53 protein-coding genes (1 of these 53 cut by a window edge) are annotated in these 55,444 nt (G+C 69.0%); 36 read left to right on the top strand and 17 right to left on the bottom strand.

Annotation, left to right across the window (positions count from 1 at the left end):
• Positions 1-1,807, bottom strand: partial view of an EAL domain-containing protein gene (locus tag ASG63_RS11235; RefSeq protein ID WP_056216060.1) — the 5' portion only. It extends 1,082 nt beyond the left edge of the window; 1,807 of the gene's 2,889 nt are visible here — the first part of the coding sequence; its start codon is at positions 1,805-1,807; its stop codon lies beyond the left edge, outside the window.
• Positions 1,808-2,020: 213 nt separating this feature from the next.
• On the opposite strand from ASG63_RS11235, the gene ASG63_RS11230 reads away from it, so the two are divergent.
• Positions 2,021-2,368 (top strand): cupredoxin domain-containing protein, encoded by a 348-nt coding sequence (locus tag ASG63_RS11230; protein WP_082487528.1) that lies wholly within the window; start codon positions 2,021-2,023, stop codon positions 2,366-2,368.
• A 102-nt stretch (positions 2,369-2,470) separates the two neighbouring features.
• Here the strand turns inward: ASG63_RS11230 and ASG63_RS11225 are convergent, their stop codons facing one another.
• Entirely contained in the window at positions 2,471-3,472 is a 1,002-nt protein-coding gene (locus ASG63_RS11225; protein WP_056216056.1) for a hypothetical protein, read from the bottom strand.
• A gap of 330 nt (positions 3,473-3,802) precedes the next feature.
• On the opposite strand from ASG63_RS11225, the gene ASG63_RS25945 reads away from it, so the two are divergent.
• Entirely contained in the window at positions 3,803-3,964 is a 162-nt protein-coding gene (locus tag ASG63_RS25945) for a hypothetical protein (RefSeq protein WP_200927249.1), read from the top strand.
• A gap of 36 nt (positions 3,965-4,000) precedes the next feature.
• Here ASG63_RS25945 and ASG63_RS11220 read toward each other — a convergent pair whose 3' ends face one another.
• Positions 4,001-5,092 carry a cytochrome-c peroxidase gene (locus ASG63_RS11220; protein ID WP_056216053.1) on the bottom strand — a complete coding sequence of 364 codons (1,092 nt, stop codon included), beginning with the start codon at positions 5,090-5,092 and terminating at the stop codon, positions 4,001-4,003.
• A 197-nt stretch (positions 5,093-5,289) separates the two neighbouring features.
• Here ASG63_RS11220 and ASG63_RS11215 point away from each other — a divergent pair, with 197 nt between their 5' ends.
• Entirely contained in the window at positions 5,290-6,330 is a 1,041-nt protein-coding gene (locus tag ASG63_RS11215) for a glutamine synthetase beta-grasp domain-containing protein (RefSeq protein WP_056216051.1), read from the top strand.
• Positions 6,331-6,456: 126 nt separating this feature from the next.
• On the opposite strand, the gene ASG63_RS11210 is transcribed toward ASG63_RS11215, so the two are convergent.
• The gene (locus tag ASG63_RS11210) at positions 6,457-7,398 is read right to left on the bottom strand and encodes a glutaminase (RefSeq protein WP_200927248.1); all 942 of its coding nucleotides are present in this window, start codon (positions 7,396-7,398) and stop codon (positions 6,457-6,459) included.
• Positions 7,399-7,766: 368 nt separating this feature from the next.
• On the opposite strand from ASG63_RS11210, the gene ASG63_RS11205 reads away from it, so the two are divergent.
• Positions 7,767-8,114, top strand: coding sequence for a NepR family anti-sigma factor (locus ASG63_RS11205; protein ID WP_056216049.1), 348 nt, complete (start codon positions 7,767-7,769; stop codon positions 8,112-8,114).
• A complete protein-coding gene (locus tag ASG63_RS11200; protein WP_056216046.1) occupies positions 8,114-8,698 on the top strand; it encodes a sigma-70 family RNA polymerase sigma factor in 585 nt (194 codons plus the stop codon). The genes ASG63_RS11205 and ASG63_RS11200 overlap by 1 nt, the downstream gene beginning before the upstream one ends.
• A gap of 60 nt (positions 8,699-8,758) precedes the next feature.
• Here the strand turns inward: ASG63_RS11200 and ASG63_RS11195 are convergent, their stop codons facing one another.
• On the bottom strand, positions 8,759-9,025 hold the full coding sequence (locus tag ASG63_RS11195) for a hypothetical protein (protein WP_056216044.1): 267 nt from the start codon (positions 9,023-9,025) through the stop codon (positions 8,759-8,761).
• A gap of 401 nt (positions 9,026-9,426) precedes the next feature.
• Between ASG63_RS11195 and ASG63_RS26945 the strand changes: the two genes are divergently transcribed.
• Positions 9,427-9,885, top strand: a complete 459-nt coding sequence (locus ASG63_RS26945) for a YciE/YciF ferroxidase family protein (RefSeq protein WP_443189788.1) — start codon at positions 9,427-9,429, stop codon at positions 9,883-9,885.
• 207 nt (positions 9,886-10,092) lie between these two features.
• On the top strand, positions 10,093-12,237 hold the full coding sequence (locus ASG63_RS11185) for a helicase-related protein (RefSeq protein WP_056216040.1): 2,145 nt from the start codon (positions 10,093-10,095) through the stop codon (positions 12,235-12,237).
• A gap of 94 nt (positions 12,238-12,331) precedes the next feature.
• Here the strand turns inward: ASG63_RS11185 and ASG63_RS11180 are convergent, their stop codons facing one another.
• Positions 12,332-12,697: an SWIB/MDM2 domain-containing protein gene (locus ASG63_RS11180; protein WP_055947098.1), complete on the bottom strand. Its 366-nt coding sequence runs from the start codon at positions 12,695-12,697 to the stop codon at positions 12,332-12,334.
• 595 nt (positions 12,698-13,292) lie between these two features.
• Here ASG63_RS11180 and ASG63_RS26810 point away from each other — a divergent pair.
• The 3 genes from ASG63_RS26810 to ASG63_RS11170 all read left to right on the top strand — a co-directional run bounded on the left by ASG63_RS26810 (position 13,293) and on the right by ASG63_RS11170 (position 14,523).
• Positions 13,293-13,418: a hypothetical protein gene (locus ASG63_RS26810; RefSeq protein WP_274534730.1), complete on the top strand. Its 126-nt coding sequence runs from the start codon at positions 13,293-13,295 to the stop codon at positions 13,416-13,418.
• A gap of 71 nt (positions 13,419-13,489) precedes the next feature.
• On the top strand, positions 13,490-13,993 hold the full coding sequence (locus ASG63_RS11175; protein ID WP_056216037.1) for a DUF2721 domain-containing protein: 504 nt from the start codon (positions 13,490-13,492) through the stop codon (positions 13,991-13,993).
• 92 nt (positions 13,994-14,085) lie between these two features.
• The gene (locus ASG63_RS11170; RefSeq protein WP_056216034.1) at positions 14,086-14,523 is read left to right on the top strand and encodes a PRC-barrel domain-containing protein; all 438 of its coding nucleotides are present in this window, start codon (positions 14,086-14,088) and stop codon (positions 14,521-14,523) included.
• Between the two features lie 33 nt (positions 14,524-14,556).
• Here ASG63_RS11170 and ASG63_RS11165 read toward each other — a convergent pair whose 3' ends face one another.
• On the bottom strand, positions 14,557-15,216 hold the full coding sequence (locus ASG63_RS11165) for a response regulator (protein WP_082487530.1): 660 nt from the start codon (positions 15,214-15,216) through the stop codon (positions 14,557-14,559).
• Between the two features lie 143 nt (positions 15,217-15,359).
• On the opposite strand from ASG63_RS11165, the gene ASG63_RS11160 reads away from it, so the two are divergent.
• The 6 genes from ASG63_RS11160 (at position 15,360) to ASG63_RS11135 (ending at position 23,150) form a co-directional block, all read left to right on the top strand.
• Positions 15,360-16,547: an FIST N-terminal domain-containing protein gene (locus tag ASG63_RS11160; protein WP_056216030.1), complete on the top strand. Its 1,188-nt coding sequence runs from the start codon at positions 15,360-15,362 to the stop codon at positions 16,545-16,547.
• Positions 16,544-17,899, top strand: a complete 1,356-nt coding sequence (locus ASG63_RS11155; protein WP_056216028.1) for an ATP-binding response regulator — start codon at positions 16,544-16,546, stop codon at positions 17,897-17,899. The genes ASG63_RS11160 and ASG63_RS11155 overlap by 4 nt, the downstream gene beginning before the upstream one ends.
• Positions 17,900-18,222: 323 nt before the next feature.
• Positions 18,223-20,196, top strand: coding sequence for an acyl CoA:acetate/3-ketoacid CoA transferase (locus ASG63_RS11150; protein ID WP_056216025.1), 1,974 nt, complete (start codon positions 18,223-18,225; stop codon positions 20,194-20,196).
• Between the two features lie 55 nt (positions 20,197-20,251).
• Positions 20,252-21,202, top strand: a complete 951-nt coding sequence (locus tag ASG63_RS11145) for a LysR family transcriptional regulator (RefSeq protein ID WP_082559261.1) — start codon at positions 20,252-20,254, stop codon at positions 21,200-21,202.
• A 191-nt stretch (positions 21,203-21,393) separates the two neighbouring features.
• The gene (locus ASG63_RS11140) at positions 21,394-22,149 is read left to right on the top strand and encodes a glucose 1-dehydrogenase (protein WP_056216023.1); all 756 of its coding nucleotides are present in this window, start codon (positions 21,394-21,396) and stop codon (positions 22,147-22,149) included.
• Between the two features lie 80 nt (positions 22,150-22,229).
• Entirely contained in the window at positions 22,230-23,150 is a 921-nt protein-coding gene (locus ASG63_RS11135; protein WP_056216020.1) for a bestrophin family protein, read from the top strand.
• Between the two features lie 121 nt (positions 23,151-23,271).
• Here ASG63_RS11135 and ASG63_RS11130 read toward each other — a convergent pair whose 3' ends face one another.
• Entirely contained in the window at positions 23,272-24,153 is an 882-nt protein-coding gene (locus ASG63_RS11130) for an AraC family transcriptional regulator (RefSeq protein ID WP_056216075.1), read from the bottom strand.
• A 187-nt stretch (positions 24,154-24,340) separates the two neighbouring features.
• Entirely contained in the window at positions 24,341-25,453 is a 1,113-nt protein-coding gene (locus tag ASG63_RS11125; protein ID WP_056216018.1) for an asparaginase, read from the bottom strand.
• 253 nt (positions 25,454-25,706) lie between these two features.
• On the opposite strand from ASG63_RS11125, the gene ASG63_RS11120 reads away from it, so the two are divergent.
• From ASG63_RS11120 to ASG63_RS11110, 3 genes are all read left to right on the top strand, one after another.
• On the top strand, positions 25,707-26,639 hold the full coding sequence (locus tag ASG63_RS11120) for a LysR family transcriptional regulator (RefSeq protein WP_056216016.1): 933 nt from the start codon (positions 25,707-25,709) through the stop codon (positions 26,637-26,639).
• Positions 26,640-26,829: 190 nt separating this feature from the next.
• Positions 26,830-27,129: a hypothetical protein gene (locus tag ASG63_RS11115; protein ID WP_056216013.1), complete on the top strand. Its 300-nt coding sequence runs from the start codon at positions 26,830-26,832 to the stop codon at positions 27,127-27,129.
• A 477-nt stretch (positions 27,130-27,606) separates the two neighbouring features.
• Positions 27,607-29,685, top strand: a complete 2,079-nt coding sequence (locus tag ASG63_RS11110; protein ID WP_200927247.1) for a TonB-dependent siderophore receptor — start codon at positions 27,607-27,609, stop codon at positions 29,683-29,685.
• A gap of 43 nt (positions 29,686-29,728) precedes the next feature.
• Here ASG63_RS11110 and panB read toward each other — a convergent pair whose 3' ends face one another.
• From panB to ASG63_RS11090, 4 genes are all read right to left on the bottom strand, one after another.
• Positions 29,729-30,553, bottom strand: a complete 825-nt coding sequence (gene panB, locus ASG63_RS11105) for a 3-methyl-2-oxobutanoate hydroxymethyltransferase (protein WP_056216009.1) — start codon at positions 30,551-30,553, stop codon at positions 29,729-29,731.
• A 522-nt stretch (positions 30,554-31,075) separates the two neighbouring features.
• The gene (locus ASG63_RS11100; RefSeq protein WP_056216072.1) at positions 31,076-31,663 is read right to left on the bottom strand and encodes a rhodanese-like domain-containing protein; all 588 of its coding nucleotides are present in this window, start codon (positions 31,661-31,663) and stop codon (positions 31,076-31,078) included.
• Between the two features lie 16 nt (positions 31,664-31,679).
• Positions 31,680-32,537 (bottom strand): quinoprotein dehydrogenase-associated SoxYZ-like carrier, encoded by an 858-nt coding sequence (locus ASG63_RS11095; protein ID WP_056216007.1) that lies wholly within the window; start codon positions 32,535-32,537, stop codon positions 31,680-31,682.
• A 138-nt stretch (positions 32,538-32,675) separates the two neighbouring features.
• Complete coding sequence (locus tag ASG63_RS11090; RefSeq protein WP_056216005.1) at positions 32,676-33,629, bottom strand: quinoprotein relay system zinc metallohydrolase 2; 954 nt, start codon at positions 33,627-33,629, stop codon at positions 32,676-32,678.
• A gap of 153 nt (positions 33,630-33,782) precedes the next feature.
• On the opposite strand from ASG63_RS11090, the gene ASG63_RS11085 reads away from it, so the two are divergent.
• The gene (locus tag ASG63_RS11085) at positions 33,783-34,385 is read left to right on the top strand and encodes a TetR/AcrR family transcriptional regulator (RefSeq protein ID WP_056216003.1); all 603 of its coding nucleotides are present in this window, start codon (positions 33,783-33,785) and stop codon (positions 34,383-34,385) included.
• A 53-nt stretch (positions 34,386-34,438) separates the two neighbouring features.
• Positions 34,439-35,425: a CobW family GTP-binding protein gene (locus ASG63_RS11080; protein ID WP_056216000.1), complete on the top strand. Its 987-nt coding sequence runs from the start codon at positions 34,439-34,441 to the stop codon at positions 35,423-35,425.
• A 39-nt stretch (positions 35,426-35,464) separates the two neighbouring features.
• Here ASG63_RS11080 and ASG63_RS11075 read toward each other — a convergent pair whose 3' ends face one another.
• Positions 35,465-37,156, bottom strand: coding sequence for a methyl-accepting chemotaxis protein (locus tag ASG63_RS11075; protein WP_056215999.1), 1,692 nt, complete (start codon positions 37,154-37,156; stop codon positions 35,465-35,467).
• Positions 37,157-37,683: 527 nt separating this feature from the next.
• Here ASG63_RS11075 and ASG63_RS11070 point away from each other — a divergent pair.
• The 3 genes from ASG63_RS11070 (at position 37,684) to murC (ending at position 41,444) form a co-directional block, all read left to right on the top strand.
• Positions 37,684-38,850 (top strand): FtsW/RodA/SpoVE family cell cycle protein, encoded by a 1,167-nt coding sequence (locus ASG63_RS11070; RefSeq protein ID WP_056215997.1) that lies wholly within the window; start codon positions 37,684-37,686, stop codon positions 38,848-38,850.
• Positions 38,847-39,956, top strand: a complete 1,110-nt coding sequence (murG, locus tag ASG63_RS11065) for an undecaprenyldiphospho-muramoylpentapeptide beta-N-acetylglucosaminyltransferase (RefSeq protein ID WP_056215995.1) — start codon at positions 38,847-38,849, stop codon at positions 39,954-39,956. The genes ASG63_RS11070 and murG overlap by 4 nt, the downstream gene beginning before the upstream one ends.
• Before the next feature lie 72 nt (positions 39,957-40,028).
• Entirely contained in the window at positions 40,029-41,444 is a 1,416-nt protein-coding gene (murC, locus tag ASG63_RS11060) for a UDP-N-acetylmuramate--L-alanine ligase (protein WP_056215994.1), read from the top strand.
• Here murC and ASG63_RS11055 read toward each other — a convergent pair.
• Positions 41,396-41,839, bottom strand: coding sequence for a helix-turn-helix domain-containing protein (locus tag ASG63_RS11055; protein ID WP_244479873.1), 444 nt, complete (start codon positions 41,837-41,839; stop codon positions 41,396-41,398). The two genes, murC and ASG63_RS11055, sit on opposite strands and share 49 nt — an antisense overlap.
• Before the next feature lie 325 nt (positions 41,840-42,164).
• Between ASG63_RS11055 and murB the strand changes: the two genes are divergently transcribed.
• From murB to ASG63_RS10995, 11 genes are all read left to right on the top strand, one after another.
• On the top strand, positions 42,165-43,097 hold the full coding sequence (murB, locus tag ASG63_RS11045) for a UDP-N-acetylmuramate dehydrogenase (protein ID WP_056215990.1): 933 nt from the start codon (positions 42,165-42,167) through the stop codon (positions 43,095-43,097).
• 37 nt (positions 43,098-43,134) lie between these two features.
• Positions 43,135-43,368, top strand: a complete 234-nt coding sequence (locus ASG63_RS11040) for an AbrB/MazE/SpoVT family DNA-binding domain-containing protein (protein WP_056215989.1) — start codon at positions 43,135-43,137, stop codon at positions 43,366-43,368.
• Between the two features lie 37 nt (positions 43,369-43,405).
• Positions 43,406-43,729, top strand: a complete 324-nt coding sequence (locus ASG63_RS11035) for a type II toxin-antitoxin system PemK/MazF family toxin (protein ID WP_244479540.1) — start codon at positions 43,406-43,408, stop codon at positions 43,727-43,729.
• A 38-nt stretch (positions 43,730-43,767) separates the two neighbouring features.
• Positions 43,768-44,691 (top strand): D-alanine--D-alanine ligase, encoded by a 924-nt coding sequence (locus ASG63_RS11030; RefSeq protein WP_056215985.1) that lies wholly within the window; start codon positions 43,768-43,770, stop codon positions 44,689-44,691.
• Positions 44,658-45,644, top strand: a complete 987-nt coding sequence (locus tag ASG63_RS11025; RefSeq protein WP_056215983.1) for a cell division protein FtsQ/DivIB — start codon at positions 44,658-44,660, stop codon at positions 45,642-45,644. The genes ASG63_RS11030 and ASG63_RS11025 overlap by 34 nt, the downstream gene beginning before the upstream one ends.
• A 66-nt stretch (positions 45,645-45,710) precedes the next feature.
• The gene (ftsA, locus tag ASG63_RS11020) at positions 45,711-47,033 is read left to right on the top strand and encodes a cell division protein FtsA (protein WP_056215981.1); all 1,323 of its coding nucleotides are present in this window, start codon (positions 45,711-45,713) and stop codon (positions 47,031-47,033) included.
• Between the two features lie 123 nt (positions 47,034-47,156).
• On the top strand, positions 47,157-48,953 hold the full coding sequence (ftsZ, locus tag ASG63_RS11015; protein ID WP_056215978.1) for a cell division protein FtsZ: 1,797 nt from the start codon (positions 47,157-47,159) through the stop codon (positions 48,951-48,953).
• Positions 48,954-49,282: 329 nt separating this feature from the next.
• Positions 49,283-50,230, top strand: coding sequence for a UDP-3-O-acyl-N-acetylglucosamine deacetylase (lpxC, locus tag ASG63_RS11010; protein ID WP_056215976.1), 948 nt, complete (start codon positions 49,283-49,285; stop codon positions 50,228-50,230).
• Positions 50,231-50,451: 221 nt separating this feature from the next.
• Positions 50,452-51,330 carry an outer membrane protein assembly factor BamD gene (locus ASG63_RS11005; RefSeq protein WP_056215974.1) on the top strand — a complete coding sequence of 293 codons (879 nt, stop codon included), beginning with the start codon at positions 50,452-50,454 and terminating at the stop codon, positions 51,328-51,330.
• A gap of 142 nt (positions 51,331-51,472) precedes the next feature.
• Positions 51,473-53,146 carry a DNA repair protein RecN gene (recN, locus tag ASG63_RS11000; RefSeq protein WP_056215972.1) on the top strand — a complete coding sequence of 558 codons (1,674 nt, stop codon included), beginning with the start codon at positions 51,473-51,475 and terminating at the stop codon, positions 53,144-53,146.
• A 114-nt stretch (positions 53,147-53,260) separates the two neighbouring features.
• Positions 53,261-53,470 carry a hypothetical protein gene (locus ASG63_RS10995; protein WP_156389702.1) on the top strand — a complete coding sequence of 70 codons (210 nt, stop codon included), beginning with the start codon at positions 53,261-53,263 and terminating at the stop codon, positions 53,468-53,470.
• 7 nt (positions 53,471-53,477) lie between these two features.
• Here ASG63_RS10995 and ASG63_RS10990 read toward each other — a convergent pair whose 3' ends face one another.
• Both ASG63_RS10990 and ASG63_RS10985 read right to left on the bottom strand, forming a co-directional pair.
• Positions 53,478-53,717: a hypothetical protein gene (locus ASG63_RS10990; protein WP_056215967.1), complete on the bottom strand. Its 240-nt coding sequence runs from the start codon at positions 53,715-53,717 to the stop codon at positions 53,478-53,480.
• 92 nt (positions 53,718-53,809) lie between these two features.
• Positions 53,810-54,331: a GcrA family cell cycle regulator gene (locus ASG63_RS10985; RefSeq protein ID WP_056215965.1), complete on the bottom strand. Its 522-nt coding sequence runs from the start codon at positions 54,329-54,331 to the stop codon at positions 53,810-53,812.
• 311 nt (positions 54,332-54,642) lie between these two features.
• Here ASG63_RS10985 and gph point away from each other — a divergent pair, with 311 nt between their 5' ends.
• Positions 54,643-55,323: a phosphoglycolate phosphatase gene (gph, locus tag ASG63_RS10980; protein ID WP_056215962.1), complete on the top strand. Its 681-nt coding sequence runs from the start codon at positions 54,643-54,645 to the stop codon at positions 55,321-55,323.
• Positions 55,324-55,444: the final 121 nt, after the last annotated feature.

The following is a 55,444-nucleotide window of genomic DNA, read 5'->3' as shown; positions in this document are numbered from 1 at the left end:
TGTCGACCTCGCGCACGCAGGCACGCAGGCGGTCGGCGACCGCCCGCAGCAAGGCATCGCCCACGGGGTGGCCAAGCGTGTCGTTGACTTCCTTGAAGCGGTCGAGGTCGAGGCAGAGCACCGCGAACGGGCTGCCGCGTCCGAGGTGGGCGACCGCTTCCTCGATCCGCTCGCCGAACATCGCCCGGTTCGGCAGGCCCGTGAGCACGTCGTGCCGGGCCATGAAGGCGATGCGCGCATCCGCTTCGCGGCGCTCGGTGACGTCCTCGTAGGTCGCCACGAGGCCGCCCCCGCGCACCGCCTTGTGCGAGACCGCGACCACGCGCCCGTCGCCGAGGTGGAGGAAGTCGGAATCGACTGCGCCGCCGCTGGCGGTCTCGGCCTGGGCCAGGGCGAAGGCATCGGGCTCGGGCTGCGGGTAGTCCCCGCGCGCGGCGCTGAGCCCCGCGACGTCGCGATAGGGCAGACCGAGGGGAAGCTGCCCGGGCTCGAGGCTGAAGATCTCGCAGTAGCGCCGGTTCACGACGGTGAGGCGGCCGTCGGCGTCGAAGAGGCAGAGGCCCTGGGACATGTTGTCGAGGGCGGTGTCGAGGCGCAGGTTGGTGGCCTGGAGGATGGCTTCCTGCTCCTTCAGGAGCGTGATGTCGCTGCAGACCGCGATGAAGCCGCCCGTGCGCGTGGCGCTCCGGCTGATCCGAAGCCAACGGCCATCGCCGAGGCGCAGCTCGCTGCGCTCGTCGGTCGTGGCAAGGAGCGCCTGGGCGAGGCTGCCCGGACCGGCTTCACCCGCCGCGAGCGCGGCGATCGTGCGGCCCGCGGGCCGGGTCCCGGCGGCGAAGCCGAGGTAGTCCTCCGCCTGGCTGTTGGTGAGGCTGATCCGCCCGGCCTCGTCGACGACCACGATCCCCTCCCGGGAGGTCTCCAGGGCATCGGCGAGGCGGTCCTCGGCGGAAATCCGCTGTGCGACCTCCTTCTCCATCGCACGGCGGATGTTGTCGCGCATGGTGCCCATGGCCGACAGAAGCGTGCCGACCTCATCGGCCCCTCCGGCCGGCATCGTGCCGCTGAGGTCGCCGCCCGCGATGCGGGTGGCGACCTGCGAAGCATCGGCGAGCGGCCCCATGATGCGGCGCGCCAGGCAGAAGGCGACGGTCCCGGAAAGCAGCACGGCGATCAGGGTGCCCAGGAGGTTGAGCCGGGTCTCACGGGCCACGATGGCGCGGGCCTGCTGCCGATAGATGAAGCCGTCGCCGGCCGTATAGTTGATGAACAGGTCGAAGTTTTCCTCCGCCACCGCCGCGTGGCGGTCGAGCTCCGCATAGGCAGCCTCGCTCCGGCCGAAATCGGTGATCCTGGCGCGGGCCTCCGTCCACGCGGACACCGCGCGCTCGGCCGCCTGCGCCGCGCGGGTCGCACGCTCGGATTGGGCGCGCTCCACGGCGATCTCGAGGTCCTCGGCGAGGAGGCGCTGCAGGCTGGCGAAGCGCTCGTCGAGGCGGGTGCGGGCCGCCGGATCGGTGACCATCCAGCGCCGGGCCTCGGCCGTGCGCATCCCGGCGAAGTCGGTGGCGGCGGCCCGGGCATAATTGATGGACATCAGAGACCGGTCGAAGGTCTGGCTGACCAGTTCGTCGGCGCGGCGGATGCTCGACGCCGCCGACAACCCGAGCGCCCCCGTGATGGCGCTCATCACGAGGAACGCGATCACGATCCGTCCCCGGATCGTGCCGAGCATCGCGGCGACGGCCTCCGCGAGCCGCCGGCCGGGACGCGCCCGCGATGTCATCGGGTCTGCGGGCGATGTCATCCAGCCTTGTCCCGTCCCATCATCGCAGCAGGATGACCGAAAGACGTTAAGGCGATCTTGAGATCGGGCCGGCAGTTTATCCCCTTAACCGGACTTTCACTCAGGCGTTTTATGGTTGTGGAGGTCGAAAGGCTCTTGAGCATCGAGACTGCTCGTCGTGGTTCGGTCGCGGCTCGTTTCGATCCTGATCGTCGTTGAACGAACGGAAAACCGATGCGGCCCTCGACAATTGCTTGCCTGGCCTTCGGGCTTCTTGGTGCGATGAGTGGCGGGCTTGCCTGGGCCACCGTCGGTGCGCCCAGCCTGCACGTGTCCCAGAAGGGGCGCGCCTTTCAACCCAATGCCCTTACGGTTCCACGCGGTGCCAACGTGGAGATCGTCAACGACGACGGCGACCTGCTTCACCACGTCTACATCGATGCGCCGGACTTCACGTTCGATTCGGGAGACCTGAGGCCCGGGAGCCGGACCCAGGTCGTCTTCAACGTGGCTGGGACCTTCGCCGTCCTGTGCGGGATCCATCCGAAGATGAAGTTGACCGTACGGGTCGACGGCCGCTGACATCCGGGGCGATCGACCGTCTCCGAATCGAGCGCCGCCGGGGCTCCCGCCGGAGCCGCCCGCGGCGCTTCCCGTCGCGCCCGCACGGCGCGCGAGCGACCCTCAGAGCAGGGTCGACCCCTGCAGCACGGCGTGGGCGCCGTAGTAGAGGCCGAGAAAGGCCGTCAGCGCCGCCCCATAGCCCACGGGCGTGAGGGCAAGGTTACGCAGGCGATAGGGCGATGCGGCGTTGTCGGCCGCGAGGGCCACCATCGCGACGATGATCGGCGCGTGGCCGATGGCGTCGACCTTGCCGAACTCGAAGATCGCCGAGATGAAGGTGGCGGCCAGCAGGATCGCGGCGACCCGGCGGACCAGCGGGGTGCAGACCAGCGCGAAGGCCAGGGCGAATTCCACCGCGCCGGCTGCCTTCATGAAGTATTCGCCCGTGAACCCGAGCGTCATCGCCGGATGCTCGATGAAGAGCGGGAACGACCATTGCGGATAGGCCCACTTCTCGACGGAGGCCCACATCAGGGTGATGGCGGCGGTGTAGCGCACGATGTCGAGGGGACGGAGGCCGCCGGGTAGGGAGCGGCCGAGGCCGGTCAGCGCGCAGTAAGCGGCGACTCCGAGGAAGATCGGGTAGTCCGCGAGGTGGAAGGCGCCGTACTGGACCAGGGCGGTCGTGAACAGGACCACGATGCCGAGGGCCGAGAACGGCATGGTCCGCCGCCACAGGAAGCCGGCCGCGATGGCGAGCTGGAACCACGGGAGCGCGCTGCTGGTCGTCTTCAGCTCGGGCGTCAGAATGACGCCGCCGAGGGTCCAGAGCGCGACGAAGAAGCCGCCCAGAACCGCACGGAACAGGAGCTCGGTGTTCTCGCGTGCCCAGGCCGTGGTCCGGTCGAGGGATCGCGTGAGTGCTGCCCCCAGCACCGTACCTTCGAGAAGACCGCCCACCATCAGGGCGAGCACGGAGAGGCCGACCAGCTTCTCGAAGTCCGAGCACAGGACCTCGCCGAGGTCACGAGGCGACCCGACCAGGTCGTAGGCGCAGAACCATTTCACGTGTGCCATCGCGGCGTCGGAGCCTGCGACCGTGAGGACAGCCGCCATCATCATGACTGCGGTGCGCGGCAGCCAACGTCTTCCGGGGTACATGGAGGGAAGCCCTATTCACGACACCGGCGCGGGGGCCTGCCGGCGCGATGAAAACTACGCGCCTTCGCCGGTTTGCGGAAGGAACTTGTTAATAGACCTTTCTAAATGGTTAACCTGTTGCTTGCCGGCATCGGCCGTGATCCGCGTCCGACCGGTCGGATGCATGGGGATCCCGTAACGCTTCGATGACGATGCTGTCGGAAAGCCTGCACCCGGACATGGTCCGCTAACCCTCGCGGGGCTACGCCGGGGATCGCCCGCCTCGACCCGAAGAGCCACCCGAAGAGCCCGATGATCGCGACCTTGAGCCTGTCGAGCCTGATGGTGGGGACCGGCCTGTCCTACGCGGCGACGCGCGCGCCGAGCCGGGCCGACGCTCTCGAACGCTGGTCCGGGCGCCTCCTCCTCGGCGGGCTCGGCCTCCTCGGGGCCGCTCTCCCGCTCTTCCGCTGACGCGACCCGACAGCGTCCCTGACGAAGGGCGATCCCTCAGTTGAGGCGGGGCGGGACCGGGAGGCTGGCCGTGCCGTCGGCGCTCAGGGTCTTCAGGAACGCGATCAGGTCGCGCTTCTCGGCGTCGGTCAGCCCCAGCGCCTTGATCGCGGGCGATCGGCTGGGCCGGTCGATCCCGCCGCGATCGTAGAGATCGATGACGTCGCGCAGGGAGGCCAGCGAACCGTCGTGCATGTAGGGGCCGCGCTCGGTGACGTCGCGCAAGGTGGGGGTCTTGAACGCGTAGCGGAGCTGAACCGAATCCGGAAAGAACGCTGCCCGTCCCACATCCGCCTCGGCGCCGACGCCGATGTCGTGGAAGGATCCGTCCGTGAAGGTCCAGCCCGAATGGCAGCCGGCGCATTGCGCCTTGCCGTTGAAGAGCGCGAACCCGGCCTTCGCACTCGGGCCGATGGCGCGGGCGTCGCCCGCGACCCAGCGATCGAACGGCGCCTCGCCGGAGACGATGGAGCGCTGGAAGGTCGCCAGCGCCAGCTCGACGGTCCGCCGACTGATCGCCTCAGGCGATCCGCCGGCTGCGGCGCGTTCGGGGAACGCCGCCGCGAAGGCGCGGACGTAGCCGGGATCGGCTCTCAGCCGTGCGAGCAAGGTCGCCTCGGGCAGGTTCATCGCGCTGGCGCTGGTGATCGGCGTGAAGGCAACGTTCTCGAGGTCGCGGAATTTGCCGTCCCAACCGAGGATCGGGATCTGGGCCACGTCGAGCAGGGTCGGCGTGCGCACTTTCATTGCCGCGCCGGTCTCGCCGATGCCGCGCGGGCGGCCGTCGCTCCACGATTGAGTCGGGACGTGGCAGCTGGCGCAGCTCATGGTGCGCTCGCCCGACAGGAGCGTATCGAAGAACAGGCGCTGGCCGAGTGCGGCCTTGGCCGGGCTGTAGGGATTGTCGGCCGGGTAGACCGCCTCGTCGACGCGCCGATAAGCCTCGCGCAGCGCCGACAGCTCGGCCTGCGTCGTGCTGACATTCGCTTGTTCCGGCTCGCCGGCACCCGAGGTGCGTAATCCGAGGCCCGATGCCGCGAAGGCAATCAGGGCAACGCCGGCAAGCGCGGCGCTTACCCGTCTGCGCATCGCGATCTCCTGATCCTCTCAGCGCTAGTCCGGATCCGTTAACGAAGTCTCACGCGAAGCCTCTCCCGCCCAAATGCCGCAGCACCGAACCGGTGCCGGTTGGCGCGAACGTTGCTTAGGCCGCCTCAGTCAGCAATGGCTGCGAATCCCGTCAGGTGTCCTGGGATGTCGCATCGCTTCAGGACGAGAGGCTCGGAATGACGAAATACAAACTCGAGTATATATGGCTCGACGGCTACACTCCGGTGCCGAACCTTCGCGGTAAGACCCAGATCAAGGAATTCGACGCGTTCCCGACCCTTGAGCAGCTTCCGCTCTGGGGCTTCGACGGCAGCTCGACGATGCAGGCCGAAGGCGGCAGCTCCGATTGCATGTTGAAGCCCGTGCGCCACTTCCCGGATTCCACGCGCAAGAACGGCGTACTGGTGATGTGCGAAGTCATGATGCCGGATGGCGTCACCCCGCACGCCTCCAACAAGCGCGCCACCATCCTCGACGACGACGGCGCCTGGTTCGGCTTCGAGCAGGAGTACTTCTTCTACAAGGATGGCCGTCCGCTCGGCTTCCCTGCCTCCGGCTATCCGGCTCCGCAGGGGCCGTATTACTGCGGCGTCGGCTACAAGGAAGTCGGAAGCATCGCCCGCAAGATCGTCGAGCAGCACCTGGATCTCTGCCTCGATGCCGGCATCAACCACGAGGGCATCAACGCCGAGGTGGCCAAGGGCCAGTGGGAGTTCCAGATCTTCGGCAAGGGCTCCAAGAAGGCCGCCGACGAGATGTGGGTCGCCCGCTACCTGCTGCAGCGTCTGTGCGAGACCTACGAGATCGACGTCGAGTACCATTGCAAGCCGCTCGGCGCGACGGACTGGAACGGCTCGGGCATGCACGCCAACTTCTCGACCGAGCACATGCGCACGGTGGGCGGCAAGGCGTATTTCGAAGCCCTGATGGCGGCCTTCAAGGAGAACCTCGACGACCACATCGCCGTCTACGGCCCCGACAACCACATGCGCCTGACGGGCAAGCACGAGACGGCGGCGATCGACCAGTTCAGCTACGGCGTCGCCGACCGGGGCGCCTCGATCCGCGTGCCGCACAGCTTCGTGAACAACGAATACAAGGGCTACCTCGAAGATCGCCGTCCCAACAGCCAGGGGGACCCCTACCAGATCGCCTCGCAGATCCTGAAGACGATCTCCTCGGTTCCGACCGCGACGAGTCAGCAGGCGGCTGCCTAGGTTTTAGGCGTCAATTCGTCAATTTTGCTTCGAACCTAGGCAGGGTCCGCCGCGTTCTGCGCGGCGGGCCCTTCTTTTTGCCTGTTCGGACGGCAAGTCGGTCGGAGCGAGCCGGTCCTCCAGCCTTCAAGCGCCGAAGATCGACCAGCCCAGCCGCCGGGTGAGCATCTCCAGGGCGATCCGTCCGAGATGGGAATTGCCGGAGGCGTCGAGGCCGGGCGACCAGACGGCGATCGAGGCCTTGCCCGGCGCGATCGCCAGGATGCCGCCGCCGACGCCGCTCTTCCCCGGAAGACCCACCCGATAGGCGAACTCCCCCGAGCCGTCGTAATGTCCGCAGGTGAGCATCACCGCGTTGATGCGCCGTGCCCGCTCGGGCGACACCACGGACAACCCCGTCAGGGGGTTGCGCCCCGAATGGGCGAGGAAGCGGCCCGCCTGGGCGAGCTGCCGGCAGGACATGCTGAGGGCGCAGTGGTGGAAGTAGACGCCGAGGGTGAAGTCGACCGGATTGTCGAGCACCCCGAAGGACTTCATGTAGTGGGCAAGCGCCATGTTGCGGAAGCCCGTCCGCAGCTCGGAGGCGGCCACCGCCTCGTCGATGGCGATGCTGGAATCCTGCGCCAGGAACTGCATGAAACGCAGGATCTCGCCGATGGCCTCACGGGGCTGGTGGCCGGACAGGATCAGGTCCGTGACCGCGATCGCCCCGGCATTGATGAACGGATTGCGCGGGATGCCGCGCTCGCGCTCCAGCTGGACGATGGAGTTGAAGGGACTGCCCGAGGGTTCCCGCCCGACGCGGCGCCAGAGCCGGTCGCCGGCCATGCCGAGGGCGAGGGTCAGGGTGAAGACCTTGGAGATGCTCTGGATCGAGAAGGGTTCGTCGCTGTCGCCGCCGGCCGCGATCCGTCCCTCGGCATCGATCACCACGAGACCGAAGGCCTTGGCATCGACACCCGCCAGTTCGGGGATGTAGGTCGCCACCTCGCCCCGGTCCGGCCGCTCCCGCATCTCGTCGGCGATCTCGCGAACGACACGGTCGAGGTCGGGCACGTCGAGGCTCATGGGCGATTCCGGGGGAGGGCTGGAACGAGGGTTCGGCGACGGGCGCAAACCCCGGGCCATGCCGGTATCCGGCCCGGTCCGGGATGGCACGGTGGGCTTGGACGCCCAGGCTCAACTCCGTCGCCGTATTGTTCAGCTTGGCGACAGGATTGTGGGACTATAGAACCATAACGGCGACGCTTCGGTGATGTATCGCATTTGTTTCTAACTGTTTCTATTTGATGCTCGTGGTCTTTCGCCTGCATTCGGCGGCTTAAGATCAGATGAATGCTTTTTTCAGAGGTCGTTAAATCGCGCAGCCGTAGCACGGCCGCCGAAATGACGGCGCTCCGGACTCTCCGGCCCCGGCCGTCGAGCGACGAGCAGCAATGAGCATTGATTCGAGCGACCCGAACCGCAGCACAGATCCAGGCGATCTCTCCCTCGTCGCGCCGATGGCGGCGTCCCGCGGGGCCGCGGAAACAACGGCCACGATGGCGGTCGCCCGCTCCGAAGCGGGCGCGCCCGAGGCCGCGCGCGCCGGAACTTCCGGCGTCGCGCCGCCTCCATCACCCTGGGCCCGCCAAGGCGAAGCCGGCATGACGGTGGAGGCGCGCCGGCGCATCGGACGCAACCTGCGCCTCCTCTATGCCGAGGTGCTGAATCAGCCGCTCCCCGACCGCTTCGACGCCCTCCTCGCCGATCTGGCCGCCCGCAGCACCACGCGAGGATCCTGATGACCAACGCGATGCCCCAACGGGTCGGCACGCCGCAGGGCGCCGATGCCGAGATGCGTGAACTCCTGCTCGGTGCGATTCCGGCCCTGCGCGCCTTCGCGTTCTCGCTGACCTACGATCTCGACCGCAGCGACGACCTCGTCCAGGACACCCTGGTGCGGGCCTGGACCAAGGCCGACAGTTTCACCCGGGGCACCAACCTGACGGCGTGGCTGTTCACCATCCTGCGCAACCTGTTCTATTCCGAGCAGCGCAAGCGCAAGCGCGAGGTGGAGGACGCCGACGGTGCCCTGGCGGGGCGTCTGACCAGCCTGCCCGAGCAGGAGATCCGGGTGGAGATGCGCGAGTTCCAGGAGGCCTTGAACGCGTTGCCGTTCAGCCAGCGCGAGGCCCTGGTCCTCGTCGGTGCGCAGAGCTTCACCTACGAGGAGGCGGCGGAGATCTGCGGGGTCGCCGTGGGCACCATGAAGAGCCGTGTCAGCCGCGCCCGCGGCCGGCTCATCGAGAGCCTCGGGATGAACGGCACCGACGAGATCGGCGCCGATGCGTTCACGCGGGCGGCCCTGGGGTCGCCTCCCGGGTAAGGGACATTGCCGGTTGAGGGCATCAGCCCGAGCCGGACGCATCTCGCGTCCGGCTTGGGATCAGATCAAGGCTGTCCGCACCGCGCGGGCGATCTCGGCGGGCGGAGTATCGCTCCGGTCGCCGAGGAGGCGCCGGCCCGAAGCGATCACCTGCAAGGCTTCGCGGCTGCTGCCGTCGCGCAGGGCCACCGCTTCGAGGTCGCGCAGATACTCGATCACGCCCTCTCGGGCCTTGCCGTCCCGGGCCAGCACCGGCTCGACCCGCGACGTGACGTCGTTCGCCACCGAGGCCCAGAATGCGGCCGGTCCGGCGGAATTCTCGTGCATCGTATCGCTTCCCTGACGTGTGTGGACGCGCAGGGTCCGACGACCCGCCGAGCGAGCAAGGCGATCCGCCGCCCAAGCGGCCCTTTCGGGGTCGACCCGCATCCAAATTAGCAAGAGAGAAGCGGGGCCTTAAATAACCTGCATCAAGAACGAAGCAAAAACAAATGGTGGCTGTTGTTATAAAAAGGCCCAGACTGTTGTTCGGTTTCCAGCCCTAAGTTGTAGATCGGGCTGGTGCGAAGCTCTGCCTCGCGAGCACGAAGCACAAGCGACGTGTTTTCGAATCATGCGCGTTTCATCAAGGCACCCCGAGACTAGCCTCTCGATGCACGGGCCCTGGCCCTGGTGGCTCGGGGGTACGCCGACCGGCAGGAGGAGCCGAATTTCCCGTCGGCTCCTCGATTCTGCACGACGACACCAGCGGAGGCATCCCTGGGGGTGGGCACCCGCGACATCAAACCCGCGACGACCTCATCGTCCCCACGCTCCACGAGATCTACGACGCGGAGCACCGGATCACGAAAGCGCCGCGCAAGATAAATGCGAAGAGGACGCATCCGGAACTGAAGCAGCGCTTCGCGATCCACCTGCGCCAGACCGAGGACCCGATCCAGCGACTGGCGAAAGTCTTCCAGATGCACGTCCCCAGCCCCAAGGCGGTGACCTGTCCGGCGATCAGCGGCCTCATCGAGGAGGCCGACGCGGAGGACGGCGAGATCGTCGACACAAGGCTGTGCGGGACGCTGTCCGCGTGGCCTCGGCCCAGGCCGTGGAGCACGACGAGATCGCCCGCTACGGCACTCCTCCCGTCCCAGGCCAAGCGCCCGGGACGGGAGGAGTGTGCCAGCGCGCTCCAGTAGAACCTCAACGCGAAAAAGGCGACCGACCACCTGCTCGCCGCCAGGGCCGAGCGTCAGGTCGGTCCGCGCGCGGCCGGAGTCCGACCGGGCGGTGCACGGAGGGCCTTGCGCTGATCGGAGCCGTTGCTTTTTGGGTTGCGTCCCGCGCACCCTGACGCCGCCCGGTCGTCCGTCCGCGGCGGATCGAGACTCCCCGACGAGAGGCCCATGGCCCGCAAGCGTGCGCGACCGACCAACGAGATCCTGCTGGAGGCGGCGGTCCGCCTCGGCTTGCCGCCCCGGAGCGTCGAGGTGGAGGCCCTCCGGCTGCATCTCGGCCTGCCGGACTATGGCGGTCTCGTCGACGACGCGGTGGTCGCCAAGGCCCTTCGGGAGCTGAAGGCGCGGCGCACCTTCGCGGAGGGCGGAGTTGCGGCCGTGAGGAAGGCGATCCCCAGCCTGCGCGCCGCGGTGATGCGGGACGGCAGCATCGCCTGGACCATCCGGACCTTGATCCCCGTCCTCGATGGCGGGCGCCTCGACCTGCGGATCGACGCGAAGCCGGAGACGGGTGTCGCCGGCATCCTCTCCAGCATGGCCCATCGCAACGATCCGAGCTGGCGCCTCGAGGAACTGCGTGCCGCCGTCGCCGAGGCCGGGCTGCGGACTGCGAAGTCCCTGCGCCGCGCCGTGGAGCGCCTGCGCGAGCAGGTCGCCGAGGACCTGCACGAGGTCGGCGCCGATGCCGCCACCTATATCGACCACCTCGACCGTTCGCTGCGTTCGCGCGCCTTCCTCCTCTCGCCGAACCTGAACCAATCGCTCACCGACACCCTGAAGGGCGTGCGCGCCCGCGCCCGCACCGTGGCACGGGAGGATTCCCGCCTGCGCCGCCTGCGCGACCAGGTCGGCTTCGGCGCCTATATCGAGAAGTTCACCGCGGCCCGGCGCCTCGGCCGGCGCATCATCTTCCACATGGGGCCGACCAATTCCGGCAAGACCTACGCGGCCCTGGAGATGCTGCGGGCGGCTGAGACCGGCACCTACCTCGCGCCCCTGCGTCTCCTCGCGCTGGAGAACTACGAGGCCCTGGCCGAGCGCGGCCTGCGTGCCGGCATGGTAACGGGCGAGGAGACGCTGGGCGACCTCAACCCGACCCACACCGCCCGCACCATCGAGACCGCCGACCTCACGCGGCCCGTCGACGTCGCGGTGATCGACGAGATCCAGATGATCGCCGATCCCGATCGGGGCTGGGCCTGGACCAACGCCCTGTTCGGGGTCGCCGCCCGCACCGTGGTGGTCTGCGGCTCCGACGATGCGCTGGCCGCCGTGCGCCGCGCCGCGGAGGCCGCCAACGAGTCCCTCGAAGTGATCGCCTTCGTCCGCAAGACGCCGCTGGTGCTGCAGGAGACGCCCGTTCCCCTGGAGAAGGTGATGCCGGGCGACGCGGTGGTGGCCTTCTCGCGCCGGGCCGTCCACGAGAACCGCGAGATCCTGGTGGCGGCCGGGCACCGGGTGGCGACGATCTACGGAGCACTCTCGCCCGAGGTGCGGCGCGCGGAGGCCGCGCGCTTCCGGACCGGCGAGGCCGACGTCCTCGTCACCACCGATGCCATCGGCATGGGCCTCAACCTCGGTCCGCTGAAGCGGATCGTCTTCTCGGCGGTGCGCAAGTGGGACGGGGTCGGCGAGCGGGGGTTGACCAATTCGGAGATTCGCCAGATCGCCGGCCGCGCGGGCCGGTTCGGGCATCAGGACGAGGGTTACGTCGCTGCCGTTGACGAGACCGGGCTGGAGCCGATCCGGGCGGCGCTGGCCGGGGCTCCCACGGCGCCGGCCGCCGACACGCGCTTCTACGTGCGCCCCGACCTCATCGCGATCAATTCCGTGGCCGAGGAGATGCACACCGATAGCCTGCGCGAGGTACTGGCGCATTTCGCCCGCGCCACCTTCTACGCGGGCTCGCCGTTCCAGCCTTCCGCCCTGGAGGAGATCCTGGAGATCGCCCGCGTGGTGGACAAGGCGCGGTTGCCCATCGCCGAGAAGTTCGCGTTCTCGGTCTGCCCGGTGGACCGGCGCGACCCGGTCTCCCTCGGCCTGCTGGAGCGCTGGACCCAAGCCCGCGCGGCGGGCACGTCGGTGCCCGCTCTCCGGGCGAACCTCGCGGGCGAACTGGACTACCAGGAGCGGACGGTGAAGCTCGCCAGCGCCTATCTCTGGCTGTCCCGGCGCTTTCCCGAGACCTTCGACGATGCCGAGGCTATGCGCACGATGCGGGCACGCGCCAACGGGGCGATCGAGCACCATCTTCGGGAGACGGCAACCCGCAAGGTCGAGCGGCGGACGCGCCGGGTGGGCACGCGGGGCTGATCAGGTCGCCCTCGGGCCACGAGAACCGGTCGGCCAGGGGAGGGGGCAGCCCCTCCCCGACGCCGATCCGGGGTGTTGCTTCAAACGGCTGGGCTCAGGCCGACTTGAGGTGCGCGGCCAAGTGCTTGTTCATCTCGAACATGGTGCATTTGTCCTTGCCGAAGACCTTCTTCAGCTTGTCGTCGGCGAGGATCTCGCGCTTGTTCTCGGGATTCTGCAGGTTGTGCTTCTTGATGTATTCCCAGACCTTGCTGACCACCTCGCCACGGGGCAGGGCGGCGTCGCCAACGACGGCGGCGAGCTCGGAGGACGGCTTCAGCGGCTGCTGCAGGGCGTTCGGCTTGGCGCCATCACCCTTCGGCGCGGCGACCTTCTTGCCCTTGGCGGCGGGCTTCTCGGCGTCCTTCGGGGCAGCCTTGGGGGCGGCCTTCTCGGCGGTCTTGGTGGTGCTCTTTGCCATGGGGTGTTCCTCCGGATGTCGACGGTGAGCGCCGGTACGCCCACGGCCGGTGGCCTCGCAGCGCATAGCTGCAACAACTAAGCGGTGCCGCGAGCGTTCCAAGGGAAAACCGCCCTCGGCGCGCTCGTCATCCACAGGCGCGGAGGCTCGTCTCCGGTCGAGGCCGCCCCAGGGCGAAGTGAGATGGCCTCGACTTGGACGAGAACTTCATCGTCATCGACCTGTACTTTGGCATGAAGGCGAAGGGAGCCAACGGCTTGGCGGCTCGTAGAGCTGCGCGGAAAGCTCTAGAGTTACAGTTGGTTAGGGGATTTTCGGTGGCACGGTGCCAGCCCGTGCTCCGGCACCCACCCCCGGCCCCAGCCCGGCTTAGACGTCGTGTGGGGGAGCGATTCCGGCCCACGCCCGCGCCTCGGCCCAGAGGTGCGGGCGTGGGCGCAAGAATTTCCGACCGCCGTGAAGAATTGATCGGACTCCCGGGCGCGACGGGATCCTCGGAATCTGGACCCGGATCGAGCCCGCTACGTCCGATTTCGGGACGGAGCGGCGGCCGGGGCATCAGCGAACCTTAAGGGCGATCGACGAAACCGGGGGCATGATCCTCCTTGCCTTCACGCTTTCGCTGGGTGCCGCCGTCGCACTCATCATCGGACTCGGCACGCTGGTCTCCATCGAGGCCCAGACCGGTCCCGGCGGCCGTGCCGATGCCGGTCTGATCTGACCGGCGGCCCCGAACCGCCCGCGTCCTCGAACGTTGCGCCAGGGTTCCGTCCCGGTCGCGATCACCCCTTCATGTTCGACAACTCCGTCGCCTCGTCCCTCGACAGCACGGCTCACATCATCCAGATCGCCCTGACGCCCGTCTTCCTCCTCTCGGGCATCGCGACGCTCCTCAACGTCTTCGGCACCCGCCTCGCCCGGGTGGCCGATCAGGCGGAGCGCATCTCGCAGGCGATCGACGGCGCCTCCGGCCTCGACCAGGTCCGCCTGGCGGGGCGCATGAACGCGCTCCGCCGGCGCTCCCTCGCCCTCGACGCCGCCGTGATCCTCGGGGCGCTGGGCGGGGTCGCCACCTGCGGGGCGGTCCTCACGCTGTTCGTCGGGGCCTTGCGGGACGCCACCGTCGCCGACATCCTGTTCGTGCTGTTCGGCCTCGCCATCCTCTGCACCCTGAGCGCCCTGATGGTCTTCGGGTTCGAGATGCTGCTGGCGAGCCGTGGGATGCGTCAACGGGTGGCCGTGCGCCAAATCGAGGTGGCCGAGGAGACCGGCGTGCCGGTGGACGAGCGGGCCTGAATCCGGAACCCCCGCGCGGGTGGCGGCTTGTCCGGTCGAGCGCGGCATCCCGTGCCCCCGCCGCCCGAATCCACTCTGCAAGAGGAATGCGCATGCCGACGGACCTCCCGAACGAGCGCAGCATCCGCCCGGCCGGCTCGATGGAGCTCGACCCCTCGGCCGAGGGCGTCGCGATCGACGAGACCCGGCGCCTGATCGCGTCGAACAAGGTCGAGGGCACCGCCGCCTACAGCCGTGAGGGCGAGTCGATCGGGACCGTCTACAACTTCATGGTCGACAAGGTCTCGGGCCAGGTCGCCTACGCCGTCATCTCCTTCGGCGGCTTCCTCGGGCTCGGCGAGAGCTACCATCCCGTGCCCTGGCGGGCGCTGACTTACAGCGTCGATCTCGGCGGCTACATCGTGGACATCGACCGCGACACCCTGGCGGGGGCGCCCACCCACGGCCCCGGCGAGGATCCCTTCGCCGACCCGGCCTTCGGCGGGCGAGTCGACGGCCATTACGGCGGCTCCAAGGTTCCCACGGCCTGAAGGGACCCGCCGCTCGAGGGCTCGCCGGGCCGGTCAGCTCTCGGGCGCCGCCAGGATCCGGTCGAAGTCGAGGAGCGCCGTCTCGATCACGATCTGCGTGCGGCTGATGACGTCGAGCTTGCGCAGGATCTCGGAGACATGGGCCTTCACGGTGGAATCCCCGACCTGGAGCTCGTGCGCGATCTGCTTGTTGAGCTTGCCCTGGCGGATCATCGCCAGCACCCGCACCTGCTGCGGCGTGAGGCTCGCGACCCGCTCGGCGATCGGCGCCTTGCGGGCGGACGACGGGGGCAGGGTCGCGTTCGGCAGGCTCGCCGGTACCCAGAGTCCTCCGGCAAGAACGTCGGCGATGGCCCGTGTCAGCGTCGCCTTGTCGACCGCCTTGGGCACGAAGCCGGCGGCGCCGTGATCCAGCGCCTCCCGGATGATCCGCGGATCCTCCAGTCCGGAGACGACCAGGATCGGGACCCGCGGCGCCTGCGCCCGGATCGCCAGCAGGCCTTCGAAGCCGGTCACGCCCTGCATCGACAGGTCGAGGAGAATGATCTCGATGGCGGCCTGCGCCGCCAGTACGGCACAGGCGCTGGCGATGCCGTCGGCCTCGTGCAGCGTCGCGTCCGGGTAGGCGAGCCCCACCGCGCTGGCGAGCGCGTCGCGAAAGAGCGGGTGATCGTCGACGATGAGGAGATGCATGCCCGTTCCGCCCGGTGCGTGCGCCCCTGTTCCCGAGCTGTTCGGTGCCGCATTGCGCGGGAGCCGGCCGCCCGACATACTCGTGTCACCGCGGAGAACCGGGCGTCAAGTCCGGCACGCGACGCGCAGGCGGGGAATGGAACGTGGCACAGGGGACGCAGGTGCGCACGCATCTGTGCGGCATCACGACGGCGTGGACGGACGCCGCCGCGGCCGACGGGGCCATCGCGGAGATCGGCGCGGCCATCGGCCCGCGTCCCGTCGCCCAGATCGTGGCCTTCTTCTCGGCCGATTACGACGTCGAGATCCTGAATCGCGAACTCAGCGCGCGCTTTCCGGGTGCGGGCATCGCGGGCTGCACCATGTCGGGCGGCATCTCGCCGGCGGGCGGCCTTGATCGCGGCCTCGTCGTGATCGCCTTCCCGAAGGCGGGCTTCCGCATCGTTTCCACGCTCTTGGACGCCATCGACCACCTCGACGTGGAGCGGACCGCTTCCAGCGTACGGACCCTGCGCCGAAGCCTCGACGGCGCGGGCGCCGATCCGGCATCCGGCCGCTGCTTCGCCCTCTCGCTGATCGACGGGCTCACCAACGCCGAGGAGACGGTGGTCTCGGCCATCGCCTGGGCCCTGGACGGCATCCCCCTCGTGGGCGGCTCGGCGGGCGACGACCTCACCTTCCGCGAGACGGTGCTGCTCCATGACGGCCGAATCCATCAGCGCGCCGCCGTGCTGCTCCTCGTGGATTCGGATTTCCCGATCCAGATCTTCAAGAGCGACAATTTCGAGCCGACCGCGACCAAGTTCGTCGTCACCGCCTCCGACGACGAGCAGCGTACCGTCCACGAGCTCAATGCGGAACCGGCGGCGCGCGAATACGCCATGGCGGTGGGGCTCGATCCGGAGCGCCTGTCGCCGATGAGCTTTGCCGCCTATCCGCTCGCGGTGAAGGTCGGTGGCGAGTATTTCTGCCGATCAATCCGGCGCATGAACGCGGACGGCTCGCTCAGCTTCTTCTGCGCCATCGACGAAGGCGTGGTGCTCACCCTGGCGCGCCCGCGCGACATCGTGGCGGCCACGGAAGCCGAACTCGCCCGCCTCGACGCGGCGCTGGGCGGCATCGATCTCGTCATCGGCTTCGAGTGCGTGCTGCGCCGCCTCGATGCCGAGAGCCGGCAGGTGCGGCACGGCATCGTCGACCTCTACCGGCGCTACGACATCGTGGGCTTCGACACCTACGGCGAGCAGTACCGGTCAATGCACCTCAACCAGACCTTCACGGGCATCGCCATCGGGCGGGGCGAGCCGGCCCGCGGCGAGGCCGAGCCATGATCCTGCCGCCCGAGGCCGCGTCCCCCGCCCCGGAGGAGGACGCGAACCTGCGGCGCATCGCCAAGCTGGAGCGCATCAACGCGGCCCTGATGGCCCATGTGGAGCGCAGCATGGACCAGCAGGGCGGGGCCTATTCCCTGTTTCAGACCGCCACCATGCTGGAGGGGCGCGTCCGCACCCGCACAGAGGAGCTGACCGGGCTGATGCACCGCCTGGAGCGCTCCAACGCCGCCCTGGTGGCGGCCAAGGAGGAGGCCGAGAACGCCAACCGCTCGAAGACCCGCTTCCTCGCGGCCGCGAGTCACGACCTCCTGCAGCCGCTCAATGCGGCCCGGCTCTCGGCCTCGGCCCTGGCCGACCTCGGCCTCGGTCCGGAGGCCGCGGCGATCTCGGGGCAGATCGAGCGCGGGCTCCAGATCATCGAGGACCTGATCAAGACCCTCCTCGACATCTCGAAGCTCGATGCCGGTGTGGTACGCCCGGCGATCAAGCCGGTGGCCCTCGGCGAGCTTCTCGCCGGCATCGCGGCGAGCTTCCGGCCCTTCGCCGAGCGCAAGGGGCTGCGCCTCACCGTGCGCGGGCCCGACCTCGCTGTGGCGAGCGATCCGATGCTGCTCCAGCGCATCCTGCAGAACCTCGTCTCGAACGCCATCCGCTACACCCGGCAGGGCGGCGTGCTGGTGGCGATCCGCCACCGCGGGGACGCCTGCCGCATCGAGGTGCTCGACACAGGCTGCGGCATCGCGCCGGCGGAGCAGGGCCTGGTCTTCGAGGAATTCTTCCGGGGGGGTGCCGAGGGGGAGGGGGGCGAGCCGGGCCTCGGCCTCGGCCTCTCCATCGTGCGCCGCATGGCGCAGGCCCTCGATCATCCCCTCGATCTCGCCTCCCGGGTCGGGCGCGGCACCCGCATGGCCCTGACCGTCCCGGTGAGCCTGACGCCGCCGGAGCGCGCGGTTCCGTCCGCCCCCGTGACGACCCGGCTCACCGGCGCGCGGGTGCTGGTGGTGGAGAACGATCCGCCCACCGCCGATGCCCTGGAGCGCCTCCTGCGCACCTGGGACGCCGAGGTCTGCGTGCATCGCGACCTGGCCGGGGTGGCGGCGTCGCTGGCGGCCGGGAAAAGCCTGCCGGATCTGCTCATCCTCGACTACCATCTCGACAACGGCGCCTGCGGCCTCGACGTGGCGATCCACCTTCAGGCCCGTGCCGAATCCCGTTTGCCGGTCATCGTCACCACCGCCAACCACTCTCCGGAGATCGAGGCGCAGGTCGCCGAATTCGGGGCGCAACTCGTCCATAAGCCGGTGCGGCCGGCCGAGTTGCGGGCGCTCCTGACCTATCTGCTGACGTAAGGGGGCTCCCGAAGGATGCTCATCCCAAGAGTATTTTGAATAATCTTGGCCGTGTCGGAGGCATCGTTCCGTCTTGGTGCATCCCGGCCGCAGGAACGCAAAATCTTTTGCGGCCGCACTGTTAGTTCAATTTGATAAGCGATTGAAAAATTTGCATTGCACCAAGATAAAATTGCGCTGCAACGAGAGTTGTGGTGCCCTTGCGAAGCTTCCTGCGGATCTTTACGCTGTCGCGTCAGAATAAGACTTCCCCATGTGCGACCCGCTCCAGGCTCTGACCTGCCGCCCGTCGCCGGCCTGGGGTGCGGAGGACGGCCCGGTTCATGAAGAAAAACAAGGTCATCACGGCTGGCGAAGCGATCGCTCTGATCCGGCACAACGACGTGGTCACCACGACGGGCTTCGTCCAGAGCTGCATTCCGGAGGCGCTGCACGCTGCCCTGGAGAAGCGCTTCGTCGACACCGGCGCACCCCGTGACCTGACCCTGATCATGACGGCGGGGGCCGGCGACAGCAAAGGCCTCGGCACCGGGCGCCTGCACCACGAAGGCCTGCTGAAGCGCGTCATCGCCGCCAATTTCGGCCGCATGCCGAAGGTCGCCAAGGCCGCGCAGGAAGACAAGATTCTCGGCTACAACCTGCCCCAGGGCGTGATCTCACAGCTCTACCGGGCCTGCGCCGCCGGCCAGCCGGGACTGTTCTCCAAGGTGGGCCTGCACACCTACGTGGATCCGCGCCACGGCGGCGCCCGGGTCAACACCGTGACCCAGGACGAAATCGTCAAACTGGTCGAGGTCGATGGCGAGGAGTGGCTGTTCTACACCGCCACCAAGATCGACGTCGCCTTCATCCGAGGCACCTCGGCCGATCCGTCGGGCAACATCTCCTTCGAGAAGGAGGCGCTGACCCTGGACTGCCTCGCCCAGGCCATGGCGGCGCGCAACAACGGCGGCATCGTCATCGCGCAGGTCGAGCGCATCGTCGATGACGGCTTCCTGCTGCCCAAGGACGTCCGCGTGCCCGGCATCCTGGTGGATTGCGTGGTGCTCGCCGAGCCCGAGATGCACCGCATGAACTACGGCGTGCAGCACGATGCGGCGCTGGCCGGCCAGATCCGCGTGCCCGTGAGCGGCATGAAGAAGATGCCCCTCGACGCCCGCAAGGTCATCGCTCGGCGCGCGGCCTTCGAGCTGCCACCCAACGGCGTCGTCAACCTCGGCGTCGGCGCTCCCGAGGGCATCTCGGCGGTGGCCAACGAGGAGAAGGTCACCCCCTACATCACCCTGACCACCGAGGCCGGCGCGGTCGGCGGCGTGCTCGCGTCGGGGTCGAGCTTCGGCGCGGCGACGAACGCCGATTGCGTCATCGACCAGAACCAGATGTTCGACTTCTACGACGGCGGCGGCCTCGACATGACCTGCCTCGGCCTCGCCGAGTGCGACCAGCACGGCAACGTCAACACCAGCATGTTCGGTGGGCGCCTCAACGGCTGCGGCGGCTTCATCAACATCAGCCAGAACGCCCGCTCGGTGGTCTTCGCCGGCACCTTCACGGTGGGCGGCCTGGAGACCGTGATCGAGGACGGCAAGCTCCGGATCGTCACGGAAGGGCGCTCGCAGAAATTCCTGCCGCAGGTCGAGCAGATCACCTTCAGCGGGCACTACGCGCAGATGCGCTCGCAGCCGGTGATCTACGTCACCGAGCGCTGCGTCTTCCAGCTCACCGACGAGGGGCTGGAACTCATCGAGGTGGCCCCCGGCATCGACATCGAGCGGGACATCCTGCCCCATATGGGCTTCCGGCCGATCATCAAGCAGCCGATGCCGATGGATGCCCGCCTGTTCCGCGACGAGCCGATGGAACTGCTCGCCGACCTCTTGAACCTCAACCTGCCGGAGCGGGTGAGCTACGACACCGAGCGCAACATCCTGTTCGTGAACCTGGAGGGCTGGCACGCCCGCGCAAAGAGCGACCTCGACGACCTGCGCATGGTGCTGGTGGGGGCCTGCAAGAAGGCCGGCCAGCGGGTCAACACGGTGGTCAACCACGACGGGTTCCGCATCAACGAGAACCTCTACGACGACTACGCCCACATGATCCAATACCTGCAGGCGAATTACTATCTCACCACCACGCGCTACGCGACCAGCGCCTTCCTGCGCCTGAAGATGGAAGAGGCCCTCAACCGCCGCGGCCTCGCCCCCCACGTCTTCGAGCGCAAGGAGGACGCCCACGCCTTCCTCGAAGGCGCCGGCAAGGTGCGCCGCGCCTCCACGGCGATCGCCTCGGCGGCGTGAATCGAAGGGCGTCGTCGGCCCGGACGCCGGCGTCGCGCCACGTTGAGGCGCGCTCATGGTTCTTGCGTCGGCGCTTCCGCGCCGGCACAACCGGTCCGTGCCACCCCCTCGTCCCAGCCTGCCGGCCCTCGGGGCCTTCCTGGCGATCGCGAAGCATCGCAGTTTCCGGCGTGCGGGCCTCGAACTCGGCGTCAGCGCCTCGGCCCTGAGCCATGCCCTGAAGGGTCTCGAGACGCAGCTCGGCGTCCGCCTCCTCAACCGGACCAACCGGAGCGTCACCCTCACCGCCGCCGGCGAGGATTTTTTCGCGTCGCTCGATGGGCCCTTCCTGGCGATCGGGCAGGCCGTCGAGGCGCTGAACCGCCATCGCGGTGCGCCGGCTGGGCGCGTGCGCCTCAACGTGCTGGAGCACGCGAGCGCGCTCCTCCTCGCCCCGGTCCTTCCGGTCTTCCTCGCCCGCTACCCGGACATCGCGATCGATGTGCGCGTGGCGAATCGCCTGCTCGACGTGGTCGATGCGGGCGCCGATGCCGGGATCCGCTACGGCGACACGGTCCCGGAGGACATGGTCGCGCATCGCCTCTCCGCCAACATCCGCTGGGTCGTGGTGGGCGCGCCCGCCTATCTGGAGCGCTTCGGGGTGCCGGCGCATCCCCACGACCTTCTCGCCCATCGCGGCCTGCGCGTCCGGCTCGGCGACGACCGCATCTATCATTGGGAGTTCGAGCGGCACGGCGAGGCCATCGCCGTCGATGTGCCGGGGGCGCTGACCCTCGACAGTACCGGCCTCGCGGTGGCCCTCGCCCAGGCCGGAGCGGGCCTCGCCTACCTGCCCGAACCCTGCGTGACGCCGCTGATCCGGGCGGGCGCGCTCCGGTGCGTGCTCGGCGACTGGTCTGCGTCCGGCGCCGCCTTCCACCTCTACTATCCGGGGCGCCGTCAGCTGCCGACGGGCCTGCGTCTGCTCATTGCCCTCATCCGCGAGATGCGCCCGCTCGGCTTCTAGGTCGCGTCGGATCGGCCGGGCACGATGAACGGGACTCATCGCTCCGATGAGGCGATGCCGGCTCACGCCTCGTTTTCGCCCCGCCTACATCGCGGTGGGCGCTCCGGATCGAGGGGCCGATGGCGACGCGGTCATCGGGACATCCCGCGAATCCGGGACGTCCCGCTTCCCGAACCCGTGAGGTCCCGCCCATGTCCCGTCCCGATCGATTCACCGGCCGTGTCGCCCTCGTCACCGGAGCCGCGAGCGGCATCGGGCGCGCCACCGCCATCGCCTTCGCCCGGGAAGGGGCCCGCGTCGCCATTCTCGATCGGACCGAGGCCGCGCTGCAGCCAACCGCGGAGGCGATCCGGGAGGTCGGCGGCGAGGGGCTGGTCCTCGCCTGCGACATCGCGTGGCCGGAGCAGGTGGAGGCGGCGATCACTGAGACGGTCGCGACCTTCGGCCGGCTCGACATCGCCTTCAACAATGCCGGCGTCGAGAACGTCGCGGCACCGGTGGCGGAGATCGCCCTCGCGGACTGGGACCGTATCCTCGGCATCAACCTGCGCGGCACCTTCGTCTGCATGAAGCACGAGATCGCGCAGATGCTGCGCCAGGGCGGCGGCGTGATCGTGAACACCGCGTCGGGCGCCGGCATCCGGGGCGTCGCCGGCGGCGCCAGCTACGCCGCCTCGAAGCATGCCGTCATCGGTCTCACCAAGTCGGCCGCCCTCGACTACGCCACCGCCAACATCCGGGTGAACGCCGTCCTGCCGGGCAACATCGCGACGCCGATGATGGACCGCTTCACCGGGGGCGACATCCAGAAGGCGATCGACCTGGAGCCGGTCGGCCGCCTGGGCCGGCCCGAGGAGATCGCCGAGGCGGTCCTGTGGATGAGCGCCGAGCTGGGCGCCTTCGTCACCGGCGCCGCGATCTCGGTCGATGGCGGCTGGTCGCTCTGATCCTCCCGTCCGCGGTTCGGCTCGCCCCCGTCGAGGCGGGCGCGGTTGCGGGACGCGCCGCGGACTGAGAAGACGGAGGGATGATCGTCCGTTCGCGCCCGAGCCTCCTCGACATCCTGTTCACCCTGCGCGGCTCGATCCTGCCGAAGGTCGCCCTCAAGGTCGGGGGCATTACCCTGGTGGCGGTGGTCGTGGTGGCGGTGGAGCGGCGCTGGCCCGAGGCGTTCCCGATCACCGCCGGCGTCGGGCCCTTCACCCTGATCGGGATCGCCCTGTCGATCTTCCTGAGCTTCCGAAACAGCGCCTGCTACGACCGTTGGTGGGAGGGCCGCCGCGCCTGGGGCAGCCTCGTGGTCGAGACCCGGGGGCTCGCCCGGCTCGTGACCGCCCTCCTGCCGGGGGAGCCCGTCGAGCCCCTGCGCGGACGTACCCTGCGGCGGCTCTCGGCCTTCGCCCACGCCCTGCACGCGCAGCTCCGCGGCGGCGATCCTCAGGCGGCGGCCGCGCCCTGGCTTCCGGAGGCGGAGGTCGCGCCGCTGGCCCGGCATCCGAGCGCGGCGGATGCGGTGCTGGCCGGGCTCACCGCCGATCTGGCCAGGGCCTATCGTCAGGGTGTCCTCACCGACGTGCTGTTGGCCGCCCTGGAGCACAAGATCGCCGCCCTGGCACAGGTCCAGGTGGTGTGCGAGCGCATCCAGAACACCCCGCTGCCCTTCGCCTACACTCTGCTCCTCTACCGCACGGCGTGGATCTACTGCCTGCTGCTGCCCTTCGGCCTCGCGGCCTCCCTCGGCTGGGCGACGCCGGTGGCGACGGCCCTGGTCGCCTACACCTTCTTCGGCCTCGATGCCCTGGGCGACGAGTTGGAGGAGCCCTTCGGCCTCGCGCCGAACGACCTGCCCCTCGACGCGCTGCTGCACACCGTCGATGGCATCGTCCTCGACGCCCTCGGAGAGACCGCGCCGCCGCCCCTGGTGCCGAAGCGCTACCTGCTGACGTGAGGGGGCCGCCCTGCGTGCATCCGACGGTGCCGACCCGGCGCCTCGGCTGAGGTCTGGGAGGGGTGGAGCGTGGCCTGTCGGCTTCAGGCGGGGAAGCGAGACACGTCGCCTTTGCGCAGGGTTATTTCAGCGGCAGGAACACCTCCGCGACCGCCTCGTGCTCCGGCATCTCCGGGAAGAACGAGAGGCGCTGGCAGTAAAGCGGGAAATCCCGCGCCTCCTCGCCGCTGGCCGGGAGCCACCCGCGATAGAGATAGAGTGCGGGAGGCTCCAGATTGTCGGTGTTGCCAACGACCCGCAGCACCGCGCAGCGTCCGCCGGGGATTTCGCCGACCTTGATTTGCTTCCCGTTCGCCGCGATCGGCTGGTCGGTTCCGACACAGAGGTCAACGCCATAGTCGGCGGGCGACACGGGACGCCGGTCGGACCGCCAGACGGTGAAGGTCGGGTTCGTGCTGGGGCGCAAGCCGGCGGCCTTCCGCCATTCGATGAACCGCCGAATGGTAGCCCCGAGCGTCGCCGGATCACCGCGGTGCTCCATGATCGCCACCCGCGTCGATGGCACATCGCGGATCGTCACGTCGTCGGGCGTGAATGTTCTCAGCATGAGCGTGTTCCTCGCGTTGTCGAGAGGCCCGAAGGCCGCGAGCCACGATCCCCAGTCGGGAGCCTTGCTGAAAGACGACGGCGACTGCCCAAACCGTTGCCGAAAGGCACGGGCGAAGGCATCTGGTGCTTCGTAGCCGGCATCCATCGCCACTTCCGTGACGCTTTGGGCATCCCTGTAGGCCAACCGGTATGAAGCGCGCTTCATGCGAGCAAGCTGAACGTAGCGATGCACGGACATCCCGAAGGTCGCCGTGAACTGCCGATGGAAGTGGAACTTCGAGAAAGCCGCGATGGCGCTGACCGTCTCCAGATCCAGATCGTCGTCCAGGTGCCGATCGATGTGATCCAGCACCCTCCGCATCCGGGCGTGGTAGTTTCGGAGCGCCGCACTCATCATCCCGACCTTCGTGGCGCGACCAGCTAGGCGCAGACGGGCATGACCTGCTCGACCGATCTTGCGGTTCGGCGCGGGCTGTATGCTGCTCCGAAGTCTGTTCGCGGGCGAGCCGTATCCTCGCGTGAAGGGCAGATTTGGGTCGACGGCGGATACGTCCCGAAGCGTCCGCCATCGATCCGAGGTGTCAGTATTCCCAGAAGATCCGCTGCAGCTCCTTCGAGTCCTGCGTCTTCGTCAGGGCGACGGCGGCGAGGATCTTGGCCTTCTGCGGGTTGAGGTCGTGGGCGACCACCCAATCGTACTTGTCGTCGGGCTGCTCGGCGTTGCGCAGGACGAAGCCGTCGCCGACGCGCGAGGAGCGGATGATCTGCACGCCCTTGGAACGGATGTCCTTCAGGGTGTCGACGAGGTAGCCCGCCACCGAGCCGTTGCCGGTGCCCGCATGGATGATCGCCTTGGCGCCGCCCGCCACCGCGCTGGTGTAGGCTTCGGGGTGCATGTTGCCCGAGCCGTACACGATGGCGACCTCGGGGAGGCTGTCGATGCCGTCGATATTGAATTCGGAGGTGGTGCCGTGGCGCTTCACCGGCGCGCGGAACCAGTAGGTCTTGCCCTCCACCACCATGCCGAGCGGACCCCACTGGCTGAAGAAGGCCGAGGGCTTGATGTTCACGCGCTTGGTGGTGTCGCGGCCGGCCTGGATTTCGTCGTTCATGGTCAGCAGCACGCCCTTGGCGCGGGCATCCTTGGCGCCGGCCACGGTGACGGCGTCGAGGAGGTTGAGGGCGCCATCCGCCGAGATCGCGGTCGAGGGCCGCATCGAGGCCACCATCACGATGGGCTTGTCGGTCTTCACCACGAGGTCGAGGAAATAGGCCGTCTCCTCCACGGTGTCGGTGCCGTGGGTGACGACGACGCCGTCGACGTCGTCGCGCTTGACCAGGGCCGAGACCTTCTTGGCGAGCTCGATGAGCTGCGCGTTGGTGAAGCTCTCCGAGGCGATCTGGAACGCCTGCTCGCCGCGCACGTCCGCCACCCCGGCGATGGCCGGCACGGCGGCGATGAGCTTGTCCACCGGCACCTTGGCGGCCTGGTAGGTGGCGCTGTTGGCCGCATCCGCGCCGGCGCCCGCGATGGTGCCGCCCGTGGCGACGATGACGACGCGGGGCTTGGCCGCAGCGGCGGGGGCGGAGGCCGTCTCGCCGGGCTTGGCCGGAATCGGGCCCTCCAGCGCGATCGCGGGGAGGGCGGTTCCGACCATCAGGGCCATCAGGGCGATCGGCAGGGTACGGCGCATGGGAATACTCGGGTCGTTTCGGGAGCGGCATTGTGGCGCCGCGCACCGGCGAGGCCCAGCCGAAAAACGCGCCCGTGACGGGTCAATCCCGAGGCATCCGAAAAACCGTCATCGGGGAGGTTGGATCGCGCGAGCCACCGGGCTGTCTCGGGGGCCGTCCTGACCGGAAGATCCGGCGGGGGCCTTGCACACCCGCCCGTCCGGGGCGAGGAGGCTGTGCGGTACTGCGGGGATCGAGCGGAACGAACCGATCATGACCATCGATCACATCGATCTGTCCCGGGTCGACCTCAATCTGCTGGTCGCCCTCGACGCGCTCCTGGCCGAGCGCAGCGTGACCCGGGCGGCCGCCCGCATCGGCATCGGCCAGTCGGCGATGAGCAGCAGCCTGGCGCGCCTGCGCACCCTGTTCTCCGACGAGCTCCTGACGCGCGCGCCCGAGGGCATGCGTCCGACGCCCCGGGCTCTGGCGCTGGCCGAACCGGTGCGGACCCTGCTGCGGCAGGTCCAAGCGCTGGTGCGTCGCGATGCCGAGTTCGATCCGCGTACGGTCACCCGCACCTTCACCATCGGCCTACCCGACAGCGCCGAGGTGCTGATCGGCCCCCGCCTCCTCGCCCACCTGCGACGGGAGGCGCCGGGCATCAGCCTGCTGCTGCGGTCCATCGACCGCATCCGCATCCTGCAGGAGCTCGATGCGGACCGGGTCGACCTCGGCATCGGCTTCTTCTCTGAGGGGCAGACCCACCACAAGCAGCGCCTGCTCTACCGCGACAGCTATCTCTGCATGTTCAATGCCGACCTCGTCGGCCTGACGCCGCCGATCTCGCTCGACGACTACCTACGCTTTCCCCACGTGCTCACCAGCCTGAAGGAGACCGCCCACGGGGTCGTGGACGATGCCTTGGCGCGGCTCGGGCGCCGGCGCACCCTGGCGGTGACGACGCCGCGCTTCCTCGCGGTGCCGTTCCTGGTGCGCAGTGCGCCCGTCCTGACCACGATGCACGCCCGACTCGCGACCTTCTTCGCCGGGGCGCTGGGCCTCACCGTGAGCCCGGCCCCGGTTGCCCTGGAGGATGTCGCGATCTCGATGCTCTGGCACGCCTCCTACGACGACGATCCCGCCCATCGCTGGCTGCGCCGGACCCTCCTCGCCCTGGTGGAGCAGCCGACCGGAACGATCTGACCGTCGGGGGGCGGGGCGCAGCCACGGAAGCGGCACAATCCTGCGCGATTTCCGCGGCGCGTGAGGATTCGCACGGATGTGATTCACGGGAGGGCGGGGTTCGTTACCGTTCATCAACCGTTCGGTGATTCCCTCCCACAGTGACGCTTCTGGATTTGCACAGGCTCTTCGGGATCAAAGGAACGGAGCTATGAAGAACTCGCTGGTCGCGGCCCTCGTGGCTGCCTCGTTCGCCGTCGCCGCAACCCCGAGCGCCCAGGCGCGCGATGGCATCGGAGCCGGTGGGGCCGCCGCCCTCGGCGTGCTCGGCGGCCTCGCCATCGGCGGTGCGATCGCCTCGTCCCAGAACGATGGCTACTATCCCGGCCGCCCGGTCTACCGCGCCCCGCGCCCGGTCTACGTCGAGGAAGAGGTCTGCCACATGGAGCGCCGCGGGTACGTCGACGCCTACGGCTACGAGCACATCCGCCGCGTCCGCGTCTGCGAGTAAGGCAGACCGAGGGGCGAGCGGCCACTCCACGATCCGTTTCGATGTCAGGCCAGACGGCCCCGCCTCCACGGCGGGGCCGTTCTCGTTCCGGCGGCCCCCTGGCTGCGCCGCCACGCCGGAACCGTTCACCAGGGTCGTCTCCGTTTCGCCGCTTCCTCGGGAGCAACGCGCCAGCGTCCAGCCCGCAAGCATATAATTGTATTAGTTCTAAAATGTTGCTCCGCGATCACGTCGCGAAGTTGTTTAGATCTGCGCCCTAACCGGCTCGTTGACCATCTGAAATTTTTGTTTCAATTGGCCACAATACATTTGGTCGTAGGTCGAACCGTGCCGTTTTTCTTTGTGATCCCCTCCGCACAACCGAAGCGCGGTATCTTCAGCTTGAGGATGGCCCTGGCCAGTTCAGTGGCTGCCATGGTTGCGAGTGCGGTGACTCCGGCGAAGGCCCAGCAATCCAGCCCGCCGAGCGCGTCGGCCGTGACCCTGGATACCCTTGAGGTCGTCGGCGATCGTCGGGGCGGCGCCGCGATCGGCGCGGCCGAGGATCCGCGCGGACCCGTTGCCGGATACGTCGCGACCCGCTCCGTTTCGAGCACCAAGACCGACACCGCGATCATCCGGACGCCCCAGGCGATCTCCGTGGTGGGGCGCCAGCAGATCGACGACCAGAAGCCGGCCTCGCTCGCCGAGGCGACCCGCTACGCGCCGGGCGTCCGCGGCGAGACCTTCGGTGCCGACCCGCGCAACGACTGGTTCCTGATCCGCGGCTTCACCGCCCAGGAATCCGGCTACTTTCTCGACGGGCTGCAGCTGTTCACCTCGGCCTTCGCCACCTGGAAGCTGGAACCCTTCGGCCTGGAGCGGCTCGAGATCCTGCGCGGGCCGAATTCCGGCCTGTACGGCGGCGCCAGCCCCGGCGGCATCATCAATGCGGTGAGCAAACGACCCCCCATCGTGCCGATCCGCTACGTCGAGACCGGCGTCGACAACTACGGCAACGCCTATGCGGGCTTCGACATCGGCGGTCCGGTGGATGCGCCGGGCACCGAGGGCAAGCTGTTCTACCGGCTCGTCGGCCTCGGCCGGGCGGGCGGCACGCAGGTCGACTACGTCAACAACGACCGCTTCTTCTTCGCGCCCTCGATCACTTGGAAGCCGGACGCCGACACCTCGCTCACCGTCCTCGCCCAGGTGCAGCGCGACCGCGCCGGCACCCAGAACTTCCTGCCCTACGAGGGCACGGTCACGCCCGCGCCCTTCGGCTTCATCAAGACGAGCCGCTTCACCGGCGATCCGGCGACCGACCGCCTGACCCGGTCCCAGGACATGATCGGCTACGAGTTCGAGCACCGTTTCGACAACGACATCAAGTTCCGGCAGAACGCGCGCCACGGCACCGTCACCGTCAATCTCTTCAACCGGTACGGCGGCGGCTACGCCACCACGCCGGCCGCGGGCGACCTCAGCCGGTTCGACTTCTTCACCCGCGGCGCCGCAGTGCAGAGCGACATCGACAACCAGTTGGTCATTCCGTTCCGCACGGGAGATTTCGGGCACACGGTGCTGGCTGGCTTCGAGTACCGCCGCTACCAGATCGACGATTACCAGGCCTTCGGCTTCGGTCCGTCGCTGAACCTGATCCGGCCAATCTACCCCAACACACCGCTCAACCTGGGCGCGCCCTACCAGAACGCACTGATCACCCAGAACCAGTTCGCGGCCTACCTGCAGGACGAGATCACGTTCGGGAATTTCTCGATGGTGCTCAGCGGTCGCCACGACTGGGTCGCGACCGACAACGACAATCGCATCGGCGCCAGCGCCAGCCGCGATACCAGCGCCTTCAGCGGCCGCGTCGCCTTGATCTACAACGACGAGTCCGGGCTTGCCCCCTACGTATCCTATGCGCAGGGCTTCAACCCGACCGTCGGCCTCAACGGCGTGACCGGCCAGCTCCTGCTGCCTGAGAGAAGCGAGCAGACCGAGGTCGGCCTGAAGTACAAGCCCCCGGGCTTCGACGGCTATTTCGCCGCCGCCCTGTTCGACCTGACCCGCTCGAACGTCGTGACCACCAATCCGCTCAACATTCAGCAGGTGGTGCAGACCGGCGCGGTGAACTCGCGCGGTGCCGAGATCGAGATGGTGGCCAACCTCGCGCCCGGCCTGCGGGCCGTCGCGTCCTACACCGCCTACGATCTCTCGGTGACCCGCGACCTGAACACGGCCCTCCTCGGCCGGACGCCGACCAACACCCCGGAGCAGTACGGCTCGCTGTTCCTGGACTACACGTTCCAGAGCGGCGTCTTGCGCGGCTTCGGTCTCGGCGGCGGCGTGCGTGGCGTCGGACGCTCCTTCGCGGACCAGGCCAACGAATTCCGCGTGCCGGGCTACGTCGTCGGCGACCTCGTGGCCCACTACGATTGGGAAGGCTGGCGCTTCGCCCTCAACGTATCGAACGTCTCGGACGAGCGGATCGTCAACAGCTGCAGCACCGTCACGGCCTGCTACTACGGCGAGCGCCGCCGGGTGCTCGGCAGTATCGGCTACCGCTGGTAGCCACCCGGGGTCGGTCTCGGCGGGATGACCCTGCGGAGACCGGTCACAGCGGCTGGTAGGTGTGCTCCTCGGCCGGGAAGGTGCCGGAGCGGACTTCCTCGGCATAGTCCTTCACAGCGGCCTCGATCTGGCCCCGCAGGGTGCCGAAGCGCTTCACGAATTTCGGCACCCGGTCGCTCAGGCCGAGCATGTCCTCAAGGACGAGGATCTGACCGTCGCAGGCCATGGTGGCGCCGATGCCGATGGTGGGCGTGGTGATGTCGGGGGAGGTGGCGATGGCCCGGGCCACCGGCTCGACGATGCCCTCCATCACGATGGCGAAGGCGCCGGCGTCGTTGATGGCGCGGGCATCGGCCATCAGGCGGCGCTCGCCGTCGGCCTCGCGGCCCTGCACCTTGAAGCCCCCCATGGTGTTCACCGACTGGGGGGTCAGGCCGATATGGCCCATCACCGGCACGCCGCGCTCCACCAGGAAGGCCACGGTCTCGGCAAAGCGCGCGCCGCCCTCCATCTTGATCGCCCCGGCACCCGTCTCCTTGAGCACGCGCGCAGCGTTGAGGAAGGCCTGTTGGGGGCTCGCCTCGTAGGAGCCGAAGGGCATGTCCACGACCACCAGGGCCCGCGACGTCCCGCGCATCACCGCCAGCGCCTGGACGATCATCATCTCCAGGGTCACCGGTAGGGTCGATTCCATGCCGTGCATCAGCATGCCGAGGGAGTCGCCCACGAGGATGAAGTCGCAATACGGGTCGAGGATGCCGGCGGTATGGGCGTGGTAGGCGGTCAGCGCGATGATCTTGCGCCCCTCGGCCTTGCGCTTCGCCAGGTCGATCGCGCGGATGCGGCGGGACTGAACGGCTTGCGACATGGGACTCCACCCGGCTGGTGCGGATCGCCGGAATGCCGGCGGACCGTCTGCTGGTGGCGTCTCTATACACGGCCTCGCCCGCACGCGCGCGGGCCGAAGTAACGGTCCCCCGGCATTGTCGCCGGATCTTCGCTCCGTAAAACTCTTATTTTGTCGGTGGCATACCAGATATCGCCCCCGCTGGCGACAGGTCATCTCAGCGAGGATCTAAGCGTCGTAAGTCCTGCCCGGGGGCGTCGGTAGCAGCGATGGCGTCGCTGCTCGTAGCTCACTCCGGGCGTTTCCTCCCTAGACTTGCGGGCGCCTTTATTCTGCCACAACGGAACCGCTGTCAACTGCGCATGCGTCGGTGTGTCTGCAGATATCTGCAGATCATTTCAGCGTCGTCGCAGCATGGGAAAACATCGTGCCCGATCAAGGAGTTCGTATTGCGATGTCCCGGTTCGACTGATCGTCCGCTCCGGCAGGTTTTCGGGCGCGGCTGGGCTTGCGGACCAAGAGGCCCTTGGCTGGGTTCCTGACCTAGCGCTGCGCTGCGCCTCCGGCTCGGGCACTCCACGCGGGGTCCTCGGGGATCACCGTGGTGGGGTGGCGCTCCTGCCAGCCCTCGATGCCTTCGGGGAACCAGTGCACGCGGGTATAGCCCTGCAGCACCAGCCGCTTGGCCGCATTCCAGCTGCCCCAGCATTCGGGATGGCAGAAGGCGACGATGGCCCGGCCCCTGTCGCCCCCGGTCAACTCCCCGACGCGCTGGAGGAAGAGCGTCTCGCGAGCCGGATCGAGGGGCGCGGCACCGGCATTGGCCATCCAGACCGCGCCGGGGATCGAGCGGTGAGCGGGCAGCCAGGGCCGGTCGTCCGGAAAGCCCGCCGGGCGCCGGTCGGCCAGGGACACGTCGAGAAGGATCGGCTTGTCGCGGGCGATCAGGGCATCAAGGGCGTCGATGTCGATGACCGTGGCGCCCGACAAGGTGGCTGGGGTGTAGCCCCGTTGCGGCCCTGTCCAGATCCCGTCCGGTTCCGGCACGTTCAGAGGGGAATCCGCTGGGCCGGCCGCCGCCAGAACGAGCATGGCGGTTCCCGCGACCGCGAGCCGGACGAGCCGCCGCATCATGGTGCGGACCCGCTCAGTTCGTGGCGCTCGGCGCCGTGAAGCTGTGCTCCCAGCGGCCGTTCTGGTTGTCGGTGGCCACGACCTTGATCGGCCCCTGGCCCTCCGGCTGCAGGCCGAAGTTGATCACCGGGTTCGACGCGATCGAGATGTCGCCGTCGAGGGTCAGGACGGCCTGATCGCCGCGGGTGATCGCGACTTTGTTGATGTAACGGGCCGGCGTGTAGTCGCGGGTGATCTGGTTCATCTGCATGCCGCTGAAGTTCGGGTGACGGATCATCAGCGTCGCCTCCACGGGGCGCCCGGGCTGGGCCTCCGCGAATTTCAGCTTCATGTCGCCCATCCCCTTCATCGCCTCCTCGTCGCTCATCCCCATGGGCGCCGAGCAGCCGCCGGAAGCCTTCACGAACTTCGTGGTCTCGAAGAGCCGGCCGTCCTTGGTCTCCACCACGGCGTGGATGTTGGTGTAGTTGTTCACCCGCACCCGGAGCTTGATCTCGCCGGCATCCGCCCCCGGGCCGAAGGCGATGTGGGCGGCGTAGGGCGACGGGTTGTCGTCGATGACGAGGTGGATGCCCGCGATCTTGTCCTTCTCCGGCATGGTCAGGGTGATCGGGACCAGCGAGGCATCGAGCGCCCGCACCGGCGCGTCGATCTTCACGAGGCTGTCGGTCGGTGCGATCGTCTTGTCACCGAAGATCGACGTCCGGATCTCCTTCCAGCGGGCGAGGCGTTCCGACTCGTCGTCCGAAGCCCCGGCGGCAAGGCTCGGGCTGGTCCGCAGCGCGGTGCCAGCGCCGACCAGCGGCAGGGCGAGCGACAGGGCTGCCAGGACGGAGCGGACGAGAACAGGTTTAGCAATGGAGCGGGTCATGGCGTTTCTCCTGCTGGATGATCGTTCTTCTTGCGACATCTCTTACATCACGTGGCACCGGGCGGGATCGGCCTCAAGCCACGCTCGCAAATTGAGGTCTCGGGTCATGATCTCGAGTGATGGTCTCCTGCCACGCCCTCATTCCCATTCCAGCTCCTTGAAGGCCTGGGTGACGTTGCGGCCGTTATAGGTGTCGAACAGGACCCACCGGTCGCGCTCGGACTGGGCGACGGTCCGCACCGCCTTCTCGATCGGCACGTCCGCCACGATGGCCTTCCGCGTCTCGTCCCGGAGGATCGTGAGATAGCGGGTGAGGTCGTCGAGGGCGGGCGCGACATCGACCAGCCGCGGTCCGTGCCCCGGAACGGCCTTGGTCGCCCCCATCGCGCGCAGGCGGTCCGCCTCCTTGAGCCAGCCCACGAGGCTGCCGTCGAGGGAGGGGATGCGGGTGACGAACAGGAGGTCGGCGGGAAACAGGATGCCGCTCGCCGAATCGCGCATCGAGAGGTCGCAGTTCGTGTGTGCCGCGCCGTGCGCGGCGAAGCGCACGACGCGGCCGCCGAGATCCACCTCGGCGCCGTCCGTCACCTCCAGGGTGGGATAGACCACGCTGCCGGCCCGGTCCGCGCCCAGAATCTCGACGAGGCGCCCGCGATAGTATTCGCCCCGGGCATCCAGGGCGGCGCGCAGGGCATGGTGGCCCACGTAGACCGGCTTGTCCTCGGCGAAGGCCGCCGCCCCGAAGCAATGGTCCGGGTGGACGTGGGTCAGCACCACGTGGCTGATCGGCTTGTCCGTGCGCTTGCGGATCTCCGCGCGCAGCCAGGCGCCATCGGCGAGGCTGCCGCCGGATTCGGTGACGAGCACGGACCGGTCGCCGACGATGAAGCCGATATTGGCGATGGCGTCGTCGTTCTCGGGGGTCGCCTCGGCGTCGGGGCCGCGCCGGATGAAGATGCCGGGGCCGACCTCCTGCAGGTCGAAGCCCTCGGCCGACCGTCCGAGGGTCGGCAGGCAGCACAGGCACAGGCCGCCGAATAGGGCGCTGCGGCGCGTGGTGCTCCAGCGTGATCGGCTGGCGTCCGCCCGCATGAACTTCCTCCGTCTTCTTGTTCTACCAATTAGTAGGTAGATTTCTTGCCGCGTCAACGGCATAAGCCGGAAGGGCCGCGGACGGGCGATCACGGACTCGCGCGCGGGCGCCGAGGGGCGAGGGCGGTCGTCCGCCAAGGAGACCACGGGACGATGAGGGGCACCCGCGCCGCGCTGCTGCTGCAGGCCGAGACCCTGGTGCGGCGCCGGGGCTATGCCGGCTTCAGCTATGCCGACCTTGCCGAGACGGTCGGGATCCGCAAGGCGAGCATCCATCATCACTTCGCCACAAAGTCCGACCTCGCCCATGCCCTGGTGGCCGCCTACGACGCGCGCTACGACGGCGCCCTGGCCGAGATCCGAGCCGACGAGCCGGACGCGATCCGTCGGATCGCCGCCTACGGGACGCTCTATCTCGGGGGCGTCGAGGCCGGGCTGGGCTGCCTCTGCGCCGTCTTGGCGATCGAGGGAGAGGCTCTGCCGGATTCCCTGCGCGCCGACATCGCCCGCTTCTTCGACAAGCACATCGCCTGGTTGGAGGGTGTGCTCGCCGAGGGGATCGCGGCCGGGAGCGTCCGGGGCTCCGTCGCGCCCGGGGCAACCGCCCGCATGGTGATCGCCGCCCTCGAAGGCGCCCTGCTCATGGAGCGCCTGCTGGCGGGGCCGGCGGGATTCCGCGGCACACTCACGGCGCTCTGCGACGGGCTGCGGGCCGGCGGGGTTTCATCCGATCGGGGTTTCATCCCGCCGGACTGATACAATATAACAGGCTGCAGCGACGCCTCCCGCGCCATCGACGAAGAGTCTCCATGTCCGACAGCCCGAACACCGCCTCCGCGAAGATTCCCGTCACCGTGCTCACCGGTTACCTGGGCGCGGGCAAGACCACGCTCCTCAACCGCATCCTCACCGAGAACCACGGCAAGCGCTACGCGGTGATCGTCAACGAGTTCGGGGAGATCGGCATCGACAACGACCTCATCATCGGCGCCGACGAGGAGGTGTTCGAGATGAACAACGGCTGCGTCTGCTGCACGGTGCGCGGTGACCTCATCCGCATCATGGACGGCCTGGTGAAGCGGCGCGGCAAGTTCGACGCGATCATCGTCGAGACCACCGGCCTCGCCGATCCCGCCCCCGTGGCCCAGACCTTCTTCATCGACGAGGATGTCGGCGCGGCCGCCCGCCTCGACGCGGTGGTGACGGTGGCCGATGCCAAGTGGCTCTCGGACCGCCTCAAGGACGCGCCGGAAGCCAAGAACCAGATCGCCTTCGCCGACGTGATCCTGCTCAACAAGGCCGATCTCGTGGCGGAGGCGGACCTCGCCCGGGTCGAGGCCCAGATCCGCGCGATCAACCCCTACGCCAAGGTCCACCGCACCGAGCGCTGCGCGGTGCCGCTGGAGGCGGTGCTGGAGCGCAACGCCTTCGATCTCGGCCGCATCCTCGACATCGAGCCCGACTTCCTCGAGGAGGGCCATCATCATCACCACGACGACGACATGCAGTCGGTCTCGGCGAAGATCGACGGACCGGTCGACCCCGAGAAGTTCATGCCCTGGATCTCGACCCTGACCCAGGTCCAGGGCCCCGACATCCTGCGCTGCAAGGGCATCGTCGCCTTCCCGGACGAGCCGCAGCGCTTCGTCTTCCAGGGCGTCCACCAGATCCTCGACGGCGACCTTCAGGGGCCGTGGAAGGACGACGAGCCGCGCGTCTCCCGCGTGGTCTTCATCGGCCGCAAGCTCGATCCGGAGGCGATCCGCGCCGGCTTCGAGGATTGCAAGGCCGGGTGACGAGCGATCGTCGCGGGACGGCTCTCGTCCCCCGGGCCGTCATGCGGCCTTCACGCCGGCCAGGAACTGCGACACCTCCTGGCCGAGGTTTTCGGAGTAGCGCGACAGCTCCCGGGCGGCACTCAGGACCTGGCTGGCGGCGGCGCCCGTCGATCCGGCGCCGGCGCGGACATGCTCGATGTTGGTCGTCACCTCCTGGGTGCCCTGCGCGGCCTCCTGGACGTTCCGGGCGATCTCCCGGGTGGCGGCGCCCTGCTGCTCCATCGGGGCGGCGATGCCGTTCGCGTAGGTCGACATGTCGGCGATGGTCCGGCCGATCCGCGTGATGTCGGATACGACCTCGCCGGTGGCACCCTGGATCTCGCCGATCTTGGTGCGGATCTCCTCGGTGGCGCGCGCGGTCTGCCCGGCCAGTTCCTTCACCTCGGAGGCGACGACGGCGAAGCCCCGGCCGGCCTCGCCGGCCCGGGCCGCCTCGATGGTGGCGTTGAGCGCCAGCAGGTTGGTCTGGCCCGCGATGTTCGTGATCATGGCGACGACGTCGGTGATGCTGGACGCAACCTCGGTCAGCCGCTTCACGGTCGCCTCGGTGCTGTGCGTGTCCTCCACGGCCTGGTTGGCCATGCCGGAGGATTGGCTGACCTGGGCCACGATCTCCTGGATCGAGGCGGACATCTCCTCGCTGGCGGCCGCGACCGTGTGGACGTTGGCCGAGGTCTCTTCCGCCGCGCTCGCCACCGTGGTCGCCTGCCGGATCGACTGATCCGCCGTGGAGGCCATCGACTGGGCGGTGGCCTCCATCTCGGTGGCCGCCCCCGCCAGTCCCTGTGTGAGGTGCGAGACGTTGGCCTCGAAACGCTTCGTCAGCCCGTCGAGCACTTCGGCCCGGCGGATCTTCGCCTGGTTCTCGGCGTCCTGCTCGGCCGCCAGCTGACGCGCGTCGGTCGCGTTGCGCTTGAAGACTTCCAGAGAGCGCGCCAGCAGGCCGATCTCATCCTTGCGCGCCATGCCCTCGACGGTGACGGTCAGGTCGCCGCTCGCGAGACGGCCCATCGCGGCGCCCATGGCGGTGACCGGACGGGTGATCGCGAAGATCACGATCAGGCCGGCGCTGCCCAGGGCGGCCAGCAGCCCGACGACGGCCGACGCCACCAGCGTGGTCGTGGTGCTTCTGACGATCTCGTCGGCGTTGACGGCGCTTGCCTTCAACTCCGCGTCGATGAGGGCGATCCGCTGATTCGCCTCCTCGCGCAGCTTGGCCCGCAACGGTGTCGCTTCTGTCTGGGCGATCCTGTTTCCGGTCGCGGGATCGTTGTTCAGGGCGGCCTCGGAGGAGCGGTTCAGAACGGCGAAGTAGACCTCCAACCCCCGTCGAAGCTCGGCGTTCGCCGCGACGCGATCGGACGTATCCGCCAGGGCGGCAAGGCTGGCCTGTGCCGCGTAGGTCGCCTTGATGGCGATGGCCTGCCGGGACTTGAAGTCGTGGCCTCTTGGACCGGTCGGATCGATCAGGATGTTGCGATTCTGGAGTGCGGCTTCCGTCAAGGTGATCTGCAGGCCGAGAGCGTAGCTCTGCCGTGCCATCTGCACCTGGACGATCTCCCGTGTCTGGTCCGCAATCCGGGACAGCGCATGACGGGCGTAGATCACAAGACCTACGGCGACCAGTGCCGTCATGGCGAACGGAATGATGATCTTTACCAGGAGGCTTAGATTATTGAACGTCCTCATCACGCATCCCGCCTCTGCAAATGGAGGATCATGTTTGTTTCTTAACGGATCTCATTTGACGGTTAAAAAAATTTAACATTCGCAATTTATCTGTTTAAATTAGGTCTTATTGTTGAAAGATCGATAATAGTGTTGTCACGTTACAAATCCTAGAAGGATAAGTTTAGCAAGATTATTATTCACTGCAGGATAAGTTTAGATGTTCTGATTTGGAGATAGGGTTATGGAACGGAAGAGTTCCCGTGCGCTGCCTTCTGCGAGATCTCGGGTTCGGTGGGTGTTCCTGGCTCGGCAAGAAGGACATTGCTGAAGAGGGTTTTTTGAATGCGCTGGAGCCGTCGTCAGATCATCTCGAACGGCCGGGTATCCTAACGTCGTGACCCTCGGGACACGCGAGGCTTCGACGGCGCATCGCAACACTTGGTTTACCATTCCGGCACAGGATCGGTCCCGTGCCGGCCTGCCGCCGCCGGCCGCGATCGGCTGCCCTGCCCGGGCGCCGTGAGGCCCCGGAGAGCGCTGATCCCATGATGTCCCGCGCCGAACGCACGCCCCTGACGGACTGGTGGTGGACCGTCGACCGCGGCCTGCTGGCCGGCCTCGGCGCGCTCATGGTGGCGGGCCTGGTCTTCCTCATGGGCGGCGGGCCGCCCGTGGCCGAGAAGATCGGCCTACCGACCTTCCACTTCCTCAACCGGCAGGCGCTCTACCTCGCGCCCACGATCCTCATCATCGTCGGCGTCTCGTTCCTGTCCCTGCGCCACATCCGCCGCGTCGCGCTCTTCACCTGGATGATGGGCGTCGCGCTCTGCATCCTGGCGAGCAAGTTCGGGCCGGAGATCAAGGGCGCGCACCGCTGGATCCAGTTCGGCGCCATCGGCATCCAGCCCTCGGAATTCGTCAAGCCCGCCTTCGTGGTGGTGGCGGCCTGGGCCTTCTCGGAGGGCGCGCAGCGCCGCGACATGCCGGGCGGCCTGCTGGCGATCCTGCTCCTGCCGGTCACCATCGTGCCCCTCGTGCTGCAGCCCGATTTCGGCCAGACCATGCTCATCACCATCGTGTGGTGCGCGCTGTTCTTCGTGGCCGGCCTGCACTGGTTCTGGGTGGCGGGCCTCGGCGCCGGCGGCCTCATCGGCGTGGCCGCCGCCTACCGCTTCCTGCACCACGTGCGCGAGCGCATCGATCGCTTCCTCGACAGCGATTCCGGTGACAACTTCCAGGGCTTCTGGGCCCGGCAATCGTTCAATTCGGGTGGCTGGTTCGGCACCGGTCCGGGGGAGGGCGTCGCCAAGCGCCACCTGCCCGACGCCCACACCGACTTCATCTTCTCGGTGACGGGCGAGGAGTTCGGCACCGTTGTGTGCCTCGGCCTCGTCCTCCTGTTCGCCTACATCGTCATGCGCGGCCTGAAGCTGGCCCGGCGCACCGACGACACCTTTTCGCGGCTGGCGATCACGGGCCTCACCACCCTGTTCGGCCTCCAGGCCTGCATCAACATGGCGGTGAACGTCCGGCTGATGCCCGCCAAGGGCATGACGCTGCCCTTCGTCTCCTACGGCGGCTCGTCGCTGATCTCGCTCGCCCTCGGCATGGGCTTCCTCGTGGCCTTGACCCGCAAGCGCCCCCGGACCACCACCCTGAGCCAGAAGCCGCCGGGCACCGCCCCGGCGACGATCGCCGGAGTGATGCGTTGACCGTTGCCACCGCCACGATCCTGCTCTGTGCCGGGGGCACGGGCGGGCACCTGTTTCCCGCCGAGAGCCTGGCCTACGCCCTGCGCGCCCTCGGCGTGCGGGTCGTGCTCGCCACCGATGCCCGGGTGGACTCCATCGCCACCGGCTTCCCGGCCTCCGAGATCGTCACCATCGCGTCCGCGACGCCCTCGGGACGCTCCCCGATCAGGCGCGCCGGCGCGCTCCTCACCCTCGGCCGGGGCTTCGGTGTCGCCGCGCGGGAGATCCGGCGCATCGATCCGGCCGCCATCGTGGGTTTCGGCGGCTATCCCACGGTGCCGCCGATGCTGGCGGGGCAGATCCTGCGCGTCCCCACCATCCTGCACGAGCAGAACGCCGTGATGGGTCGGGCCAACGCCTTCCTGGCGCGGGGCGCCCGCGCCATCGCCACGGGCTTCCGCGAGGTCCGGGGCGTGCCGGTTAAGGCGCTGGCACCCCGGACCCACACCGGCAACCCGCTGCGCCCGGCGGTGCTCGCGGCCGCGAAGGTCGCCTATCCGCCGGCCGGTGCCGGTGATCCCCTGCACCTCCTCGTCTTCGGCGGCAGCCAGGGCGCCCGGGTGATGGGCGAAGTCGTTCCGGCCGCCATCGCCAACCTGCCCGCCGATCTGCGCGCCCGGCTCCACCTCGTGCAGCAGGTGCGGGCCGAGGACCTGACGCAGGTCCAGAATCTCTATCTCGGCCTCGGGCTCGCGGGCTTCGAGGCCGCGCCCTTCTTCAAGGACCTGCCGGCCCGCATGGCGGCGGCGCACCTCGTCATCGGCCGGTCCGGCGCATCCACGGTCTCGGAACTCGCCGCCATCGGACGGCCCGCCATCCTGGTGCCGCTCCCCGGCGCCCTCGACCAGGATCAGGCGGCCAACGCCGCGACGCTGGCCGCCATCGGCGCCGCGCAGGCGATTCCGCAATCCGCCTTCACGCCGGACCGGCTCACGGCGGAGCTGGTCGACCTCTTCACCAATCCCGGAAAATTGACCGCGGCGGCCTCAGCCGCCAAAAGCGCTGGAATTCACGACGCGGCCGAGCGGCTCGCCGACATCGTCCTCGCGACGGCGGCCCGCACCTGACGGCGTCCGCCGATTGATCCCCTTCGGGCCGGTTCGTCCGGACCCCCGACGCCCCTGAGACTGGTCCTTCCCATGAAGCTGCCCGACAAGCTCGGCCCCATCCACTTCATCGGCATCGGCGGCATCGGCATGTCCGGCATCGCCGAGGTGATGCACAACCTCGGCTACACCGTGCAGGGGTCGGACGCCAACGACAACGCCAATGTCCGGCGCCTCTCCGAGAAGGGCATGCGCACCTTCATCGGCCACGAGGCCGGCAACGTCGAGGAGGCCGCCCTGGTGGTGGTCTCCACCGCGATCCGCCGCGACAATCCCGAGCTCGTCGCCGCCCGCGAGCGCCGCCTGCCGGTGGTGCGCCGGGCCGAGATGCTGGCCGAGTTGATGCGCTTCAAGTCCTGCGTCGCCATCGCGGGCACCCACGGCAAGACGACGACGACCTCCCTCGTCGCCACCCTGCTGGATGCCGGCAACCTTGACCCCACCGTGATCAACGGCGGCATCATCAATGCCTACGGCACCAACGCCCGCATGGGCGAGGGCGAGTGGATGGTGGTGGAGGCCGACGAATCCGACGGGACCTTCCTGAAGCTCCCGGCCGATGTCGCCATCGTCACCAACATCGACCCCGAACACCTCGACCATTTCGGCTCGTTCGAGGCGGTCAAGGACGCCTTCCGGCGCTTCATCGACAACATCCCGTTCTATGGCTTCGCGGTGATGTGCATCGACCACCCGATCGTGCAGGACCTCGTCGGGCACATCGAGGACCGCCGCATCATCACCTACGGCGAGAACCCGCAGGCCGATGTCCGGCTCATCGATGTGGACCTGCGCGGCGGCCAGAGCCGCTTCCGCGTGATGATCCGCGACCGCCGCCCCGGCTTCCGTCTCGAGATGGAGGATCTCGTCCTGCCGATGCCGGGCAAGCACAACGCCCTGAACGCCACCGCGGCGCTCGCCGTGGCGCACGAGCTCGGGGTCGAGCCGGAGGCGATCCGCAAGGCGCTGGCCGGCTTCGGCGGGGTGAAGCGCCGCTTCACCCGGACCGGCGTGTGGAACGGCGCCCTGATCTTCGACGATTACGGACACCATCCGGTGGAGATCAAGGCGGTGCTCAAGGCCGCCCGCGCCTCCACCGAGGGCAACGTCATCGCCATCGTGCAGCCGCACCGCTACACGCGCCTCGCCTCGCTGTTCGACGATTTCTGCACCTGCTTCAACGATGCCGACACGGTCATCGTCGCCCCCGTCTACGCGGCGGGCGAGGCGCCGATCGAGGGCATGGACCGCGACGGGCTGGTCTCGGGTCTGAAGTCGCGCGGCCACCGCGACGCCATCGCGCTGCAGCGCTCCGAGGACCTCGCCGGCATCGTCGCCGGCCGCGCCAAGCCCGGCGACTACGTCGTCTGCCTTGGCGCCGGCAACATCACGCAATGGGCCTACGCCCTGCCGGGCGAACTCGCGGCCCTGGACGGCGTGACGGCGTGAAACCGGCCTACGGGTCGGTACCGTCCGGGATCAGATCCTCCGGGTCGACGTCCAGCGCGCGCGAGGGTGCGATAAACAATGAGGTCGGCCGTGCGCTCACCCCGTTCCATCGCCGACAGGAGGGACTCGGTGATCCCGCCGAGGCTGGCCAGGGCGGCCATCGTCATGTCCGGGCGCTTTCGCCAGAAGGGGAGGGGGCGCGGAGCCCGGCGCACGGCATCGAGGTCAGACTTACTCGGGATCTCGTCCGCGCCGCTCGCCAGTCGCGCCTGCGAGGCCTGCAGCGTACGCGCGCCCGTCGCATCTTCGGCCAGAGCGACGAGCCGTTGGAAATCGGCCTCCGGCAGGATCACGATGGCTTCGCCCGAGGGCGTCTTGGTGCGCACGATGGTCATGCCGATCTTCTTAGCCGTAGATCGAGCCGCGCGGGCCGATGTCGGGCACCATGATTCGACCGGCGCGATCGTGAAGATCACCCGCCAATCGCCGATCCGAAGGTGATATCCCTGCGTACCCCTCAGAGCCTTGATGTTGTTGGCGAGCGCATCCGGTCTCTCAGCGAGAAGGCGCAGCTTCCCGCGGATGAGCGCCTCTGTCCTGGGCGGCATCCGGATCAGAGCGCGCGCCGCCGGGCGTGTGGAACCGATCGTCCGGCCTAGCGCACGCTCCCGCTCGTCGTCCTGCATCCGATAGTCGTTTCAACTGAAAAGCACCCGCCCAATGACCGCCTTCCCGGACATCACGCCCGACATCCGCGCCCGGGCGCCGGCCCTGCGCGGGCGGCTCATCGCCAACCAGCCGCTCTCGGACCTGACCTGGTTCCGGGTCGGCGGCCCGGCGCAGGTGCTGTTCACCCCGGCCGACGCGGAGGACCTCGGCCTTCTGCTCTCGGCCCTCGATCCGGAAATACCCGTGACGGTGATCGGCCTCGGCTCGAACCTCATCGTCCGTGACGGCGGCGTGCCCGGCGTCGTGGTGCGCCTCGGCGGCCGGGCTTTTGGCATGGTGGCGATCGACGGCGAGACCCTGCGTGTCGGCACCGCCGTGCCGGACATGCGCCTCGCCAAGGCGGCGGCGGAGGCCGGGCTCGACGGGCTGGCGTTCTTCCGCGGCATTCCCGGTTCGGTCGGCGGCGCCCTGCGCATGAATGCCGGTGCCCACGGGGGCGAGACCACCGACGTGCTGGTGGAGGCCCACGGCATCGACCGCCGGGGCGAGGCGCGTCGCTTCACCCATGCGGAGATGGGCTTCACCTACCGGCACAGCGGCGCCCCCGACGACGTGATCTTCACGCATGCGGTGTTCCGCGGGAGCCCCGGCGAGCGGGCGGCCATCGAGGCCGAGATGGAGCGGGTGACGGCGGCGCGCGAGGCGGCCCAGCCGATCCGCGAGCGCACCGGCGGCTCAACCTTCAAGAACCCGCCCGGGGGCAAGGCTTGGCAACTCGTCGACGCGGCCGGCTGCCGCGGCCTGACGGTCGGCGGCGCACAGGTCTCGGAGATGCACTGCAATTTCCTGATCAATCGCGATAACGCCACGGCGGCCGACATCGAGGGGCTCGGCGAGGAGGTACGCCGGCGCGTGCGCGAGACCTCCGGCGTCGAACTCCACTGGGAGATCAAGCGCATCGGATTATCGACACGGACGGCGTAAGACGGTAAGACGTAAGCTGGGCGACAGGAAGGATTCGATGACCGGACGGGACGTTCTGACGGCCTATTCGAAGGTCTCCGTGAAGAGCCAGACCGTGCTCCCGGCCGAAGTCCGCGAACGCCTCGGCATCGGCCCGGGCGATCGCCTTCGCTACGTGATCACCCGAGACGGCATTCGTATCGAGAAGGCGCGGCCCGAGGGTGAAGATCCCTTCGTGACATTCACGGAATGGGCCGGTGCCGCCGACGAAGAAGCCTATGGCAATCTCTAGGGACCCAGGCGGACGCACGTTCCCCGCAGGGACCGTGGTGGTCGTACCGTTTCCCTATTCAAACCGTTTGGCTGAGAAGCGTCGCCCGGCCGTCGTGGTCTCGGGGGAGGCCGTTGCCGAGGCGGGATTCGTCTGGATCGCTATGATCACCAGCGCGAACAACCCCGCCATGGGGGGCGATCAAGCGATCGACGATCTCGCTGCTGCCGGGCTTGATGCTCCTTCGGTCATCAGACCCATCAAGCTGGCCTGCATCGAACCGGCTCGCATCCTCAAGCGGATCGGAACATTGCCGCCGGTCGCGGCCGGCGCGGTTTTCGATGCGATCAACGATCGGATCGGCCCGCGAAGGCCGGCGTGACGACGCAACCCATGTCCGCGCAATTCCCAGGAGTCCCCATGTCCAAGCACGTCGCCGTCCTCATGGGCGGGTGGTCCTCCGAGCGGCCGGTCTCGCTGAATTCGGGCCATGCCTGCGCCGATGCCCTGGAGGGGCAGGGCTTCCGCGTCACGCGGGTCGACGTCCAGCCGGACATCGCGACGGTGCTCACCGACCTGCGGCCCGACGTGGCGTTCAATGCGCTGCACGGGCCCGCGGGCGAGGACGGCACGATCCAGGGCCTGCTGGAGCTGCTGCGCATCCCCTACACCCATTCCGGCGTGCTGGCCTCGGCTCTGGCGATGCACAAGGAGCGTGCCAAAGTGGTCATGCGGGCGGCCGGCGTCAGCGTCCCGGAGGGCCGCGTCGTTAACCGTCATGAGGCCGCAAAGTCACACGTGCTGACGCCGCCCTACGTGCTCAAGCCGGTGGCCGAGGGCTCCTCCATGGGGGTCATCATCGTGCGCGACGGACGCTCCCATCCGCCCCAGGAAGTGGGCCGGGCGGATTGGGGCTATGGCGATGAAATCCTTGCGGAAACCTACGTCGCCGGGCGCGAGCTAACCTGCGCCGTGATGGGCGACCGGGCCCTCGGGGTGATCGAGATCAAGCCCGCTTCGGGGGAGTGGTACGACTTCGACGCGAAGTACGCCGAGGGGGGGTCGATCCACGTCCTCCCGGCAGAAATTAAACCAAATCTTTACCAGCGTGTCCAAGAGTTGTCGTTAACGGCGCATCAAGCACTCGGGTGCCGGGGCATCAGCCGTGCGGACCTTCGCTACGACGACACACCGGGGGGAACCGGTGCCCTCGTCGTGCTGGAGGTCAACACGCAACCCGGCATGACGAAGACGAGCTTGGTCCCGGAGATGGCAGCCCATGCGGGCTATAGTTTCGGTGAGCTCGTTCAATGGATGGTGGAGGACGCAACGTTGGGCCGCTAGGGGCCGAAGGCCCGCTCGGCGGCCACGGCCTCCCCGGGTCGGGCCTGCCGGGTCCGGCCGCCGGCACCGTGCGTTCGGTCCGGTCCGCGCTGGCGGCGCGCCTGCGCCGCTTCACGCCGCCCGGCCGGCGCTCCCGCCTCGCGGTTCCGATCGAGCGCCGCGTCCCGCGCCACCTCGGGACGGCGGCCTTCTCGGTCTCCTTCGCCGCCCTCGCCCTCGCCGGCTTCATCGGCAGCGGCGCCTATGATCGCTTCGTGGCCGAGCACGGCCGCCCCCTCGACATCGCGGCGCGGATCGCCGGCTTCGGCGTCGAGCGCGTCACCATCTCGGGCATCGCCCGGCTCTACGAACGCGAGGTGCTGCAGGCCGCCGGCATCGACGGCCACTCCTCGGTGGTCTTCCTCGACGTGGCGGAGGCCCGCGAGCGCCTGCTGGCGGTGCCGCTGATCGCGAGTGCCTCCGTGCGCAAGGTCTATCCGAACGAGATCGTCATCACCCAGGTCGAGCGCGAGCCCGCCGCCCTCTGGCAGCGCAACGGCGAGATCGCCGTGATCGCCGCCGACGGCACGGTGATCGACCAGATGCGCGACGACCGCTACGCCGCGCTTCCCCTCGTGGTCGGTGACGACGCCAACCTCAAGCTCAAGGACTACCTCGCCCTGATCGAGGCGGCCGGCGCCCTGGCCGAGCGGGTCAAGGCCGGCACCTACGTGTCCGGACGGCGCTGGACGCTCAAGCTCGACGGCGTCGACATCCGCCTGCCCGAGACGGGCGCCACCGAGGCCCTGGCTCGATTGGTTAAGCTCGAGCGCGACAACCGCATCCTCGAGAAGGACATCATCGCGGTGGACCTGCGCATGCCCGACCGGGTGGTGGTGCGGCTCACCGAGGAGGCGGCCGCGGCCCGCGCCGAATCCCAGAAGAAGTCCAAGCCCAAGGGGACCAGCACATGAGCCGCACGATCCGTCCGGCGCATCCCGCGTCCCGTCCCCGTTTCACCTCCTCCGCTCGGTAGCCCGATGCACGACCCGCACGGCCTCACCCCACGCCTGAAGCCTCTCTCCGCCCGGCGCAGCACCACCCTCTCGGTGCTCGACATCGGAACGAGCAAGGTCGTCTGCCTCATCGCCGAGCTTCAGCCGGCCGAGGCCCTCACCACCCTGCGCGGGCGCACCCACTTCGCCCGCGTCATCGGCATCGGCCACCAGCGTTCGCAGGGTCTCAAGGGCGGCGTCATCGTCGACCTTGAGGCCGCCGAGGGCGCGATCCGCCAGGCGGTCCACGCCGCCGAGCGGATGGCGAAGGTCGAGGTGCAGTCGGTCATCGTCAACATGTCCGGCGGCCGGATCGGCTCGCAGCACTTCGAGGCGCGCGTCGGCACCCGCACCGGCACCGTCACGGGCTCCGACGTGGAGCGCGTGCTGGAGACCGCCTCCGCGCACGGCGTCAGCCCCGGCCGGGCGGTGCTCCACGCTCTGCCCACCGGCTACGCCATCGACGGCCAGGGCACGGTCATCGATCCGTCGGGCATGATGGGCGACGCCCTCGGGGTCGACCTCCACGTGGTCACCGGCGAGGCGGCCGCCGCCCGCAACCTCATGCTCGCCGTCGAGCATTGCCACCTCGGCGTCGAGGCGGTGATCGCCACCCCCTACGCCGCCGGGCTCTCGGCCCTGGTCGACGACGAGGCCGAGATGGGCGTCGCCGTGGTCGACATGGGCGGCGGCACCACCAGCGTCGGCGTCTTCTCCGGCGGCCACCTCGTCCACGTGGACGCCGTGGCGGTCGGCGGCCACCACGTCACCATGGATATCGCCCGCGGCCTCTCCACCCGGGTCGCCGCGGCCGAGCGCCTCAAGACCCTCTACGGCTCGGCCATCGCCACCGCCTCCGACGAGCGCGACATGATCGCGGTCCACGGGGTGGGCGAGGACGAGGGCGATGCCCCCAACCACGTGCCGCGCTCGCAGCTCGTGCGGATCATCCGCCCGCGCGTCGAGGAGGTGGTGGAACTGGTGCGCGACCGCCTCCGGGCCGCCGGCTTCTCGGCCCAGGCCGGGCGGCGAGTGGTGCTGACGGGGGGCGCGAGCCAGCTCGTCGGTCTGCCGGAGGTCGCCCGCCGGGTGATGGAGGGCCAGGTCCGCATCGGCCGGCCGCTCGGCATCCGCGGCCTGCCGGAGGCCGCCAAGGGACCCGCCTTCTCCGCGGCGGTGGGTCTCCTGGTCTACCCGCAGGTGGCGCATGCGGAGCATTTCGAGCCGCGGGGCCACGGAGCCTTCGCCGGCACGGGAACGGACGGCTACCTCTCGCGCGTCGGACGCTGGATCCGCGAGAGTTTCTGAGACGACCGCCGTCGCGCCCCAAACCCCACACATCGGGGTGGGTGCGAACGGCCAGACGAGAATCGGCGCCTTCCTCAACCGAGGCGTCAAACGAAACGTGAAAGGCACGAGAGGCTCGACACCATGGCCATCAGTCTGCAGGCGCCGGATATCCGGGAACTCAAGCCCCGCATCACCGTCTTCGGTGTCGGCGGAGCCGGCGGCAACGCCGTCAACAACATGATCGAATCCGGCCTGCTGGGCTGCGAATTCGTGGTCGCCAACACCGACGCCCAGGCGCTGACCTCCTCGAAGGCCGAGCGCGTGATCCAGATGGGCCTCGGCGTGACGCAGGGCCTCGGCGCCGGCTCGCACCCCGAGGTCGGCTCGGCCGCCGCCGACGAGGTCATCGACGAGATCCGTGACCAGCTCTCCGGCGCCCACATGTGCTTCATCACCGCCGGCATGGGCGGCGGCACCGGCACCGGCGCGGCCCCCGTCATCGCCCGTGCGGCCCGTGACATGGGCATCCTCACCGTCGGCGTCGTAACGAAGCCGTTCCAGTTCGAGGGCGTGCGCCGCATGCGCACCGCCGAGGCCGGCATCCAGGAGCTCCAGGCCGCCGTCGACACCCTGATCGTCATCCCGAACCAGAACCTGTTCCGGGTCGCCAACGAGAAGACCACCTTCGCCGACGCCTTCGCGATGGCCGACCAGGTGCTGTACTCGGGCGTCGCCTGCATCACCGACCTGATGGTCAAGGAAGGCCTGATCAACCTCGACTTCGCCGACGTCCGGGCCATCATGCGCGGCATGGGCAAGGCCATGATGGGCACCGGCGAGGCCTCGGGCGAGAACCGCGCCAACCGGGCCGCCGAGGCCGCCATCGCCAACCCGCTCCTCGACGACGTCTCGATGAAGGGCGCGCGCGGCCTGCTGATCTCGATCACCGGCGGCAACGACCTCACCCTCTACGAGCTCGACGAGGCCGCCACCCGCATCCGCGAGGAGGTCGATTCGGACGCCAACATCATCCTGGGCGCCACCTTCGACGAGAGCCTCGACGGCATCATCCGGGTGTCCGTGGTCGCCACCGGCATCGAGCCGGCGCTGATCGCCGCCAACTCGCAGAACAACCCCGACATCGTCCAGACCGAGCAGCGCATCGCCGAGGTCGCCGAGCGTCTGCGTGCGGAAGCGAGGGCGCGGGCCGCACAGCCCGCGTCGACCTTTCGCCCCGTCGGACAGGACGGAGCTGTAGCGGCCCCGGCCGCGCAGCCCGCCGCTCCGGCGTCGCTGCAGGCCGCCCCGATCCAGGCCGCTCCGGTCCAGGCTCCGGTGCAGCAGGCCCTGCGCGCCCCCGAGCCGATGGCCCTCGCCCCCGAGCCGATGCGGGTCGAGCTGCCCCAGGCCCCGGTGATGCGCGACGAGGTGATGCTGACGCAGACCCAGCCGCGCGCCGCCATGTCCTACGAGCCCGCACCGATGCCGGCTCCCGAGCCCGCGCCCCAGCATGCCGCCGGCCCGTTCGTGCCGCCCCGGCCAGCCGTGGCCGTGGCCCGCGCCCCGCGCATGCCGCAGATCCAGGACCTGCCGCTTCCCGCCCAGGCCCAGCTCCGGGCCCGCGAGGAGCAGCCGGCCGAGCCGGCCGGCGATTCCAAGCGCATGACGCTGCTGCGCCGTCTCGCGACGGTGGGCTTCGGCGGACGCCGTGAGGAGGTCGAGGCCGCGCCGCTTCCGCAGATGCGGGCGCCCGCCGCCCCGGTCCCGCAGGCCGCCCCGCCCGCGGACTACGCCAAGCGCGCTCCCGTGCAGGCTCCCCCGGCCTACCGCCCGGCCCAGGGCAACCTCGATCCTCAGGGTCGCGTCGCTCCCCAGGCCCGCATGATGGACGACGACCAGCTCGAGATCCCGGCCTTCCTGCGCCGCCAGGCGAACTGAAACCGGGGTCCGGCGGACACGTCAACGCCAAGGCTGAGATATTTCAGCCACAGGCCCGGAGCCTCGCGGCTCCGGGCTATGCCTATTGTTAAACCGTTGTTCTAAAACGAGATTCGGATTCGCTGGTGGAAACCGCGGCTGTAACACAGCGTAAGAATCCGTGATTTGGCCTGCCTTGGAGGCGCGGCTATACGAATTTTGGAACGACAAGGCGCGGTGGTTTCGGCCATCAGACGCCGGCAGGGGCTTCAAGCAGCGGACGGATCGCAAGGGGCGCAGGGCCCATCCCGACGGGATGGGCGCGCCCGATCACGGCCGAGGGCTATGGAATGCGAACGAACCAACAGACGACACTCAAAGCCCCCGCGACCCTGAGCGGCATCGGCGTCCATTCCGGGAACCCGGTCGAGATCACGCTGCATCCGGCGCCCGCCAACCACGGCATCGCCTTCCTTCGCACCGGAATGCCCACCGGCAACGACCGGCTCATCAAGGCCCATCACGCCTGCGTCTCCGCCACCGAGCTCTGCACCGTCATCGGTGACGTCGAGAGCGGCGCGGTCGCCACCATCGAGCACCTGATGTCGGCGCTCTACGGTCTCGGGATCGACAACGTCCTCGTCGAGATCGACGGCCCCGAGATGCCCATCCTCGACGGCAGCGCGCTCCCCTACGTCCAGGCCATCGACGCCGTGGGCACCGCGACCTGCGGCGCCGCCAAGCGGTGGATCAAGGTCCTCCGCTCCGTCCGCATCGAGGTCGGCCGGGCCTTCGCCGAGCTCCGCCCCATCGACCGGGGCTTCCGCCTCGACGTCGAGATCGATTTCGAGAACCCGGTGATCGGCCGGAGCCGCAAGGCGATGGACCTCACCCCCTCCGCCTACCGTCGCGAGATCGCCGGCGCCCGCACCTTCGGCATGATGCGGGACGTCGAGCGCTACTGGAAGGCGGGCTTCGCCCTCGGCGCATCCCTCGAGAACACCGTCGCGGTCGGCGAGACCGCCGTCGTGAACCCTGAGGGCCTGCGCTACGCCGACGAGTTCGTCCGGCACAAGTTCCTCGACGCCGTGGGCGATCTCGCCCTCGCGGGTCTCCCGCTCCAGGGCGGCTACCGCTCCTATTGCGGCGGTCACCGAATGAATGTCGGCGTCCTCACCGCCCTGTTCTCCGATCGCGCCAACTACGCCATCGTCGAGGCTCCCGGCGCCCGCCGCGAGACCAGCCTGACCGAGTTCGGCGCCAGCCTCGGCATCGCCGCCTTCGTGGGCGATCTGTAGCGCCACCGACACACAGCCGTCGTTTCTGTCCAGGGCGTGGCCCGCCCGCCGCTTTCGCGCCCAAATCGCGCTCCACGGTGAATCGAGCGTGAAGCGGGACGTCCGTCCGGTGTGCAGCGCACCCGGATCGTGGCATGAGGCCGTCAGCCACGCGACCGAACTTTGTGATGGCTTGACGTCGCGAGTCCGAGAACGGACCCGTCTGTTGGGGGAACACCGGAATGCGCCTTACTCATCCCAACCGCGGTGCGATGGCGGCCGTGCTGGTGTCCGTCCTCGGCCTCGGCCTCGGCGGATGCGACGCCCTCGACTCGATCAATCCCTTCGCCGAGAAGTACAAGCCGGAAGTGGTTCCGGATGTTCCCGCCGACAAGCTCTACAGCGAGGGCTTGGCGCGGATGGAAGACAAGGACTACGAGGGCGCCTCGAAGAAGTTCGGCGAACTCGACAAGGCCTACAGCTATTCCGACTGGTCGCGCAAAGCGCTGCTGATGACGGCCTACGCGAATTACGAGGGCGCGAAGTACGACGACGCGATCAACGCCTCGAAGCGCTACCTGCAGCGCCACCCGGCGAGCAAGGACGCGGCCTACGCCCAGTACCTGATGGCGATGTCGCACTACAAGCAGATCCCCGACGTGACCCGCGACCAGGACCGCTCCGAGAAGGCGCTCGCCGGCCTGCAGGAGCTCGTGCAGAAGTACCCGACCTCTGAATACGCGGCCGACGCCAAGGCCAAGATCCAGATCACGCGAGACCAGCTCGCCGGCAAGGAGATGGAGGTCGGGCGCTTCTACCTCGAGCGCCGCAACTTCCCGGCCGCGATCAACCGGTTCCGCGACGTGGTCAGCAAGTACCAGACGACCCGTCACGCCGAAGAGGCCCTGGAGCGCCTGACCGAGGCCTACATGGCCCTCGGCCTGACCCAGGAGGCCCAGACCTCCGCCGCCGTGCTGGGCCACAACTTCCCCGACAGCCCCTGGTACAAGGATGCCCACGCGCTCCTGCAGAACGGGGGTCTCGAGCCGCGCGAGGAGAAGACCTCGTGGATCAGCAAGGTCTATCGCGGCGTCATCGGGCGCACCGCCGAGGCCCAGTAATCCCGGCGCCGCTCCGGCGCCCGTTCGGCGATCCGAGCGCCGCTTGGCCGCTCCCGGTGGGGGCGGCATCTTTTTGCGTGAAGCCGGCGGCACTTCGCCGTAAGGACAGCGCCAGGCTTCACAACGGGACCTCAGACGCGGCATGCTGAGCCAGCTCGCGATCCGCGACATCGTTCTCATCGACAAGCTCGTCCTGAACTTCCGCGAGGGCCTCAGCGTCCTCACCGGCGAGACGGGCGCAGGCAAGTCGATCCTGCTCGACGCCTTCGCGCTGGCCCTCGGCGGCCGCGGCGACGGCCGCCTCGTGCGTCACGGGGAGGGGCACGGCGCCGTCACGGCCGTGTTCGACGTGCCCCTCGATCATCCGGCCCGGGCGCTCGCCGCCGAGGCGGAAATCGACACCGAGGGCGATCTCATCCTGCGTCGCGTGCAGATGGCGGACGGGCGCACGCGTGCCTTCGTCAACGACCAGGCCGTCGGCGTCCAGGTCCTGCGGGCCATCGGCGCGGCCCTCGTGGAGATCCACGGGCAGCACGACGACCGGGCCCTGGCCGATCCCACCACCCACCGCGCCATCCTGGACGCCTTCGGGGGCCTGCAGGGCCCACTGGTTCAGGTCGGCGAGGCGGCCAAGCGCGTGAAGGGCGCCCGCTCCGCCCTGTCCGAGCACCGGGCCCGGGTCGAAGCCGCTGCCAAGGAATCCGATTTCCTGCGTCATGCCGTGGCGGAGCTCGAAACCCTCGCGCCGGAGCCGGGCGAGGAGACCACCCTGGCCGAGCGCCGCACGGTGATGCAGCAGAGCGAGAAGGTCGCGCGCGAGCTGAACGAGGCGATCGAGGCTTCGGGCGGTCCCATCGTTTCCCATCTCTCCTCCGCCCTGCGCAAGCTGGAGCGCCGGGCGGCGCAGCTGCCGGCCCTGGTCGAGCCCTGCGTCGCCGCCCTCGACACCGCCCTGACCGCCCTTGACGAGGCCCACACCATCCTCGACGTGGCCCTGCGCGAGGCGGAGTTCGATCCGCGCGAGCTGGAGCGGGTGGAGGAGCGGCTGTTCGCGCTTCGGGCCGCCTCGCGGAAATACCAGGTGCCGGTGGACGACCTCGCGGCCCTGCGCGCGCGCTACGCCGCGGACGTCGCGGCGATCGACGCCGGCGAGGAAGCCCTCGGCGGCCTGGAGGCGACGCTCGCCGCGGCCGAGGCCGCCTACGCGAAGGCCGCGGCCAAGCTTACGGAGGGCCGCAAGCGCGCGGCCAAGGCCCTCGACGCGGCGGTGAAGGTCGAGCTGCCGCCGCTCAAGCTGGAGCGCGCCCGCTTCATCACCGAGATCGCCACCGATCCGGACTCCCGCGATCCGTCCGGCTACGACCGCGTGGAGTTCTGGGCCCAGACCAATCCCGGCACGCGCCCAGGGCCGATGATAAAGGTCGCCTCGGGCGGCGAACTCTCGCGCTTCATGCTCGCCCTGAAGGTGGTGCTCGCCGACAAGGGGTCCGCGCCGACCTTGATCTTCGACGAGATCGACACCGGCGTCGGCGGGGCGGTGGCGGATGCGATCGGCGCCCGGCTTGGGCGCCTCTCCACACGGGTCCAGGTGGTGGCTGTGACTCACGCGCCGCAGGTGGCGGCGCGGGCTGAGACGCACTTCCTGATCGCCAAGGACCCCGTGAAGGGCAGCGACCGGGTCGCCACCCGGGTCGCCTCCCTTGAAGCCCCGGCGCGTCGCGAAGAGATCGCCCGGATGCTGGCCGGCGCGACGGTAACCGACGAGGCCCGGGCCGCGGCTGCGCGCCTGCTTCAGGCGGCCGACGTCTCACCGTAACGGCGCGGCGCAGCCTTTAACGGTTCCTTAACCATGTTGGGCGACACTCGTTGAACGGCGAGTGTGCTCCATTTCGGCGCCGGCGTTGGATCGCTCGAACGAGGGACTGAGACGTTGGACCAGAGAGTTTGCGACGGCGAGATGCGGGAGGACACGACGCATGCGTGTCAGCCCAACCTGCCCGACGACACGCGGTACCGTCTTGGAACCGCGCTGCGATCGATCTACGAAGAAACCTGCGACACCCTGCCGATCCCGGACAGCCAGATCGATCTCCTCCTGCGCCTGCGGCACAAGGAGCGGGACCTGCGGCGGCTCGACTAGGGGTCCACTACCAGCGCCGCGCATTGGGCTGCCGCTTGTACTCGGCGGCGCGGATCTGGGTGAGGACGCGGTCGAGGCTGAGGAGCAACACCTTCTCGTCGTCGGCGGCCTGGTCCACGGCCACTTGGCCCGGGCCGAACTGCCGGCGCAACTGCACCAACGACAATTGGCGTTCCAGATCCTCGCGCTGCGCATGCAGGTCGAGGAAGGCGGCCTCGTCGGCATCAATGGCAGTCGTCGGCTCCATCACGGCTCGTCACCTTCTCTCGCCGGTCGGGGACCGGCGACGAAGATCAACGCGCGAAGTCCCGAAACCGTGCCGCGCTCGCGCGCAACGGATCAGCGAAAGCCGCCGACGCGCCGGTCTCGCTTGCGCTCGGCGGCCGGCTGGTAGGCGATCTGTGCGTGGGCGGTGCAGTAGGGCAGGCCGGTGATCGAGCGGTCGCCGCAGTAGTGGAAGTCGGGCGAGGTCGGATCGCCGATGGGCCACCGGCACATCGATTCCCGCAGGTCCATGATCGTCACGCGACGGGAGATCGTCAGGGCCACGGGCTGCACCACGGCCGGTGCGGCCGCGGGAGCCGCGAAGGCAACGGGAGCTTCGTCGAGGTCCGGGGCCACGATCGCGGGCGCCACGACCTCCAGCTCCGGCTCGCGCACGACCTTGCGGGGCGATACGCCGGGCGTCTCGGCCGCCTTGACGCGGCCCGACAGGCCGAGCCGGTGGACCTTGCCGATCACTGCGTTGCGGGTCACGCCGCCGAGCTGCGTCGCGATCTGGCTGGCGCTCAAGCCATCCTCCCACAGCCGGCGCAGGAGATCGACCCGCTCGTCCGACCAACCCGGGACCGTTTCCGTCATAGCCCCCTCCGAAATCGCCCGCTTCCGTCCGTTCGGCTCACGTGACGCCCCTGCACCGGGCCTGCGGCGCCGAGATCAAGACCGTCATCGCAGGAAGGACAGCGGCCCCCCGGCCGTCGACGTGCGAACCGTACAGGACGCCGAGACGCCGAGGCAAGTGCGGGCAGGATCAGGCCCCGGCACCCCGCGCACCTGTCCACCGGCAAAGGCCGGGCGGCCGTGCGCTGGCCGGCCTCGCCCGTGCGGCCCGGATAAGCTAGAGCGGCGGCTCCGTGCCCTCCCGTCCGCCCCCTGACCCCCTGCGAGTGTTCATGACCGCCCTGCCGCCCATCGCCGTCTTCGACCTCGACGGAACCCTGGCCGAGACCGCCGGCGACCTGATCGGCACCCTGAACGTGATCCTGCGCCGCGAGGGGCTCCAGGCCCTGCCCCTCGAACAGGCCCGGGACATGATCGGGGCAGGTGCTAAGGCCCTGATCCAGCGTGGCTTCACCACGGCCGGCGAGCCGCTGTCGACCGAGCGGCTGGAGGCGCTGTTCTCGGACTTCATCGCCCATTACGGCGACCATCTCTGCGAGCAGTCGCACCTGTTCCCCGGCGTGGTCGAGGCCCTGGACGCCCTGCGGGCGCGCGGCTTCCTCCTCGCCGTCTGCACCAACAAGTACGAGGGCCAGGCCGTGCGCCTCCTCGAACTCCTCGGGGTGGCCGACCGCTTCGCGACCATCTGCGGCCGCGAGACCTTCCCGTACTTCAAGCCGGATCCGCGCCACATCACCCTGACCGTCGAGCGTGCCGGCGGCGATCCGGCCCGGGCCGTGATGGTGGGGGATTCCCGCGCCGACATCGATGCCGCCAAGGCTGCCGGGATCCCGGTGGTGGCGGTGCCTTTCGGCTACACCGACCTGCCCGTGACGGAGCTCGGCCCGGACCGGGTCATCGCCCATTTCGACGATCTCGGCGCCGCCGTGGAGGCCCTTCTCCCCGCTGCCTGATGCGGGCGACGGTTGCGGACCACGAAAAAGGATGGGTCATTGGGCTCCCGCCGTGTCCGACGCAGCGGGTGTGACGGTGACCGGAGTGGGACTTACGGTTCTCCGATCTAGCCCAGGCGGA

It is taken from the genome of Methylobacterium sp. Leaf94, from assembly GCF_001426045.1.
In the GTDB taxonomy this organism is placed as follows: Bacteria; Pseudomonadota; Alphaproteobacteria; order Rhizobiales; family Beijerinckiaceae; genus Methylobacterium.
Note: the sequence above shows the minus strand (reverse complement) of the source record. Positions and strands in the feature narration are given on the sequence as shown.

Bases quoted from the DNA above. Each gene is read 5' to 3' on its own strand.
- ASG63_RS11230 (WP_082487528.1), top strand. From the start codon at position 2,021: ATGCGGCCCTCGACAATTGCTTGCCTGGCCTTCGGGCTTCTTGGTGCG.
- ASG63_RS11225 (WP_056216056.1), bottom strand. From the start codon at position 3,472: ATGATGATGGCGGCTGTCCTCACGGTCGCAGGCTCCGACGCCGCGATG.
- ASG63_RS25945 (WP_200927249.1), top strand. From the start codon at position 3,803: ATGATCGCGACCTTGAGCCTGTCGAGCCTGATGGTGGGGACCGGCCTG.
- ASG63_RS11220 (WP_056216053.1), bottom strand. From the start codon at position 5,092: ATGCGCAGACGGGTAAGCGCCGCGCTTGCCGGCGTTGCCCTGATTGCC.
- ASG63_RS11215 (WP_056216051.1), top strand. From the start codon at position 5,290: ATGACGAAATACAAACTCGAGTATATATGGCTCGACGGCTACACTCCG.
- ASG63_RS11210 (WP_200927248.1), bottom strand. From the start codon at position 7,398: ATGAGCCTCGACGTGCCCGACCTCGACCGTGTCGTTCGCGAGATCGCC.
- ASG63_RS11205 (WP_056216049.1), top strand. From the start codon at position 7,767: ATGAGCATTGATTCGAGCGACCCGAACCGCAGCACAGATCCAGGCGAT.
- ASG63_RS11200 (WP_056216046.1), top strand. From the start codon at position 8,114: ATGACCAACGCGATGCCCCAACGGGTCGGCACGCCGCAGGGCGCCGAT.
- ASG63_RS11195 (WP_056216044.1), bottom strand. From the start codon at position 9,025: ATGCACGAGAATTCCGCCGGACCGGCCGCATTCTGGGCCTCGGTGGCG.
- ASG63_RS11185 (WP_056216040.1), top strand. From the start codon at position 10,093: ATGGCCCGCAAGCGTGCGCGACCGACCAACGAGATCCTGCTGGAGGCG.
- ASG63_RS11180 (WP_055947098.1), bottom strand. From the start codon at position 12,697: ATGGCAAAGAGCACCACCAAGACCGCCGAGAAGGCCGCCCCCAAGGCT.
- ASG63_RS26810 (WP_274534730.1), top strand. From the start codon at position 13,293: ATGATCCTCCTTGCCTTCACGCTTTCGCTGGGTGCCGCCGTCGCACTC.
- ASG63_RS11175 (WP_056216037.1), top strand. From the start codon at position 13,490: ATGTTCGACAACTCCGTCGCCTCGTCCCTCGACAGCACGGCTCACATC.
- ASG63_RS11170 (WP_056216034.1), top strand. From the start codon at position 14,086: ATGCCGACGGACCTCCCGAACGAGCGCAGCATCCGCCCGGCCGGCTCG.
- ASG63_RS11165 (WP_082487530.1), bottom strand. From the start codon at position 15,216: ATGCATCTCCTCATCGTCGACGATCACCCGCTCTTTCGCGACGCGCTC.
- ASG63_RS11155 (WP_056216028.1), top strand. From the start codon at position 16,544: ATGATCCTGCCGCCCGAGGCCGCGTCCCCCGCCCCGGAGGAGGACGCG.
- ASG63_RS11150 (WP_056216025.1), top strand. From the start codon at position 18,223: ATGAAGAAAAACAAGGTCATCACGGCTGGCGAAGCGATCGCTCTGATC.
- ASG63_RS11145 (WP_082559261.1), top strand. From the start codon at position 20,252: ATGGTTCTTGCGTCGGCGCTTCCGCGCCGGCACAACCGGTCCGTGCCA.
- ASG63_RS11140 (WP_056216023.1), top strand. From the start codon at position 21,394: ATGTCCCGTCCCGATCGATTCACCGGCCGTGTCGCCCTCGTCACCGGA.
- ASG63_RS11135 (WP_056216020.1), top strand. From the start codon at position 22,230: ATGATCGTCCGTTCGCGCCCGAGCCTCCTCGACATCCTGTTCACCCTG.
- ASG63_RS11130 (WP_056216075.1), bottom strand. From the start codon at position 24,153: ATGAGTGCGGCGCTCCGAAACTACCACGCCCGGATGCGGAGGGTGCTG.
- ASG63_RS11125 (WP_056216018.1), bottom strand. From the start codon at position 25,453: ATGCGCCGTACCCTGCCGATCGCCCTGATGGCCCTGATGGTCGGAACC.
- ASG63_RS11120 (WP_056216016.1), top strand. From the start codon at position 25,707: ATGACCATCGATCACATCGATCTGTCCCGGGTCGACCTCAATCTGCTG.
- ASG63_RS11115 (WP_056216013.1), top strand. From the start codon at position 26,830: ATGAAGAACTCGCTGGTCGCGGCCCTCGTGGCTGCCTCGTTCGCCGTC.
- panB (WP_056216009.1), bottom strand. From the start codon at position 30,553: ATGTCGCAAGCCGTTCAGTCCCGCCGCATCCGCGCGATCGACCTGGCG.
- ASG63_RS11100 (WP_056216072.1), bottom strand. From the start codon at position 31,663: ATGCGGCGGCTCGTCCGGCTCGCGGTCGCGGGAACCGCCATGCTCGTT.
- ASG63_RS11095 (WP_056216007.1), bottom strand. From the start codon at position 32,537: ATGACCCGCTCCATTGCTAAACCTGTTCTCGTCCGCTCCGTCCTGGCA.
- ASG63_RS11090 (WP_056216005.1), bottom strand. From the start codon at position 33,629: ATGCGGGCGGACGCCAGCCGATCACGCTGGAGCACCACGCGCCGCAGC.
- ASG63_RS11085 (WP_056216003.1), top strand. From the start codon at position 33,783: ATGAGGGGCACCCGCGCCGCGCTGCTGCTGCAGGCCGAGACCCTGGTG.
- ASG63_RS11080 (WP_056216000.1), top strand. From the start codon at position 34,439: ATGTCCGACAGCCCGAACACCGCCTCCGCGAAGATTCCCGTCACCGTG.
- ASG63_RS11075 (WP_056215999.1), bottom strand. From the start codon at position 37,156: ATGAGGACGTTCAATAATCTAAGCCTCCTGGTAAAGATCATCATTCCG.
- ASG63_RS11070 (WP_056215997.1), top strand. From the start codon at position 37,684: ATGATGTCCCGCGCCGAACGCACGCCCCTGACGGACTGGTGGTGGACC.
- murC (WP_056215994.1), top strand. From the start codon at position 40,029: ATGAAGCTGCCCGACAAGCTCGGCCCCATCCACTTCATCGGCATCGGC.
- ASG63_RS11055 (WP_244479873.1), bottom strand. From the start codon at position 41,839: ATGACCATCGTGCGCACCAAGACGCCCTCGGGCGAAGCCATCGTGATC.
- murB (WP_056215990.1), top strand. From the start codon at position 42,165: ATGACCGCCTTCCCGGACATCACGCCCGACATCCGCGCCCGGGCGCCG.
- ASG63_RS11040 (WP_056215989.1), top strand. From the start codon at position 43,135: ATGACCGGACGGGACGTTCTGACGGCCTATTCGAAGGTCTCCGTGAAG.
- ASG63_RS11030 (WP_056215985.1), top strand. From the start codon at position 43,768: ATGTCCAAGCACGTCGCCGTCCTCATGGGCGGGTGGTCCTCCGAGCGG.
- ASG63_RS11025 (WP_056215983.1), top strand. From the start codon at position 44,658: ATGGATGGTGGAGGACGCAACGTTGGGCCGCTAGGGGCCGAAGGCCCG.
- ftsA (WP_056215981.1), top strand. From the start codon at position 45,711: ATGCACGACCCGCACGGCCTCACCCCACGCCTGAAGCCTCTCTCCGCC.
- ftsZ (WP_056215978.1), top strand. From the start codon at position 47,157: ATGGCCATCAGTCTGCAGGCGCCGGATATCCGGGAACTCAAGCCCCGC.
- lpxC (WP_056215976.1), top strand. From the start codon at position 49,283: ATGCGAACGAACCAACAGACGACACTCAAAGCCCCCGCGACCCTGAGC.
- ASG63_RS11005 (WP_056215974.1), top strand. From the start codon at position 50,452: ATGCGCCTTACTCATCCCAACCGCGGTGCGATGGCGGCCGTGCTGGTG.
- recN (WP_056215972.1), top strand. From the start codon at position 51,473: ATGCTGAGCCAGCTCGCGATCCGCGACATCGTTCTCATCGACAAGCTC.
- ASG63_RS10990 (WP_056215967.1), bottom strand. From the start codon at position 53,717: ATGGAGCCGACGACTGCCATTGATGCCGACGAGGCCGCCTTCCTCGAC.
- ASG63_RS10985 (WP_056215965.1), bottom strand. From the start codon at position 54,331: ATGACGGAAACGGTCCCGGGTTGGTCGGACGAGCGGGTCGATCTCCTG.
- gph (WP_056215962.1), top strand. From the start codon at position 54,643: ATGACCGCCCTGCCGCCCATCGCCGTCTTCGACCTCGACGGAACCCTG.